The 57,671-nt window shown below is 45.7% G+C and carries 45 protein-coding genes and 1 pseudogene (2 of these 46 running past the window's edge); 33 read left to right on the top strand and 13 right to left on the bottom strand.

Annotation, left to right across the window (positions count from 1 at the left end; all coding sequences use genetic code 11):
- On the bottom strand, window positions 1-590 hold the 5' portion of the coding sequence (gene mtnN, locus Xkoz_RS04925; RefSeq protein ID WP_099141100.1) for a 5'-methylthioadenosine/S-adenosylhomocysteine nucleosidase. It extends 109 nt beyond the left edge of the window; the window shows 590 of its 699 coding nt (coding positions 1-590); its start codon is at window positions 588-590; its stop codon lies off the left edge, out of view.
- 136 nt (window positions 591-726) lie between these two features.
- On the opposite strand from mtnN, the gene dgt reads away from it, so the two are divergent.
- Complete coding sequence (dgt, locus tag Xkoz_RS04920; RefSeq protein ID WP_099141098.1) at window positions 727-2,253, top strand: dGTPase; 1,527 nt, start codon at window positions 727-729, stop codon at window positions 2,251-2,253.
- Here dgt and Xkoz_RS04915 read toward each other — a convergent pair.
- Window positions 2,243-4,585 carry an ATP-binding protein gene (locus Xkoz_RS04915; protein ID WP_099141096.1) on the bottom strand — a complete coding sequence of 781 codons (2,343 nt, stop codon included), beginning with the start codon at window positions 4,583-4,585 and terminating at the stop codon, window positions 2,243-2,245. The two genes, dgt and Xkoz_RS04915, sit on opposite strands and share 11 nt — an antisense overlap.
- Window positions 4,586-4,638: 53 nt before the next feature.
- Between Xkoz_RS04915 and rlmD the strand changes: the two genes are divergently transcribed.
- The 6 genes from rlmD to Xkoz_RS04885 all read left to right on the top strand — a co-directional run bounded on the left by rlmD (window position 4,639) and on the right by Xkoz_RS04885 (window position 14,074).
- On the top strand, window positions 4,639-5,976 hold the full coding sequence (rlmD, locus tag Xkoz_RS04910; protein ID WP_099141125.1) for a 23S rRNA (uracil(1939)-C(5))-methyltransferase RlmD: 1,338 nt from the start codon (window positions 4,639-4,641) through the stop codon (window positions 5,974-5,976).
- A gap of 9 nt (window positions 5,977-5,985) precedes the next feature.
- The gene (gene relA / locus Xkoz_RS04905) at window positions 5,986-8,223 is read left to right on the top strand and encodes a GTP diphosphokinase (RefSeq protein WP_099141094.1); all 2,238 of its coding nucleotides are present in this window, start codon (window positions 5,986-5,988) and stop codon (window positions 8,221-8,223) included.
- Window positions 8,224-8,239: 16 nt separating this feature from the next.
- Entirely contained in the window at window positions 8,240-9,031 is a 792-nt protein-coding gene (gene mazG, locus Xkoz_RS04900) for a nucleoside triphosphate pyrophosphohydrolase (RefSeq protein ID WP_099141092.1), read from the top strand.
- 253 nt (window positions 9,032-9,284) lie between these two features.
- Complete coding sequence (pyrG, locus tag Xkoz_RS04895) at window positions 9,285-10,922, top strand: glutamine hydrolyzing CTP synthase (RefSeq protein ID WP_099141090.1); 1,638 nt, start codon at window positions 9,285-9,287, stop codon at window positions 10,920-10,922.
- Between the two features lie 113 nt (window positions 10,923-11,035).
- Entirely contained in the window at window positions 11,036-12,337 is a 1,302-nt protein-coding gene (eno, locus tag Xkoz_RS04890) for a phosphopyruvate hydratase (protein ID WP_099141088.1), read from the top strand.
- 351 nt (window positions 12,338-12,688) lie between these two features.
- Window positions 12,689-14,074, top strand: coding sequence for an SLC13 family permease (locus Xkoz_RS04885; protein ID WP_099141086.1), 1,386 nt, complete (start codon window positions 12,689-12,691; stop codon window positions 14,072-14,074).
- A gap of 69 nt (window positions 14,075-14,143) precedes the next feature.
- Here Xkoz_RS04885 and Xkoz_RS04880 read toward each other — a convergent pair whose 3' ends face one another.
- Window positions 14,144-15,628: an aldehyde dehydrogenase family protein gene (locus tag Xkoz_RS04880; protein ID WP_099141084.1), complete on the bottom strand. Its 1,485-nt coding sequence runs from the start codon at window positions 15,626-15,628 to the stop codon at window positions 14,144-14,146.
- A 514-nt stretch (window positions 15,629-16,142) separates the two neighbouring features.
- On the opposite strand from Xkoz_RS04880, the gene Xkoz_RS04875 reads away from it, so the two are divergent.
- Window positions 16,143-16,490: a DUF6694 family lipoprotein gene (locus Xkoz_RS04875; RefSeq protein ID WP_099141082.1), complete on the top strand. Its 348-nt coding sequence runs from the start codon at window positions 16,143-16,145 to the stop codon at window positions 16,488-16,490.
- A gap of 9 nt (window positions 16,491-16,499) precedes the next feature.
- Here the strand turns inward: Xkoz_RS04875 and Xkoz_RS04870 are convergent, their stop codons facing one another.
- Together Xkoz_RS04870 and metK are read right to left on the bottom strand one after the other, a co-directional pair.
- On the bottom strand, window positions 16,500-17,009 hold the full coding sequence (locus Xkoz_RS04870) for a SprT family zinc-dependent metalloprotease (protein WP_099141080.1): 510 nt from the start codon (window positions 17,007-17,009) through the stop codon (window positions 16,500-16,502).
- Window positions 17,010-17,068: 59 nt separating this feature from the next.
- Window positions 17,069-18,223 carry a methionine adenosyltransferase gene (gene metK, locus Xkoz_RS04865; protein ID WP_099141078.1) on the bottom strand — a complete coding sequence of 385 codons (1,155 nt, stop codon included), beginning with the start codon at window positions 18,221-18,223 and terminating at the stop codon, window positions 17,069-17,071.
- A 691-nt stretch (window positions 18,224-18,914) separates the two neighbouring features.
- Here metK and speA point away from each other — a divergent pair.
- Together speA and speB are read left to right on the top strand one after the other, a co-directional pair.
- Complete coding sequence (gene speA / locus Xkoz_RS04860) at window positions 18,915-20,819, top strand: biosynthetic arginine decarboxylase (protein ID WP_099141076.1); 1,905 nt, start codon at window positions 18,915-18,917, stop codon at window positions 20,817-20,819.
- Between the two features lie 135 nt (window positions 20,820-20,954).
- On the top strand, window positions 20,955-21,881 hold the full coding sequence (speB, locus tag Xkoz_RS04855) for an agmatinase (RefSeq protein WP_099141074.1): 927 nt from the start codon (window positions 20,955-20,957) through the stop codon (window positions 21,879-21,881).
- A 127-nt stretch (window positions 21,882-22,008) separates the two neighbouring features.
- Here the strand turns inward: speB and Xkoz_RS22555 are convergent, their stop codons facing one another.
- The 3 genes from Xkoz_RS22555 to Xkoz_RS04840 form a co-directional block, all read right to left on the bottom strand.
- Window positions 22,009-22,482, bottom strand: a complete 474-nt coding sequence (locus Xkoz_RS22555) for a helix-turn-helix domain-containing protein (protein WP_244183392.1) — start codon at window positions 22,480-22,482, stop codon at window positions 22,009-22,011.
- Window positions 22,483-22,485: 3 nt separating this feature from the next.
- Window positions 22,486-22,857, bottom strand: coding sequence for a type II toxin-antitoxin system HigB family toxin (locus tag Xkoz_RS04845; protein WP_099141073.1), 372 nt, complete (start codon window positions 22,855-22,857; stop codon window positions 22,486-22,488).
- A gap of 81 nt (window positions 22,858-22,938) precedes the next feature.
- Entirely contained in the window at window positions 22,939-23,682 is a 744-nt protein-coding gene (locus Xkoz_RS04840) for a 4'-phosphopantetheinyl transferase family protein (protein ID WP_099141071.1), read from the bottom strand.
- 247 nt (window positions 23,683-23,929) lie between these two features.
- Here Xkoz_RS04840 and galE point away from each other — a divergent pair, with 247 nt between their 5' ends.
- The 4 genes from galE to Xkoz_RS04820 all read left to right on the top strand — a co-directional run bounded on the left by galE (window position 23,930) and on the right by Xkoz_RS04820 (window position 28,062).
- A complete protein-coding gene (gene galE / locus Xkoz_RS04835; RefSeq protein ID WP_099141069.1) occupies window positions 23,930-24,949 on the top strand; it encodes a UDP-glucose 4-epimerase GalE in 1,020 nt (339 codons plus the stop codon).
- Between the two features lie 63 nt (window positions 24,950-25,012).
- On the top strand, window positions 25,013-26,092 hold the full coding sequence (locus Xkoz_RS04830) for a UDP-glucose--hexose-1-phosphate uridylyltransferase (protein ID WP_099141067.1): 1,080 nt from the start codon (window positions 25,013-25,015) through the stop codon (window positions 26,090-26,092).
- Between the two features lie 31 nt (window positions 26,093-26,123).
- Window positions 26,124-27,278 (top strand): galactokinase, encoded by a 1,155-nt coding sequence (gene galK / locus Xkoz_RS04825; RefSeq protein ID WP_099141123.1) that lies wholly within the window; start codon window positions 26,124-26,126, stop codon window positions 27,276-27,278.
- 82 nt (window positions 27,279-27,360) lie between these two features.
- Window positions 27,361-28,062 (top strand): O-methyltransferase, encoded by a 702-nt coding sequence (locus tag Xkoz_RS04820; protein ID WP_099141066.1) that lies wholly within the window; start codon window positions 27,361-27,363, stop codon window positions 28,060-28,062.
- A gap of 201 nt (window positions 28,063-28,263) precedes the next feature.
- Here Xkoz_RS04820 and Xkoz_RS04815 read toward each other — a convergent pair whose 3' ends face one another.
- A complete protein-coding gene (locus tag Xkoz_RS04815; RefSeq protein WP_099141064.1) occupies window positions 28,264-28,731 on the bottom strand; it encodes a membrane-associated Zn-dependent protease 1 in 468 nt (155 codons plus the stop codon).
- A 217-nt stretch (window positions 28,732-28,948) separates the two neighbouring features.
- Window positions 28,949-29,809, bottom strand: coding sequence for a lipase family protein (locus tag Xkoz_RS04810; protein ID WP_099141062.1), 861 nt, complete (start codon window positions 29,807-29,809; stop codon window positions 28,949-28,951).
- 385 nt (window positions 29,810-30,194) lie between these two features.
- Between Xkoz_RS04810 and Xkoz_RS04805 the strand changes: the two genes are divergently transcribed.
- The 4 genes from Xkoz_RS04805 to Xkoz_RS04785 all read left to right on the top strand — a co-directional run bounded on the left by Xkoz_RS04805 (window position 30,195) and on the right by Xkoz_RS04785 (window position 34,236).
- Entirely contained in the window at window positions 30,195-31,565 is a 1,371-nt protein-coding gene (locus Xkoz_RS04805; RefSeq protein WP_099141060.1) for a pyridoxal-phosphate dependent enzyme, read from the top strand.
- A gap of 21 nt (window positions 31,566-31,586) precedes the next feature.
- Window positions 31,587-32,777 (top strand): trans-sulfuration enzyme family protein, encoded by a 1,191-nt coding sequence (locus Xkoz_RS04800; RefSeq protein WP_099141058.1) that lies wholly within the window; start codon window positions 31,587-31,589, stop codon window positions 32,775-32,777.
- Window positions 32,778-33,004: 227 nt separating this feature from the next.
- The gene (gene def, locus Xkoz_RS04790; RefSeq protein WP_099141054.1) at window positions 33,005-33,511 is read left to right on the top strand and encodes a peptide deformylase; all 507 of its coding nucleotides are present in this window, start codon (window positions 33,005-33,007) and stop codon (window positions 33,509-33,511) included.
- Between the two features lie 326 nt (window positions 33,512-33,837).
- A complete protein-coding gene (locus Xkoz_RS04785) occupies window positions 33,838-34,236 on the top strand; it encodes a hypothetical protein (protein ID WP_099141052.1) in 399 nt (132 codons plus the stop codon).
- 71 nt (window positions 34,237-34,307) lie between these two features.
- On the opposite strand, the gene mutH is transcribed toward Xkoz_RS04785, so the two are convergent.
- The 3 genes from mutH to leuA all read right to left on the bottom strand — a co-directional run bounded on the left by mutH (window position 34,308) and on the right by leuA (window position 38,544).
- Window positions 34,308-34,988, bottom strand: a complete 681-nt coding sequence (mutH, locus tag Xkoz_RS04780; RefSeq protein ID WP_099141050.1) for a DNA mismatch repair endonuclease MutH — start codon at window positions 34,986-34,988, stop codon at window positions 34,308-34,310.
- 815 nt (window positions 34,989-35,803) lie between these two features.
- Window positions 35,804-36,952, bottom strand: a complete 1,149-nt coding sequence (leuB, locus tag Xkoz_RS04775; protein ID WP_099141048.1) for a 3-isopropylmalate dehydrogenase — start codon at window positions 36,950-36,952, stop codon at window positions 35,804-35,806.
- A gap of 2 nt (window positions 36,953-36,954) precedes the next feature.
- On the bottom strand, window positions 36,955-38,544 hold the full coding sequence (gene leuA, locus Xkoz_RS04770) for a 2-isopropylmalate synthase (RefSeq protein WP_099141046.1): 1,590 nt from the start codon (window positions 38,542-38,544) through the stop codon (window positions 36,955-36,957).
- Window positions 38,545-39,645: 1,101 nt separating this feature from the next.
- Between leuA and leuO the strand changes: the two genes are divergently transcribed.
- From leuO to murG, 15 genes and pseudogenes are all read left to right on the top strand, one after another.
- Window positions 39,646-40,593 carry a transcriptional regulator LeuO gene (gene leuO, locus Xkoz_RS04765; protein WP_099141044.1) on the top strand — a complete coding sequence of 316 codons (948 nt, stop codon included), beginning with the start codon at window positions 39,646-39,648 and terminating at the stop codon, window positions 40,591-40,593.
- Between the two features lie 436 nt (window positions 40,594-41,029).
- The gene (locus Xkoz_RS04760; protein WP_099141042.1) at window positions 41,030-42,832 is read left to right on the top strand and encodes an AMP-dependent synthetase/ligase; all 1,803 of its coding nucleotides are present in this window, start codon (window positions 41,030-41,032) and stop codon (window positions 42,830-42,832) included.
- A 240-nt stretch (window positions 42,833-43,072) separates the two neighbouring features.
- Window positions 43,073-44,800 (top strand): acetolactate synthase 3 large subunit, encoded by a 1,728-nt coding sequence (gene ilvI / locus Xkoz_RS04755; RefSeq protein ID WP_099141040.1) that lies wholly within the window; start codon window positions 43,073-43,075, stop codon window positions 44,798-44,800.
- A 2-nt stretch (window positions 44,801-44,802) separates the two neighbouring features.
- A complete protein-coding gene (gene ilvN / locus Xkoz_RS04750) occupies window positions 44,803-45,294 on the top strand; it encodes an acetolactate synthase small subunit (protein ID WP_167386556.1) in 492 nt (163 codons plus the stop codon).
- 88 nt (window positions 45,295-45,382) lie between these two features.
- The gene (gene cra, locus Xkoz_RS04745) at window positions 45,383-46,390 is read left to right on the top strand and encodes a catabolite repressor/activator (protein WP_099141038.1); all 1,008 of its coding nucleotides are present in this window, start codon (window positions 45,383-45,385) and stop codon (window positions 46,388-46,390) included.
- 648 nt (window positions 46,391-47,038) lie between these two features.
- A complete protein-coding gene (mraZ, locus tag Xkoz_RS04740; RefSeq protein WP_099141036.1) occupies window positions 47,039-47,497 on the top strand; it encodes a division/cell wall cluster transcriptional repressor MraZ in 459 nt (152 codons plus the stop codon).
- A 2-nt stretch (window positions 47,498-47,499) separates the two neighbouring features.
- Window positions 47,500-48,444, top strand: coding sequence for a 16S rRNA (cytosine(1402)-N(4))-methyltransferase RsmH (gene rsmH, locus Xkoz_RS04735; RefSeq protein WP_099141034.1), 945 nt, complete (start codon window positions 47,500-47,502; stop codon window positions 48,442-48,444).
- Window positions 48,441-48,761 (top strand): cell division protein FtsL, encoded by a 321-nt coding sequence (gene ftsL, locus Xkoz_RS04730; protein WP_099141033.1) that lies wholly within the window; start codon window positions 48,441-48,443, stop codon window positions 48,759-48,761. The genes rsmH and ftsL overlap by 4 nt, the downstream gene beginning before the upstream one ends.
- A 27-nt stretch (window positions 48,762-48,788) precedes the next feature.
- Window positions 48,789-50,568: pseudogene (locus Xkoz_RS04725) on the top strand (peptidoglycan glycosyltransferase FtsI).
- Complete coding sequence (gene murE, locus Xkoz_RS04720) at window positions 50,555-52,042, top strand: UDP-N-acetylmuramoyl-L-alanyl-D-glutamate--2,6-diaminopimelate ligase (protein ID WP_099141030.1); 1,488 nt, start codon at window positions 50,555-50,557, stop codon at window positions 52,040-52,042. Before Xkoz_RS04725 ends, murE begins: the two are co-directional and overlap by 14 nt.
- Window positions 52,039-53,421 (top strand): UDP-N-acetylmuramoyl-tripeptide--D-alanyl-D-alanine ligase, encoded by a 1,383-nt coding sequence (gene murF / locus Xkoz_RS04715; RefSeq protein ID WP_099141028.1) that lies wholly within the window; start codon window positions 52,039-52,041, stop codon window positions 53,419-53,421. The genes murE and murF overlap by 4 nt, the downstream gene beginning before the upstream one ends.
- Window positions 53,415-54,497 (top strand): phospho-N-acetylmuramoyl-pentapeptide-transferase, encoded by a 1,083-nt coding sequence (gene mraY / locus Xkoz_RS04710; RefSeq protein ID WP_099141026.1) that lies wholly within the window; start codon window positions 53,415-53,417, stop codon window positions 54,495-54,497. The genes murF and mraY overlap by 7 nt, the downstream gene beginning before the upstream one ends.
- 2 nt (window positions 54,498-54,499) lie before the next feature.
- Window positions 54,500-55,840, top strand: a complete 1,341-nt coding sequence (gene murD / locus Xkoz_RS04705) for a UDP-N-acetylmuramoyl-L-alanine--D-glutamate ligase (protein WP_099141024.1) — start codon at window positions 54,500-54,502, stop codon at window positions 55,838-55,840.
- A complete protein-coding gene (gene ftsW / locus Xkoz_RS04700; RefSeq protein ID WP_099141022.1) occupies window positions 55,840-57,033 on the top strand; it encodes a cell division protein FtsW in 1,194 nt (397 codons plus the stop codon). Before murD ends, ftsW begins: the two co-directional genes overlap by 1 nt.
- Window positions 57,030-57,671 carry the 5' portion of an undecaprenyldiphospho-muramoylpentapeptide beta-N-acetylglucosaminyltransferase gene (gene murG, locus Xkoz_RS04695; RefSeq protein WP_099141020.1) on the top strand. It continues 444 nt past the right edge of the window, so only the first 642 of its 1,086 coding nucleotides appear in the window; it begins with the start codon at window positions 57,030-57,032; the stop codon falls past the right edge of the window. The genes ftsW and murG overlap by 4 nt, the downstream gene beginning before the upstream one ends.

Raw genomic sequence — 57,671 nt, 5'->3', positions numbered from 1 at the left:
TCAGAAATAGCCCGAACAACCACAAAAGGAATGCGATATTGATGGCAAACATGACCAATGGCCGCCGCTTCCATTTCAACCGCAGCAACGTTCGGGAAGGTGGCGCGAATGCGTGCCAGTGGCTCTGACCCATTGATAAAGGCATCACCGCTGCAAACCAGGCCGCGGACAGCGTGCAGATTAAGGGATTGGATACATTTTTCTGCCAGGGCGATCAGGGCATCGTCAGCCATAAATGCGGCCGGGCATTGTGCCATCTGACCGGGTTCATAACCAAAGGCGGTAAGATCGGCATCATGGTAACGAACCTCTTGGGAAACCACGATATCGCCCACTTTCAGTTTAGGATCAAGGCCGCCGGCTGACCCCGTATTAATCACGATATCTGGCTGGCAATGTTCAATCAATAAGGTGGTTCCAAGTGCGGCGGAGACTTTACCGATGCCGGATTTCAACAAGGCGATATCAACGCCATTCAGTTTGCCGGTATAGATTTCACATCCACCCCGTGACAATGTCTGCAAACCTTCGATCTGGTCACGCAGTAAAGTCACTTCTTGTTCCATTGCACCTATTACACCTATTTTCATTGTGTCATACTCGCTTGTTATTAATGGATTGTTGCCTATATTAACAGGCTGATTTAGTCGGCAAGTGTATCATTGAATGGTTATTTACCGCAGATCCCAGTTTTAAATAATCGTTTCATTTGGCATGGGGGGATTAATGTCTAAGATTGATTTCAAGCAGAAGTTGAATTACCAACGCAAGTTCAGTAAATCTTCCATTCATCCTGATGATGAAGAGCAAGTGAACCGCCAATTTGAAAGTGATCGTGGGCGGATCATCAATTCCGCCGCTATCCGGCGGTTGCAGCAGAAAACGCAGGTCTTTCCACTGGAACGTAATGCGGCTGTCCGCAGCCGGTTGACGCATTCGCTCGAAGTGCAGCAAACCGGACGCTATATCTCGAAAACGATTATTGCCGAGCTGGCAAAGCAAGATTTATTGAAAAAATATGGGTTGAGTGATCGCCTGGCGGCTTTTGAAAGCCTGATTGAGATGGCCTGCCTGATGCACGATATCGGCAATCCCCCATTTGGACATTTTGGTGAAGCGGCGATCCGGGATTGGTTTTTCCGCCGATTAGATCCTGATTATTCGCTGAAAACAGAAACGCGGCGGGATGACTGTCAGGTCGCGGCATTGCGTTTGACGGGAGAAGCGAAGAAAGATCTGTTCCGTCGCCAATTGCGTAAAGACTTATGCCAGTTTGAAGGTAATGCCCAGGCTATCCGTTTGGCGCATAATCTGCTGCGCTTGAACCTGACGTATGCCCAAATTGGCTGCATATTGAAATACACGTGTCCGGCCTATCGTCTGGAAGAGACGCCGGCTGAATTCAGTTATCTGATGAAGAAAATAGGCTATTACTGGTCAGAAGATAGTTTTATCTGTGAGTTGAAAAAAGAACTGCAAATGGGGGATTTCTGTCGTTTCCCGCTGACCTATATTATGGAAGCCGCCGATGATATTTCATATTGCATTGCGGATTTGGACGATGCGGTTGAAAAAGGCATTTTTAATGTCGAGCAATTGGTGGAACATCTGAAAAAAGAGTGGGAGGAAAACGGCGGGCACAAAAAAGGGGATTTGTTCGAATCGACAGTGAAACAAGCCTATCAGAAAACTGTCAATAACGAAGCCCGTCGTAATATCCACGAGCAATTTTTCATGTATTTACGGGTATTTATCACTGGGAAATTAGTGCCTCATACCGCCAAGTTGTTCATTGAACACCTGCCTGAAATCTATGCAGGCACATTTAATCATGCCCTGTTGGAAGGAAATGGAGATGAACACCGTTTATTGAAAACCTTAAAAAATGTCACCCTTAAACGGGTTTTCAATCACCCTGAAGTGGAAGAACTGGAGTTACAGGGATACCGGATTATTACCGGATTGCTGGATGTCTATAGCCCTTTACTGGCATTGCCTCGTCAGGATTTTATGGCGCTAAACCAGAATAATTTTCACAAAAAATATTTTATTGAAACGCGCCTGCTACACAAACTTTCGACCAAGCATCGTTTGGCTTATGGTGAAGCTGTCGAGGGAATTATTGCCACTGATGAGGCCGAAAAAGATGTGATCGAATTTTATTATCGGGCGCGTCTGATTCAGGACTATATCAGTGGCATGACGGATAATTACGCTTACGAAGAATATCGTAAGTTTATGGTCACAAAATGACAGGCTCGGCTGGCCTGAGCATATCGGGCGCAGCTGCCATGACGTGATTGATCTCGTCGATGAATTCCAGCAATTCTGGCTCCAGATCCGCCAGGGCAACACCTTGTTGAAGCTGTTTTTCAACCAATTCGCAAATGGCTTTCAGTTTAGGCACACCGTTGTAGCAGCAACTGCCGTGCAATTGGTGAACATCATGCTGGAAGTGTTTGCGGATTGCTTCGCCATCGGCAGTTAAAGCCTGTTTCACCCTATCTTTCATATCGGGCAATGAGGCTACCAGCATTTCCAGCATCTCCCGCGCCAGTGATTCTTTGCCGGCGGTTTGCTTTAACGCCATATTCCAATCAATGGCCTGGGGTTTTTGGGGCTGGCAATATTGGTTCAGCAATGTTTTCAGGCGGTTTTCATCCAGTGGTTTGGTAAGACAGTCGATAAAGGGGGCACTTTTTGCCGCTTGGCAGGCAAAGGCGGTAACCGCCACAATCGGTGTCTCTTTATGTTGGGATAACTGTTGGATCTGCTCAGACGTTTGAATGCCATCCAGATCAGCCATCTGGATATCCATCAAAATCAGATCCAGCGAATGTTGTTTCGCTATTTCCAGTGCCGCCAGGCCATTACTGCACAGAAAGGGGCTTTCAACTAATTCATTTAGCAATGTGCCAATCAATTTCAGGTTAGCGGGATTATCGTCCACCGCCATGACCGCCATAGGTAAACGCGCGGGTGCCGAAGATATAGGCAAGTGTTCGGGGAATGAGCCGAATGGGTATTCTTCTTTTTCCAGCCAGATATCAAAATAAAAGACCGTCCCTCTGGCGACTTCGCTGGTAAAGTCAATGTCTCCCTTCATCTCATTGACCAATCGCTTGGTGATGCTCAACCCTAGCCCGGTGCCGCCGTAGTGACGGGTAATGCTGGCATCCGCTTGATTGAAAGCCTGGAACAGAATCGGGCGGTATTCGGGCTTGATACCGATACCGGTATCGCTCACCGTAAAATCAAGTTGTACAAGGTGGTGTTGCTGCTGGCGTAATGTGATATCCAGCGTCACGCTGCCTTTATCCGTAAATTTAATGGCATTCCCCATCAGGTTAGTCAGTATTTGTTGTAGACGAATAGGGTCACCTATCATCAGATTGGGTAACCTCTCATCAATATGGTGATGCAGGGGCAGGTTTTTCGCATTGGCAGCGGGTGTTAATAGTTCAATGACTTCGTTGACGGTATCCCTCAGCAGAAAAGGCACTTGATCTAATACCAATTTATTGGACTCCAGCCGTGAGAAATCCAGAATATCATTGATGATTTTCAGTAAGTTATTGGCCGATCGGTCAATGACATACAGATACTCCATCTGTTGTGGCGTAATCGGGGTTTTTAGCATCTGGCGGGTAAAGCCAATAACGCCATTAAGTGGCGTGCGTAATTCGTGGGACATATTGGCCAGAAATTCCGTTTTGATCCTGACCGCCTCTTGAGCGCGCTTTTTGGCGATAGTCAGCTCAACATTCTGGATTTCCAACTGCTCCATCGTAATTTGCAAGTCGGAAGTGGCTTGATCGATATGAAGTTGCATCTCATCTTTGTATTTCGAGAGCGATTCTGCCACGGTATTAATACCATTTTGCAGCGCAGCCAACTCCCCAGGCATAGCGCCTGTCACGCGGCTATTCAGTTGTCCCTGACGGATGCGATCGACCGCTTTGACCATGCAATTCAGGGGTTGGGTGACTTTGCGTACCAGCACATGGGCAAACAGGGCTGTTCCGCCAAGGCACAAAATCAGCAGAATGATGGAAGTGGCAATCTCCTTGTATTGCTGGAGTTGGGCGGCACGTAAATCCAAATCAATGGCGATGTAGCCAATCGGCGGCGTATTGCTGGTGGACGTGTTCCAGGGATTAGGCGAAGAGGCTTCTGAGATAATGGGCATCTTCAGGATGATACTATTGCCGTATTCCGTTTTGGACAAGGTTATGGGCATGGCTTCGTTGGCAGTGAGCTTCAAGCGATTGACATCATACTTATCATTCGAAATATCGAATAACTTGTTATGTTTATCAAAGATCGCAATGGCCCTGACAATCTCAGAATTTCGGCGATGCAGGCTGTTTATCAATGCGTCAACTTGCTGGAAATTGTCCAGATTAATGCCCATTTCGCTGGCGATGGATAAGGGTTCGATAATGCTGATCCCACTGCGGACTATCAAACTCTTTAACTCGTAATAGCGGTATGAGATAAATGATATACTCACAAGCGTTCCGACCAGTAAAACAGGAACCAATATCAGGCTCATCATACGGGTGCGTAGGCTATATTTGGTCATAGGCGTCCATTGTGGGAAAATCAAAACTCAATTTTTCAAAGTCAGTCAGAATCATGGTGCAATTTTACTCCCCAAATCGTCGCTCCGTAAACCGAGGCATTATTTCCGTTACCGCAGATAATCTTGATGCGCAAGGGCAAGGCATTGCTCGCCATCAGGGCAAAACTATCTTTATCCCTGGATTATTGCCAGATGAACAGGCACAGATCCAACTGACTGAAGAAAAACGCCAATTTGCTAAGGCCAGGGTCGTGAAAAGGCTATCCGATAGCCCGCATCGCGTAGTACCCCGCTGCCCACACTTTAAAGCGTGCGGTGGGTGCCAGCAGCAACATGTTGCCACTGAGTTGCAGGTTAACACCAAAGCCAGTGTACTGGAGCGCCTGATCCAGCGGGAAACCGGGATTAGCGTCAGCGCACATCCCATTATTCGCAGCCCAGAATATGGTTATCGGCGCAGGGCCAGGCTCGGCCTGCAATATCATGCTAAGCAACGCTCACTGTTGATGGGATTTCGCCAGAGCCAGAGCAACGATTTGGTGAATATCAAACACTGCCCTGTTATGCGTCCTGAATTGGAGCAATTATTGCAACCGTTGTATCAATGCCTGAGTGGTTTGCATGGGGTAAAACGATTGGGGCATGTGGAGTTGGTCTTGGCCGATAGTGGCCCATTAGTCGTGTTGCGCCATCTTGATCCACTGAAGCCCGAAGATAAGGAAACACTGCGCATTTTTTCGGTGCAGTACAATGTGGCAATTTATCTGCTTGGCGATGAAAAATCCCTTGAACCCTTGATGGCAGGGAATGTAGCACCGTGGTATCAGGTGGATGGATTAAAATTGGTGTTCAGCCCACAAGATTTTATTCAGGTCAATGATGTGGTTAACCAACAAATGGTATCACAGGCATTGGCGTGGCTGGATTTGCAACCCACAGACAGAGTATTGGATCTGTTTTGTGGCATGGGAAACTTTACCCTGCCGATCGCCACTAAAGTTCAGGCAACAGTGGGTGTAGAAGGGGTTGCTGAGTTGGTGGCGAGTGGGCAATATAACGCTCAGCTCAATAAACTTAATAACGTCGATTTTTTTCATGAAAATCTGGAATCGGATATTCACCAGCAGCCTTGGGCTGCACAAGGGTTTAATAAAGTGCTGCTGGACCCCGCTCGCGCAGGTGCGGCGGGTGTTATGGCACATATTGTAAAATTGGCCCCCGAAAAAGTGGTTTACGTTTCCTGTAACCCCACAACACTCGCGCGGGACAGTAAGGTCTTGCTGGAGGCGGGTTATCATCTTGTCGGTGTGCGGATGCTGGATATGTTTCCGCATACTGGTCATCTGGAATCCATGGCCCTGTTTAGCCGTGAGCCGATAGGTATCGAGTAGGGAGAAATTATGGTTGCGGTAAGAAGTGCGCATCTTACACCGGCAGGTGAATTTGCGGTCAATAAGTGGATAGCGAGTTTAAATATAACTCACCCACAATCCAGTGAAAAATTGGCCGAAACCTGGCGATATTGTCACGAAAAAGTCCAGGGGCACCCCAATGCAGAACGGTTGCTATGGCGCGGTGTGGAGATGGTGGAGCTCCTGTCCACATTGAGCATGGATAATGACAGTATGCGTGCTGCGCTACTTTTTCCCCTCCTTAATGCCAGGCTACTCGATAGCGAAACAGTGACGGAAACCTTTGGCAAGGCCATCACGAATCTGGTGCAGGGTGTTTTGGAAATGGATGCCATTCGCCAACTGAAAGCCACCCATACCGATGCGACTTGTTCGGTACAGGTTGATAATGTTCGCCGGATGCTACTGGCGATGGTGGAAGATTTTCGTTGTGTGATTATCAAACTGGCAGAACGCATTGCTCACTTACGGGAAGTGAAAGATGCCAGTGAAGATGAACGCGTGCTGGCGGCGAAAGAGTGTTCCAATATCTATGCCCCCCTTGCCAATCGGCTGGGCATTGGACAGCTAAAATGGGAGCTGGAAGATTTTTGTTTCCGTTATCTGCATCCCGATGAATATAAGAAAATTGCCAACTTGTTGCATGAGCGCCGAATTGATCGTGAACAATATATCGAAAAATTCGTGACAACGTTGCGTAAATACATGCTAAAAGAAGGGATCAGCGCTGAAATCTATGGGCGCCCGAAACATATTTACAGCATTTGGCGCAAAATGCAGAAAAAATCCCTCTCTTTTGATGAATTATTTGATGTGCGGGCGGTGCGGATTGTGGTCGAGCGGTTGCAGGATTGCTATGCCGCGTTGGGGATAGTGCATACTCACTATCGTCATTTGCCCGATGAATTCGACGATTACGTTGCCAACCCGAAACCGAATGGCTATCAATCCATTCATACCGTTGTCCTGGGACCAAGCGGTAAAACGCTTGAGATCCAGATCCGTACCCGCCAGATGCATGATGATTCAGAACTTGGCGTCGCGGCACACTGGAAATACAAGGAAGGCGCTGCGATTGGTGGTGTTAAATCCGGCAGTTATGAAAACCGTATTGCCTGGCTGCGGAAATTGATCGCATGGCAGGAGGAGATGGCGGATAGCGGTGAAATGCTGGATGAAGTGCGCAGTCAGGTGTTTGATGATCGCGTCTATGTCTTTACGCCCAAAGGGGATGTGATTGATTTGCCCATTGGCTCTACACCGTTGGATTTTGCCTATCATATTCACAGTGATGTCGGCCATCGCTGCATTGGGGCAAAAATTGGCGGGCGCATCGTCCCCTTCAGCTACCAGCTTCAGATGGGTGATCAGATTGAAATCATTACCCAGAAACAGCCTAATCCAAGCCGTGACTGGTTAAACCCTAACCTTGGCTATGTGACGACCAGCCGTGGGCGCGCGAAAATCCACAACTGGTTCCGCAAGCAAGATCGTGACAAAAACATCATTGCGGGTCGCCAGATGCTGGACAATGAACTGGCGCATTTGGGGATCACGGTCAAGGAAGCTGAGAAGGCGTTGATTGCCCGTTATAACGTCCACACGTTAGAAGAAGTGCTGGCGGGCATTGGCGTCGGTGATATCCGAATTCACCAGTTAGTGAATTTCTTGCAAAGCAAATTCAATAAAACGACGGCAGAAGAAGAGGATCGCGAAGCGCTTCGCAATCTGGAAAACAAAACCTATACACCACGCAATATCAGCAAAGATAATGGCCGGGTTGTGGTTGAAGGAGTCGGCAACTTAATGCATCACCTCGCCCGCTGCTGTCAGCCCATTCCTGGTGATGAGATTGTGGGTTTTATTACACGTGGTCGGGGGATCTCCATTCACCGTGCTGATTGTGTTCAGTTCGAGGAACTCGAAGCCAGTTCGCCGGAGCGGATAGTCGATGCGGTGTGGGGAGAGAGCTATTCCAGTGGCTATTCACTGGTAGTACGTGTTGTTGCCAATGATCGCAGTGGATTATTGCGTGATATCACGACCATTCTCGCCAATGAGAAAGTCAATGTATTGGGTGTCAGCAGTCGCAGTGATGTTAAGCAACAGCTTGCGGCCATTGATATGAATATTGAGATTTATAATTTGCAAGTGCTTGGACGGGTATTGGCGAAGCTCAATCAGTTGTCTGATGTGATTGAAGCCAGACGCTTGCATGGTCATTAAATAAGACAGGGATACGATGAAACCGACCTCGATTGAACGATTGAAGGGGATCATGGCGCAGTTGCGCCATCCCCAGAATGGTTGCCCTTGGGACAAAGTACAAACTTCCGCGACGATTGCCCCTTATACGTTGGAAGAAACCTATGAAGTGCTTGATGCGATTGAGCGCAATGATAGCAATGCACTGAAAGAAGAATTGGGTGATCTGCTGTTTCATATCGTGTTTTATGCCCAGATGGCTCAAGAACAGCAACAGTTCGATTTTGACGCTATTTGTGAGGCGGTGTGTGACAAACTGGAGCGTCGCCACCCCCATGTCTTTAACCCACAATCAGGGATCAGCGGCGAAGAGGCGATAGGCAGTTGGGAACAGCGTAAGGGTGCAGAACGGGCGGAGAAAGACCAGCATTCGGTACTGGATGATATTCCCGCCAGTTTACCGGCCTTGATGAAGGCGTATAAAATCCAGAAACGCTGCGCTTCGGTCGGTTTTGATTGGGATACGCTTGGCCCTGTGCTGGACAAAGTCTATGAAGAAATTGATGAAGTTATGGACGAAGTGAAGCAGGTGGTGATTGATGAAGATCGACTGGAAGAAGAATTGGGGGATTTACTCTTTTCGGTGGTTAATTTGTCCCGCCATTTGGGGCATAAGCCAGAGATCGCACTACAAAAAGCCTGCCAGAAATTCGAAAACCGTTTCCGCAATGTCGAAAAACTGATCCTCGACAAAGGCTTGTCTCTGGAAGCTGCTACATTAGCTGAAATGGAAGCGATGTGGCAGCAAGTGAAAAATCAGAAGGTGTAACAATCACGAAAAAGGGTGGAAATAGCAAAAAAGGGATCGCTGGGTGGCTGAATAACTTGAGTCGGGTGAAAAAAAATCACACTAATAACTTAATGAATTTAAAAAGAAAATAGTGTGTTTTTCCCAGGGTGTGACTGATTATGTGGCACCTTACCCTGTTTAGATGGTTTGTAGCGAAATTAAGGTTAGGGTATACTGCTTTCCCGTCCTGTTATATTCATCATCCTTTTAAACCTAAACTTTCAGGTTCAGCATGAAAACTAATTATATTTTTGTGACCGGCGGGGTCGTATCCTCTCTGGGTAAAGGCATTGCCGCAGCCTCTTTGGCGGCTATACTCGAAGCCCGTGGACTCAATGTCACCATTATGAAACTGGACCCGTATATCAACGTCGATCCAGGCACAATGAGCCCAACCCAACACGGGGAAGTTTTCGTTACCGAAGATGGCGCTGAAACTGATCTCGATTTAGGTCATTATGAACGTTTCATCCGAACCAAAATGACACGCCGCAATAATTTCACAACCGGGCGTGTTTATTCTGAAGTGCTGCGCAAAGAACGCCGCGGCGATTATTTGGGTGCAACCATTCAGGTTATTCCTCACATCACCAATGAAATCAAAGACCGCATCATCCGGGGTGCCGAAGGTCATGATGTTGTGTTGGTGGAAATTGGCGGTACAGTCGGTGATATCGAATCCCTGCCATTCCTTGAAGCCATTCGTCAGATGGCGGTGGAAGTTGGCCGTGAAAACACGCTGTTCATGCACCTGACTCTGGTGCCTTATATGGCCGCAGCAGGGGAAGTGAAAACCAAGCCAACCCAGCATTCCGTAAAAGAATTACTGTCCATTGGTATCCAGCCGGACGTATTGATTTGCCGTTCAGATCGCATCATTCCTGCCAATGAGCGTGCAAAAATTGCGCTTTTCTGTAACGTGCCAGAGAAAGCGGTTATCTCTTTAAAAGATGTTGATTCCATTTATAAAATTCCAGGCCTCTTGAAATCTCAGGGCTTAGATGATTATATTTGTAAACGATTCAGCCTCGAATGCCCAGAAGCGAATCTGTCTGAATGGGAACAGGTCATTTATGAAGAAGCCAACCCATCGGGTGAAGTGACCATTGGGATGGTAGGCAAGTACGTTGAACTGCCTGATGCATATAAATCAGTGATTGAAGCACTGAAACATGGCGGGTTGAAAAATCGCCTGATGGTTAACATCAAATTGATCGATTCACAGGATGTTGAAACTCGCGGTGTTGACGTATTGAAAGGTCTGGATGCGATTCTCGTACCTGGTGGCTTTGGTGGCCGTGGTATCGAAGGCAAGATTTTGACCGCACGTTATGCCCGTGAAAATAAGATCCCATACCTGGGTATTTGTCTGGGTATGCAGGTGGCCTTGATTGAATTCGCTCGCAATGTGGCGGGTATGGCAGAGGCCAACTCCACCGAGTTCGATCCTGAATGTAAGTTGCCGGTTGTTGCGCTAATCGCCGAGTGGCGTGATGAGAACGGCAACCTGGAAGTACGTAGCGAAGAGAGCGATCTCGGCGGGACGATGCGTGTCGGTGGCCAAGTATGCCATCTGACTGAAAACAGTCTGGTACGTGAACTTTATGGCCAGAATGACATCGTTGAACGTCATCGTCACCGTTATGAAGTGAACAATTTACTGTTGAAACGTATTGAAGATGCGGGTCTGCGTGTTGCTGGCCGTTCAATCGACAACAAACTGGTGGAAATCATCGAGAACCCTGCGCATCCGTGGTTCGTGGCGTGTCAGTTCCACCCGGAATTCACTTCAACGCCTCGCGATGGTCATCCGTTATTTGCTGGCTTTGTTGAAGCCGCAGGCAAATATCAGAAAGGCCAGTTGAAATAAGATATGGGGCAATGGATTGATGTTAAGCACATTATTTCTAAGAGGATTTTTAAGATAATGGCTTTTAATTTCAATCCGTTGCCCGGAATTTAACTTGTACTGAGGAAAACCTAATGTCCAAAATCGTTAAAGTACTTGGCCGTGAAATCATCGACTCCCGTGGTAACCCAACTGTAGAAGCAGAAGTACACTTGGAAGGGGGCTTTGTCGGTCTGGCTGCGGCGCCATCAGGTGCATCAACGGGTTCTCGCGAAGCGCTGGAACTGCGTGATGGCGACAAGTCTCGCTTTATGGGTAAAGGTGTATTGAAAGCAGTCTCTGCGGTCAGTGGCCCGATTGCACAGGCTTTGGTTGGCCAGGATGCGAAAGACCAGGCTAACATCGACAAGATTATGATCGAGCTGGATGGTACTGAAAACAAATCTAACTTCGGTGCTAACGCGATTCTGGCTGTTTCTCTCGCGAACGCCAAAGCCGCGGCCGCAGCAAAAGGTATGCCTCTGTATGAGCACATCGCTGAGTTGAACGGTACGCCAGGTAAGTTCTCTATGCCCCTGCCAATGATGAACATCATCAATGGTGGTGAACACGCAGACAACAACGTCGATATCCAAGAGTTCATGATCCAGCCGATTGGTGCAAGTTCACTAAAAGAAGCGGTGCGCATGGGTTCCGAAGTCTTCCACAATCTGGCAAAAGTGCTGAAATCCAAAGGGATGAACACGGCGGTAGGTGATGAAGGTGGTTATGCGCCAAACCTGGAATCCAACGCAGCCGCATTGGCAGCAATCAAAGAAGCGGTTGAAAAAGCGGGTTACGTTCTGGGTAAAGACATCACGCTGGCGATGGACTGTGCAGCTTCCGAATTCTATAACGAAGAAACTGGCAATTATGAACTGAAAGGCGAAGGCAAGACTTTCACCTCTCAGGAATTCACCCACTACTTGGAAGAGTTGACCAAACAGTACCCAATCGTTTCCATCGAAGATGGCCTGAACGAATCTGATTGGGACGGTTTTGCTTACCAGACTAAAGTGCTGGGTGACAAAATCCAGTTGGTGGGTGACGATCTGTTCGTCACTAACACCAAGATCCTGAAAGAAGGTATCGAAAAAGGTATCGCAAACTCCATCCTGATCAAGTTCAACCAGATCGGTTCATTGACTGAAACGCTGGCGGCAATCAAGATGGCAAAAGATGCCGGTTACACCGCGGTGATCTCTCACCGTTCTGGTGAAACTGAAGATGCCACTATTGCTGATTTGGCTGTGGGTACTGCTGCGGGTCAAATCAAAACGGGTTCTATGAGCCGTTCCGACCGTGTTGCTAAATATAACCAGCTAATCCGTATTGAAGAAGCGTTGGGTAATCGCGCTCCTTTCAACGGCCTGAAAGAAGTGAAAGGCCAGGCATAATTGCCGGTTTTTCTCCTAAAAAGTAAACATTTCTTATGTTTTGGCGAAAGGGAGTCTTCTCTTTCGCCTTTTCAGTGAAAGAAAATGTTATTTTCTATGGCGGTTATTCATCCTGTTGAAGGATGAAAATGTGATATGACAACCGAAATTTAGTTTGTTTTTTAAACAATCATTCAGTAATTAAACAAATCCCGCGTAACAGATCTCAAAATTATACAACTCGTATTTTATTCCTTGCTGATACTCCTTATTATTTCACATGTAATGTAATTCTTTAACATTTGTGGCAATGATTCATCAATTATTCTTTTTACATTACAGTATTGTGTTTCATTGTTTTATGGAGTCTTCATGGACGCTTCTGAATCTTTAACCCCAGCGATTGGGCCTACACTCTCAAATAAAAGAGGCCTAATTATTCTCGCGCTGGATATTATCTTATTGGTGGCATTGCTTAAGTTTTTGCCTTATGGGGAAAAAGCAAATGCAGGTTTGGCGTTAATGGCGTTTGTGGGTGTTTTGTGGTTAACGGAAGCCATTCACGTTACCATCACCGCCCTGTGTATTCCGATTCTGGCAGTCGGAATGGGATTGATGAATACCGGTGATGCGCTGAAATCTTTTGCAAATCCGATAATCTTTTTGTTCTTCGGTGGCTTTGCACTGGCAACCGCGCTACATATCCAAGGCTTGGACAGATTGATAGCTAACCGTTTATTGATGATTGCTCGTGGGCGTTTATCCGTGGCGGTATTGCTAATATTTGGCATTACCGCCGTGCTTTCTATGTGGATCAGCAATACGGCAACGGCTGCCATGATGCTACCCCTGATCCTCGGTATTCTGGCTAACCTGGATGTCCGTACTGAACGTAATACCTTTGTATTTGTGCTGCTGGGGGTTGCCTATAGCGCCAGTATCGGTGGGCTGGGGACGTTAGTTGGCAGTCCACCCAATGCCATCGCTGCCGCACAATTGGGTATGGATTTCTTTACATGGATGAAATACGGCGTCCCCATGGTCATTATTCTTATGCCTGTCATGGTTGGGGTGATGTACCTGATGTTGCGCCCGAATCTGGATCATCAATTTGATCTGGAATTGGAGCGGCTAGAATGGAATGGGAAACGTGTTGTTACCATGGGGATTTTCCTGCTAACCGTGGTGTGCTGGATTTTCAGTTCCGTGATTAGTGATGCACTGGGTGGTGTCAAAGATCTGGACACGATTATTGCGGTGAGCGCAGCCATCCTGATTGGTATCACCGGTGTATCAACATGGTCACAGATCCAAAATAACACGGAATGGGGCGTATTGATGCTCTTCGGGGGTGGCTTGACATTGAGTGCCGTCCTGAAAAGCTCTGGTGCCAGTGAGGTTATGGCGAATGGTATGGCCACAACATTCGGCACAAGCCCTTGGTTTGTGATCATCATTGCGATTGCAACGTTTATTATCTTCCTGACAGAATTCACCAGTAACACGGCGAGCGCAGCACTACTTGTGCCTATTTTTGCCACGGTTGCAGAAGCGCTGGGAATGCCGGTGATTGTGTTGACCATGATAATTGGTATTGGCGCATCCTGTGCATTTATGTTGCCGGTAGCAACACCACCTAACGCGATTGTTTATGGTACTGGCTACATCAAGCAAACCGAAATGGTCAGGGTAGGTATCGTGCTGAACCTGGTATGTATTGTCATTATTTCAGCAATTGCCTGGCTTTTCTGGCTGTAACTTATTCTGGTTTATCAACGAGTCAATCAAGCATGATCAAAATCGCCACCCTTGCAGGTGGCGATGACTTTAATCTTCTTTAGTGCTGATATAGATATTTTTCACTTCTGAGTAAGCATCCAGCATCATCTTGTGGGTTTCACGTCCAAGTCCTGACTTCTTATAGCCACCGAAAGGCGCATGGGCGGGTAATTCGTGATAGGTATTGATCCACATACGGCCGGTTTTTATCGCCTTGGCGATGTGCAGCGCACGGTTAATATCCTGCGTCCATACGGCGCCTGCCAGCCCATATTCGGAATCATTGGCCATTTCGATGACCTCCTCTTCGTTACTAAATGGAATGACACATAATACAGGCCCGAAAATTTCCTCCTGGGCAACCCGCATTTTATTGGTGACCCCCGTCAGGATCGTCGGCTGGATAAAGAAGCCATCATCATAGCCCGCCCCTGTTAGGCGTTTTCCGCCTGTCAGAATGGTGGCACCTTCCTGTTTTGCAAGGTCGATATAACCTAAAATGGTCTTCATCTGTTCTTCGCTGACTTGGCTACCCATTTCTGTTTCTGCCAGCATGGGGTCACCCACTTTGATGGATTCAAACACGGTTTTCAGTGAGTCGAGAAACTCAGCGTAAATATCTTTATGCAGGAACAGGCGCGCACCCGATTCACAGGCTTGTCCTTGATTCAACAAAATTGCATTGGCGGCATGTTTGACGGCCTTTTTCATATTGGCATCGGGGAAGACGATGTTGGCTGATTTGCCTCCCAATTCCAGGGTTGCTGGGATGAGTCTTTTCGCTGCCGCTTTCGCTACGTTATAGCCGACTTCTGTTGAACCGGTAAAGGCTACCTTGTCAATGCCGTCATGATCGAGGATCGCTTGGCCGACAACTGAACCACGCCCTGTAACAATATTGACAACGCCCGCGGGCAGAACTTGATTCATGACACGCCCCAATTCAAGCAAAGTTATTGGGGTCAGGCTTGCTGGGTTGATAACAATAGTGTTACCGGCAGCAAGGGCAGGAGCGAGTTTCCAGGCAGCCATCAATAGCGGGAAGTTCCAGGGAATAATCTGCCCGACAACGCCAATTGGCTCCCTGATCACTAAGCTCAGCGTATCACTATCGATAACATCAGCAGAATCGGAATGAGAACGGATGACACCGGCAAAATAACGGAAATGATCAACAGAGAAAGGAACATCGAAATGACGACATAAGGCTTGGGTCTTGCCACCATCTAATGTTTCAAGGACGATGAAACGCTCAGCTTCTGCTTCCAGCAAATCGGCGATTTTCAGTAAGAGAGATTGCCTTTCAGCCGCAGATGTTTTGCTCCATGCTGGCAGGGCTTTTTGGGCAGCGTTGACAGCAAGTTTAACGTCTTCGGCATTGCCTGCCGCATATTCTGTCAGCAGTTCACCTGTTGCCGGGTTATAACTTTGCAGGGTATTTTTTGAAACACTATCAACCCACTTACCATTAATCAGCATCTTATAGGATTTACAAGGTAACAGTTCTTTTGCAATATCATTTAGCTTTTTCATTATATTCTCCGGGTACTTTGGTTTTGGGTATGTTAGGACATATACTCCTAAGTTATGATCAGACTAAGTCTTAATTTTTATCAAAATTGAATTGAAATATAAAAGATCTATATCATTAAATATAAACCTTAATAGTTAAATGAACGATATAGAAAAAGGTTTGCTGCCCAGGGATTATTTCATAATGGGATATCTGTTCTGAAAGCAATAACGTTATGTTATGTTTCTTGTTTTTTCGAGTGATATTTTTCTGTATTTTTTATGATGCTATTTGGATGGTTTAATTGAAATGGCTTAACCCTATATAATGGTCTTATGTTATTAATTTACCAGTAAGGTTTATTGTAATTTGGATTTTATATACCAATCCAACTTCAAGTTACAGCTTGAAAACCATGTGAGTGTTAATATTTCCCCGCGCAGTGGGAAGATATTAGACGCATTTTGAAAGGCGACGGGTATATATGTTTTCATTCTGCTATTATTACCCTAGCGGTAATGGATGGGGTTGATCATGAAAAAATTGTTAACAATTTGTTTGCTGGGATTTGCATTGGTTGGATGCGATAATCAACTCAAAATTGATGGGATAAATGAAATTGCTGTAAAAACATCCATTGAAAAAATTAGGGACACTTTGCCAGAAGAGAAAAAATTACAATTTGATGACGCATTGAATGTTGTCATGATCAATAGTATCAACTTTGATGATCTGTTTAAGAATAACAAGAATGGAAATATCAAACATACCGATATACAAAAGTTGGAACAGAAATTTTTTCAATCCCTCAATGGGAAAACAGCCGATCAGGTTATTGAAGAAGCAGAGAAAATAAAAGCAGCCAGCATGCACAAAAAATGAAAATATGTCTCATTTAGTTCGCCCTGACAGAGTTAGTTTTTCACCACATTGGCGGCAAACATAGCAATTTTTCCCTCTGAGAACTTTATTGTGTTGCCTTATTGTCAGCTCATGTTGCTGACAACCACAATAATAAATAAATATTTTACTGCGTACAGAGTTCACAGAAAACTGGTGTGTTCGGTTGGCAGGGACTTCAAATATCATTTCCATGATAAAGCGCCACTCTTTTCCGTGTGGAGCAACTTTCCCAAATTGATGATAAGCCAGCAGATGTGCCAGTTCATGTGGGATAACTTGATCAATGAATGCCTGTTGATTTTCGATTAATAAAACAGGGTTCAGGCGAATTTCCCAATCTTGTAGTCGGGCGCTACCCGCAATGGTTCCCCGCTGCTGATAGGTTATATGAGGTTCAGGGAACCTTTGCTGTAGAAAATTACTCGCCTGAGTTAATCTCCGCTGCATGGTGTGCATAACAGCTTGTTGCAGCGGGAGAGGGACGCTAACGAATTTCATTACGGTTGTTTAGTCATAAAAAACCCGCAATATTTGCGGGCTTCTGGATTAGTAACGAATCATTTCAAGCCAGCCGCTGCGCGCAGAACTTCCGCTTTATCTGTCGCTTCCCACGGGAATTGTTCACGACCAAAATGGCCATAGGCCGCGGTATCGCGATAAATGGGGTGTAACAGATTCAGCATCTTAATCAGGCCGTAAGGGCGCAGATCAAAGAATTCACGCACTAATTGAATCAATGTGGAAGTTGGCACTTTCTCTGTACCAAATGTTTCCACCATGATTGATGTTGGCTCTGCAACACCAATAGCGTAAGAAACCTGAATTTCACAACGATCAGCCAGACCTGCCGCCACGATGTTTTTGGCAACGTAACGCGCAGCATAGGCTGCCGAGCGGTCAACTTTAGAGGGATCTTTACCCGAAAATGCGCCACCACCGTGACGGGCCATGCCACCATAGGTATCAACAATGATCTTACGACCCGTCAGTCCACAATCACCCATTGGACCACCGATCACAAAACGTCCTGTTGGGTTGATGAAATATTTGGTCATCGGAGTCAGCCATTCGCCAGGCAATACCGGTTTGATGATCTCTTCCATCACGGCTTCATGCAGTGTTTTTTGTTCGATGTCTTCGGCGTGCTGGGTTGAAAGGACAATGGCATCAATACCAACGATTTTACCGTTCTCATACTGGAAGGTCACCTGGCTTTTTGCATCAGGGCGCAACCAGGGCAGGGTGCCGTTTTTACGCACTTCAGCCTGACGCTCAACTAAACGGTGCGCATAAGTGATTGGTGCTGGCATGAGAACGTTAGTTTCGTTGGTTGCATAACCAAACATCAAACCCTGATCGCCTGCGCCCTGCTCCAGCGGATCAGTACGGTCAACCCCCTGGTTAATATCAGGGGATTGTTTACCAATTGCACTGATAACTGCGCATGAATTAGCATCAAACCCCATATCTGAACTGGTATAACCGATTTCGCGTACGGTACGGCGGGTAATTTCTTCAATATCAACCCACGCGCTGGTAGTGATTTCGCCACCAACCATGACCATGCCTGTTTTAACGTAAGTTTCGCAGGCCACGCGAGCTTTAGGATCTTGTTCTAAAATTGCATCAAGGACGGCATCGGAGATCTGATCGGCAATTTTGTCTGGATGTCCTTCTGAAACAGATTCAGAAGTGAAAAGATGTGTAGTCATTATATTTTGTTACCTTAAATATAATCTTAGATGAAGGGTGGATGTTTTACCGTCTAGACGGCTATTTTAAGTGACTCTGACTAAGGTTACCAGTTTTTTTGGTTTTTATGGTGTAACATTTTAGTTTCCCTACCTAAAAAGTATGACAATTGTTCAACTTCATTTAGATAAATTTCGTTAAATTTCGTTTTGCAATTTTGCCGGATTACAGGTATAAACTGCGCGCGTAACATCAGTCATTTTTTGCACTTGAGGTTACAGGCGTTTGCAGGAGATGAGTGCGTGTCCTGCTTCTCAATTGAGAAACGGCTTGCGGTAGTAAGCCATGTGGAGGTGAATGGGGTTATGAACCATTATCTGCTGATTGTTAACGGCCAACAGCCACATTATGCCATTGATGTATCCACATCTTGCTCCTTTCTTTTAAATATGCAGTCATTTCGATGTTACTCGCAGCGTAGTTACTCGCAGTATGGTTATTTGCAGTATATAAGCAGCAGATAATATTGAGTTGGCGTCATCATATAGTCACAGTAAATATATTGTTTAGTACTCTCTAAACGTTCCTATAATCTGAGAGCATGCTGTTCCCTGACATTTTTTAATGCGCAAGATACGCACGATAAAATAGTGTCTTGGGTTATTGACCTTACAGGTGAAGGCGAACCTCGACTCCATGAAGGAGACTGCCATGAATGATAATATCGCTTGCAAAATGCGACAGACCTATAACATCGCATACTGGGGCGGCAGCTATTACTATGTCAATGATCTGGGTAATGTCAGTGTTTGTCCAAACCCTGATTTACCGATAGCTCAAATTGAACTTGCCGCGCTGGTGAAGAAAGTTCAGGAAGAAAAAGAGCAATTGCGTTTGCCGGCATTGTTTTGTTTTCCCCAGATCTTGCAACACCGCTTGCGTTCGATTAATGCAGCGTTTAAACGCGCACGTGAATCCTACGGATATAAAGGGGATTATTTCCTTGTTTATCCGATTAAGGTCAACCAGCATCGCCGTGTCATTGAGACGTTGGCAAACGCGGATGAACCTATTGGATTGGAGGCAGGCTCCAAAGCAGAATTAATGGCAGTATTGGCTCATGCAGGCATGACAGGTACTGTGATTGTTTGTAATGGTTATAAGGATCGTGAATACATTCGTCTGGCACTGATCGGTGAAAAGCTGGGACACAAGGTGTATCTGGTTATTGAGAAGTTGTCCGAAATTGAGATGGTACTAGAAGAAGCCAAGCGCCTTAATGTTATTCCACGTTTAGGGGTTCGGGCGCGTTTGGCGTCTCAAGGTTCGGGTAAATGGCAGGCCAGTGGCGGGGAAAAATCCAAGTTTGGTTTAGCCGCCGCGCAGGTATTGCAATTGGTTGAAAAACTGCGTTCAGCAGGGCGGTTGGATAGCTTGCAGTTGCTGCATTTTCATTTGGGCTCCCAATTATCAAATATCCGTGATGTGGCAACCGGGGTGCGTGAATCTGCCCGCTTTTATGTCGAGCTGTCCAAACTGGGTGTCAATATCCAGTGCTTTGATGTTGGAGGTGGTTTAGGCGTCGATTATGAAGGCACTCGTTCCCAGTCAGAATGCTCGGTTAACTATGGTTTGAATGAATACGCGAATAACGTTATTTGGGGTATTGGTGATGCGTGTGAAGAGCATGGCTTGCCCCATCCGACGGTGATTACGGAGTCGGGTCGTGCATTGACAGCCCATCATACGGTTTTGATCTCCAATGTGATTGGGCTAGAACATAATGAATTCACTGAAACAACGCCACCCGCAGAAGAGGCGACTCGCCCTCTGACCAGTTTGTGGGATACATGGCAGGAAATGCAATCTGACGGTAACCGCCGTTCCCTGCGTGAATGGTTGCATGACAGCCAATTTGATCTGCATGAGGTTCATACCCAGTACGCGCATGGTATGTTGGCACTGTCAGAACGGGCATGGGCGGAAGAACTGTATTTAAATATCTGTCGCCATATTCAGCAAAATCTTGACCCAAGCAACCGTGCCCACCGTCCGATCATTGATGAATTACAGGAACGCATGGCGGATAAATTCTATGTGAATTTCTCGTTGTTCCAGTCGATGCCAGATGCATGGGGGATTGATCAACTTTTCCCTGTCTTGCCAATTGAAGGCCTGGATAAGCCACTGGATCGCCGGGTCGTTTTATTGGATATCACCTGTGATTCTGACGGTACGATTGATCACTATGTTGATGGTGATGGGGTGGCAACAACGATGCCAATGCCTGCTTATGATCCAGAAAATCCGCCGTTGATTGGTTTCTTTATGGTTGGGGCCTATCAGGAAATTCTGGGTAACATGCATAACTTGTTTGGTGATACGGCGGCTATTGATGTTTATGTTTCAGAAGATGGCACAGTGACTTATCAGCAGAGCGAGGAAGGGGATTCTGTCGCCAATATGCTTCAATATGTCAAGCTGGACCCGCAGGTACTATTGACCCGCTTCTGTGATCAGGTGAAATCGACGGATCTGGATGAAAATTTGCAGGAACAATTCCTGCAAGAGTTTGAAAGTGGCCTGTATGGTTACACCTATCTGGAAGATGATTAATCTTGATTAGCCATTGTTTGGAAGATTAATTTTTTAGTGTAAATAAGACTCCATGTTACTCGTTACTGCCAATTATTGAATATTGTGATATTGGATATGAGTAATCAGCCGGCATGGGATTTTTGAGGATATAGCATGAGTATTAGCTCCTTAGGGAACCAGATTGATCATTCTTTGGTTTCAAATGCCTTCGGTTTCCTGCGTTTTCCGTTGAACTTTCAACCCTATTCCAGCGATGCGGAATGGGTGATTACCGGCGTTCCTTTTGATATGGCAACATCGGGGCGTGCGGGCAGTCGCCACGGGCCTGCCGCTATTCGTCAGGTATCAACGAACCTGGCGTGGGAAAGCTGTCGTTGGCCGTGGAACTTTAGCTTACGCAAGCGCCTGAATGTGGTGGATTGCGGGGATCTGGTGTTTAGCTTTGGTGATGCTCAGGATATGAGTGATAAGTTGCAGGCACATGCCGAAAAGGTGCTGGCATCGGGTAAGCGCATGCTGTCATTTGGCGGTGATCACTTTGTGACGTTGCCATTGCTGCGCGCCCACGCGAAACACTTTGGCAAAATGGCACTGATCCATTTTGATGCCCATACAGACACTTATCCCAATGGCAGTCAATTTGATCATGGGACGATGTTTTACCATGCACCGAATGAAGGGCTGATAGATCCTCATCATTCAGTGCAAATTGGTATCCGCACCGAGCACGATAGTGATAATGGTTTTACCGTACTGGATGCGGGTCAGGTTAACGATCGGGGTGTTGATGATCTTGTTGAGCAGATTAAAACCGTGGTGGGTGACTTGCCGATTTATCTGACATTCGATATTGATTGCCTCGATCCGGCATTTGCACCCGGGACGGGAACGCCGGTCATTGGTGGATTGACGTCAGATCGCGCATTGAAAATAGTGCGTGGTTTGCAGCCGCTAAATATTGTCGGAATGGATGTGGTGGAAGTGGCTCCGGCTTATGACCAATCCGAAATTACAGCATTAGCGGCAGCAACGATTGGGCTGGAGTTGCTCTATTTACAGGCCTCGAAGAAAGATCTTTAATGCATTAATCTTGTCAATTGTCGTCTTAAAGGCTCACCTAAAGGTGGGTCTTTATCCTTTAAGTGAGTTTGCATGTGTCCACGCTGACCCCCTCGTTTCATTTACGAGGGGGTCAGCGTAATGTTGATCAGTCTGAACCCATAAAGGTTTCAACAGGAACGTTGAAAAATTTGGCAAAGCCTTTTACTTGTCCAATGTTCATCGAACGTTTTCCATGCAGTATCTCTGATATCACACTTTGAGTTGCAATATCACGTAGATCAATCTGCCTAACGCCTCGTTCTTTCATAAAGTAACTCAACGCTTCACGTGGCGTCACATTAGGCATTTGGCGATTTTTTGCTTCATATTCATAGACACGATCGGTGATAAGATCAGCGAACTTTGCTGCAGCATGTTCGGTATCTTCAGCATATGAATATAACTCATCAATCAGCGCCATTCGGGCAGTGAGATCGTTATCATTTTCTATAGGTTCAATACACGCTGAGAACAACAGTGCCAGAGGGCTAAGTTGCTCAGAGATTGACTGCATCATTTGGGGTAAAATTTCGATGAGTCCATCAATCCCTTCATAAGTAACGAGTGATGTTTTTCTCATGCTTCACCTTTTTGATCGCTTTGATTTAGTCTGCTTACGCCACCAACTATCATATTCAGTATGGGTATAAACATTTTTAATGTAAAAAGTGCCTGATTTGGGATTAAGCCATGTGATAATGCGGCATTTATTTCTATGTATATCAAATATATAAATATCTAAAGGCCCTTTTTTGCTTCCTGTCTCTAATAATTCGTGGGGTACACGATCAACATTCCATGTCGATGTTTTAAGCCATAACTCACGGATTTGGGCATAAGATTCAAATCGTAAAGATGCTTTATCAAAAACATCCAACCAGAGTTTTAGCCCAATTTTCCATTGGGCATGTTTTTGCATCGCTTCAGTGATGGCTTTTGCCGTGATAACACGCATATCACTCCCTTATAATATCGCAATTAGCGATATTTGCAATGTTTGAAAAAATTTAGGGTTCTTTTTTTCAAACAGAGCATATCACTGCACAATATACGTCAACACTTGCTGCTGTGGCATTAAGGCAAAATTTCCGTGAAATTGCGAACCCGCTCGAAACTCATCCGATAAGGTTTGCAGTAGTTTTATGCTTATGGCGTAATCTTTACAGTTAATTGACGTAATCTCAGCCGCATGGAAATCAAAGAAGCATTTTACATGGGGATAAAGCGCCTTAAACAGGCTCTCCTTGATGGAGAACATCAGCGTGAACGCCTGTCCAAAAGGTAATGGGCACTCGGTCAATAACTTCGCTTCATTACCATTGATGATACTGGATGAAACGCTTTCGATAGTATCTGGTTTAATCTCCTGTTCGATATCTACGCCGATCATTCGGTAGTGATTGCAAGAAGCCGCAAAGGCAATGGCGCAGTGGGTTGAATGGGAAATTGAACCACAAATATTATCAGGCCAGATTGGAGCACGATCTTGGGCATTGGTTACCTGAAAGTCAGGGTAACCCAACGGGTTTAAAACTTGTTGAGTGCAGTAACGGGCAGCCAGATATTCCGCACGTCGTTTATTAACGGCACTTTGTAAGCGAGGTGGGTAGCTAATGCCACATTCGTCAAAGAGTGCATCCCGATAGCAAGATTGATCAAAATATGTTTTTATGACCTGAAGGTAGGGATGTCCGGGCAGGACACCGACCTGTATGTTGGTAAAAAAAGGGTCATTGATGGCAGGGGTGAGGACAGGAGTAAACGTTATTTTTTTTAGCATGATTTTTTATTTTCGTCTGTGATTATTATATACCAGTCGCCTTTCAAGATGCGTCTTATATCTCCCGCGCCGCGGGGAGATATAAATACTCTCATTGGCTTGTAAGCGGCAACGTGAAGTTGGATTGGTATATAGCGAATCAATTAAAAATGATTATGGTCTGATTTTGCCAGATTTAATTTTAGTTCACTAACGTAATGACTCTTTTTATACTCCTCGTTGTTACCATTTTTAAAAAGAGGTTAATGTGGAAATATTAGTGACAGGCGGAATGGGATATATCGGTAGCCATACTTGCGTTCAAATGATTGAAGCCGGAATGACACCGATCATCATCGATAACCTGTGCAATGCCAATCGTGAAGTTCTGGCTCGCATTGAGGCTTTGACTGGCGTGCAGCCACTGTTTTATGAAGGGGATATTCGTGATGAATCATTCCTTGATGTTATTTTCTCCCGTCACCAAATCCAGTCAGTGATTCATTTTGCAGGCTTGAAAGCGGTTGGTGAGTCTGTCGCAAAACCTGTTGAATATTATGACAATAATGTCAACGGAACGTTGGTGTTGGTGCGTAGTATGCGTAAAGCGGGTGTCAAAAGCATCATCTTTAGTTCGTCCGCGACGGTCTATGGCGATCCGGATGTCGTGCCTATTACTGAGCAATCTGCGGTCGGTAATACGACTAACCCTTATGGCACCAGTAAATATATGGTCGAACGCTGCCTGTCTGATCTCCATCATGCAGAAAATGATTGGTCTGTGGTGGTGTTACGCTACTTCAATCCCGTTGGCGCTCACCCTTCGGGCACGATGGGGGAAGATCCACAGGGAATTCCCAATAATTTGATGCCTTATATTGCCCAGGTTGCCGTCGGTCGTCGGGAAAAACTGTCGGTGTATGGGGATGATTATCCAACGTCTGACGGTACTGGCGTTCGCGATTATATCCATGTTATGGATTTGGCAAACGGGCATATTGCTGCACTGAATGCCGTTGGTAAGAAAGCGGGACTGCATATCTATAACTTAGGGACTGGAAAAGGCACCAGCGTATTGGAAATGGTGAAGGCTTTCGGTGATGCCTGTGGTCAGCCTGTTCCTTATGAAATTTGCCCTCGTCGTCCAGGCGATATTGCAGAATGTTGGTCAAGCCCGGAGAAAGCCGAGCGAGAATTGGGCTGGAAGGCAAGCCGTACTATCGTGGAAATGGCTACAGATGCCTGGCGCTGGCAGTCGCAAAACCCTAATGGCTATCAAGCGAAGTAAGAAGTATTAAAAGAATTTTGGCTTTCTGCTAAGTTTGTGTGGTGAAAGCAAGGGGAACCCAATATGTCAAAGATGCGATTCAATCCCGTTGGTTGTCCACATCGGCGCTATAATCCTTTAACGGGTAAATGGATTATTGTTTCACCACATCGAGCGAAGCGACCGTGGAGTGGTCGCGATGAAAAACCACTCCACGTGGCGTTGCCAAGTCACGATGCGCACTGTTTTTTATGCCCAAACAATACTCGCGCTTCGGGTCATATCAATCCAGATTATCAGGGTGTTTATATCTTCCAGAATGATTATTCTGCCTTGCCACCGGAACGTTTCGATATTGCGCCTACCGATGACCCGCTATTTCACATTGAACCAGTGAGTGGTGTTTGTCGGGTCATCTGTTTTTCTCCTGATCACAGCAAGACGTTGCCGGAACTGTCATTGGGACAAATCCGCCATGTTATTGATGCCTGGAATGCGCAGATTGAAGAGTTGAGCCAGCGTTATATTTGGGTTCAGGTGTTTGAGAATAAGGGCGAAATGATGGGATGCTCCCAGCCCCATCCTCATGGACAAATTTGGGCGAGTGATTTTTTGCCTGATGAGCTGGTACGCAAAGATGAATTGCTGTGGCAGTACTATTGTCAGCAAGGCGCTAACTTATTGATAGATTACATTGAGGCCGAGCGCGCAGACGGTGCGCGTACTGTGGTGGAAACCCAATATTGGTTGGCGGTTGTACCTTATTGGGCGACATGGCCATTTGAAACCATGCTGTTGCCGAAAAATCCTATCCGCCGAATGAATGAACTGACGGAAGCACAATGTGATGACTTGGCGCTAGCGATTAAAAAATTGACCAGTCGCTATGACAATCTGTTTCAATGCGCTTTTCCCTATTCCATGGGCTGGCATTTTGCCCCTTTCTTCCAGCATCAATGTGACACCAATCTTAAACGACCAGAACACGATATCGATCATTGGCAATTACATGCGCTGTTTTATCCGCCATTATTGTGTTCATCCAGCATCCGTAAGTTTATGGTGGGTTACGAGATGCTGGCGGAAGCTCAACGTGATTTAACGCCAGAGCAGGCGGCCCAGCAGTTACGGGATGTCAGCGATATTCATTTTAAAATACGCTGATTTTGCTAAAAACGTTTCTGGGGAAAAAGAGATGAAAACTTTAATCCAAAACGTCACTGAATCTTTTAATGCTTACTTTCATTATTCCCCGACGCATTTTTTTCAGGCGCCTGGGCGGGTGAATCTTATTGGTGAGCATACGGATTATAACGGTGGTTTTGTCCTGCCTTGTGCCATTAATTTCCAGACAGTGGTGGCCGCCGCCAAACGTGAGGACATGTGTGTCAGGGTGATAGCGGTTGATTACCATAATCAAGATGATGAATTTGATCTCTGCCGGCCAATTCTCTTCCAACAAGAAAAAATGTGGGCGAATTACATCCGTGGTGTGATGAACTCTATGGTGGAGAGTGGTTATGTTTTTGGTGGTTTAGATCTCGCGATGAGTGGCAATATTCCACAAGGTGTGGGTTTGAGTTCATCGGCTTCGTTGGAAGTTGTCCTTGGGCAGACCATTAAATCGCTTTATCAACTCAATATTAGCCCCACAATGATTGCATTGAATGGACAGCAGGCAGAAAACCAATTTGTCGGTTGCAATTCCGGCATCATGGATCAGTTAATTTCTGCCTGCGGGACAGAAAACCACGCTTTGCTGATTGATTGCTCCACGTTGGCAACGCAACCTGTACGTATGCCTGATAAGGTGGTTGTGATGATCATCAATTCCAATAAACCGCGTGGCTTGCTGGATAGCGAATACAATCTGCGCAGGCAGCAATGTGAGGAGGCTGCGCGTTTGTTGGGAGTGAAAGTATTGCGTGATATCACCCTGGAAGATTTTAACGCTAAACAAGCGTTGCTCGATACATTGCTCGCTAAGCGGGCTCGTCATGTGATTAGTGAAAATGGTCGGACTAAATTGGCGGCGGCGGCTTTGAGGGCTGGCGATTTATTTCGTCTTGGCCAGCTTATGGCTGAATCTCATCTTTCCATGCGTGACGATTTTGAAGTTACGGTTCGTGAAATCGATGTGCTGGTGGCGATTGTCAAAGATGTGATTGGCGATCGCGGAGGCGTTCGTATGACGGGGGGCGGTTTTGGTGGTTGTGTGGTGGCATTGGTTCCCCCTGATTTGGTAAACCGTGTGAAAACGGCGGTTGAACAACAATATGAGACTAAGACCGGCCTGAAAGCGGATATCTATCTTTGTCAGGCCACAAAAGGCGCCAGCCAACTGGAATAAGCAAAAGTGAGGTATCGAAAGCATTTTTTCTACAGGGTAAGTTCATTCACTATTTAACCTTAATGATGAGAGGAGTGTGAGCATGAGTTCCAATTCGCAGCAAGCCACTTTACAACAGCAGTGGACAGAGGTTGACGGCTATCTTAAGCAGGCACTGTTACCGAAATCCCCGCATCTCGAACAAACCCTTGAACACATGAGCGCTCAAGGGTTGCCTGCGATTAATGTTTCTGCGCTGCAAGGGCAGTTTTTGATGATGATGGTACAAATTAGTGGCGCAAAACGTATTCTTGAAATTGGCACATTGGGTGGATATAGCGCCCAATACATGGCAAAAGGATTGCCTGATGATGGGATATTGTTCACATTGGAAAAAGATCCCCATGCAGCCAAAGTGGCTCAGCATAATATCGAAAGGGCACAACTTACCCACAAAATTAAGATTATCGTGGGAGAGGCTAATGAAACTTTGCAGACGTTAAGCGCTGAAGCTCCCTTTGATTTGTTTTTTATTGATGCTGATAAGCAAAATAGCCCATTGTATCTGGATTGGGCTGTCAAGTTGGGGCGTGTGGGAAGCATTATCATCATGGACAATATGATCCGCGAAGGGGAAATTGTCCATGAGCAGCGGAGTGAATCTGTTGAAGGTGTGCGTCAGGCACTGGATAAAATGTCCAACTACCCAGAACTGACTGTCACGGCGTTGCAGACTGTCGGGGAAAAAGGTTGGGATGGATTTGCACTGTTACGGATAAATACGGATAAAAAGATGACGCAATAACTTTATGTTAAGAAATAAGTGGTTATAGCTATAGAAAGGATGGTTTATTTTTTGATAAACCATCCTATACCAATCCAACTTCAAGTTGCCGCTTGCAAACCAATGTGAGTGTTGGTCTCTCCCCGCGCAGCGGGGAGAGACCAGATGCATCTTGAGAGGCGACGGGTATATAACCAATGTGATTAAATACGGCTGCCAATATTACGGCTTTTGGATTGCAGGATGATCAACAGGAGACGATTTTCGGGCTGCCTGACAGGCTTTGCGTTCACGGGGTTCGCGTTCATGAATAATCTTGGCTGTCTCATCTATGGCGGGAAGTGGAAAGCCCATATCGTCATAGGCACCAAAACCCATTAAACGATAACTGCTTAGCGGGGCGTTTATTGGAACACGAAATTCTCTTTTTTCCCCTGGCGCCAATGGCTCAAACCCATGTACCGTGAGTGCACCGGGTTCACATTTAGCATTAAGGGGTAAAACAGCCAGATAGCCTCCCGCCACAGGTTGGTCGCCTTTATTTTGCAGTGTGCCGCCGACAAAGAATTTACCGTTGGCTCCTAGCCCCATATGGAATAACAGATGGGCTTCCCCTTTTGCCCATAATGCAGATGTGAACAGGCCATTCACCATAAATATTGCACTGTATAGGTAACCACGCCATTTCATCTTTATGCCCCTATTTACTGGTTATCATTTCCTAACTTTAAATAGGTATTGCCGTGGTTGGGAGGGAAAATCAAGTTATTTTACTTCACTTCGGCAATGGTTATACGCATTAAACTTCAAGTTGCAATTTACAACACGATATGAAACCTGATTTCTCCCCGCGAAGTGGGGAGAAATCACACGCATCTTGAAGTTAGATTGGTATATAGGCAAATGATTATAAATTGATGCAAGAATCAATATCACCGTATTTTGTGACTCTTTTGAACACATCCAGATCCAATCTGGCAATATAATCGATTAAATAGTGTCCGCACAGTGGACCATCTGAAATATCCAGATTGGTTTGAGGGTGAAACTCGTTGATATAGTCCAATGAAGAATATCCCAAAATTTTAGGCGGTAGATGAGGGATGACATCATCAATGTAGTTGAACACCGCAAAACGGTTAAAATGTTGGGTAACGTGTTTGGAAAATTCACGGTTCCCCGGTCTTGGACAGGCAAGTAAACAGGCTGAGTGATTGGGGACGATAGGGCCAATTTCATACATGAGATAGGACGCAATGGCTGCCCCAAGGCTGTGACCAACTATCGTCAATTGCCCCCTGATCCCTATAAGTTGAGCAATCGCTTCGGCTAATTTGAGCTGGCTGTAATCATGGAGAAATTCTGGCTCAAGGGCAACCAGCTTCATGGAATCATAGACACTAAAAAAACCTTGGCTGACAGCTAACTTGGGAAAACGAAGCCACGGTGATGTGAAACTGATCCATCCATCGTGGATATCTTCTAACAAGATTGAGGGATCGGTTCCACGTATGGCAACAATATATTCCTCTGGAGAATGATTATTTGCAGCCACATAGCCATAACAGACATGGTTGGGTAATTCGCTTTTTCGTGGCGTTACGGAGAAAGACAAGTCATCGGCTGAGAGATACGCGATAACTTTCCATCCATCCTCTTCAATTCGCGGATCGGCAGGGGGCGTGGGATTATTGTAGTATTGTTGATTCATTTTCGCTGCATATAGCACGAATGCCGCAAAATTGGCGGCCTCTTTATATGTATACATAACTGACTCTTTTATTATTTCTTTGTTCTTGGGGAGACGAATTATTGAGATGCTTATTTTATGTCATTTAAGTGTACATTGTTTTACCGGAGTTGCTGGGTTAAGAGAAAATATACAGGTTGATTGATATTCTGTTTAGATTGCAATGAAATCATAATGGTAATGGGCTTATTTCCATGATTTCCTATTATTAGGATTTATTTATTATTAAATGATAGAAAATAATAGCTTGGCGCTATGTTTTAATTTATCAATATCGCATTAGTTAATTCCCTTTTGTTATATGTAGTTTGCATTTATTCTTTCAAATTGATTGCCATGCGGCGTTATTCTTCCTCAATCTAAAAGTTTTTTTACACATTTTACCGATTACCAAGAGGCAAATATGGCAGCACCACGTTCGGTTCTTGAACTTATAGGGAATACGCCGCTACTGGAACTGACCCATCTGGAGACAGGCCCCTGTCAGCTATTTATTAAGTTAGAGAATCAAAATCCGGGGGGATCGATTAAAGATCGTGTTGCACTTTCAATGATTGAGCAGGCGGAAAAACAAGGGTTATTGCAGCCTGGCGGCACTATCATTGAAGCCACGGCAGGGAATACGGGGATAGGCCTGGCACTGGTTGCCGCTATGAAGGGTTATAAACTGATTTTAGTCGTACCGGATAAGATGAGCAGGGAGAAAATTTATCATCTGCGGGCATTGGGAACCGATGTTCGCCTGACACGCTCTGATGTCGGAAAAGGGCATCCAGAATATTATCAGGATTATGCGTTGCGCCTGTCGAAGGAAATCAGCGGAGCTTATTATATTGATCAATTCAATAACCCGGCGAACTCAGCCGCCCATCTGGAGACGACAGGCCCAGAGATTTGGCAGCAGATGGAGCAAAATGTCGATGCTGTGGTCGTTGGTGTCGGTTCTGGCGGGACCTTGGGGGGCTTGAGCCAGTATTTTCAGCAAGTTTCCCCTCATACGGAATTTGTCCTCGCTGATCCCAAAGGTTCTATTCTTGCCGATTATGTTGAGCATGGCCACTATGATGAAGCGGGCAGTTGGTTTGTGGAAGGCATTGGCGAAGATTTTGTCCCGCCTCTTGGCGATTTTTCCCAGGTTCACCATGCTTATCGCATTACTGATGCAGAAGCATTCACCTGTGCCCGCGATTTACTGCTGACAGAAGGGATCTTGGCTGGCTCTTCGACAGGAACATTGCTGGCGGCAGCGCTACGTTATTGCCGTGCACAGACAACACCGAAACGTGTGGTGACATTAGCGTGTGACAGCGGCAACAAATACCTGTCGAAGATGTTTAACGATTACTGGCTATTGGAACAAGGGCTGCGCTCACAACCCCAAGAAAATAATTTGAGCGATTATATTACCTACCGTTATCGGGAGGGGGCGACGGTTTTTGTTTCTCCCCAAGATACCTTGCAGATTGCCCATAGCCGCATGCGTTTGTATGACATTTCACAGTTGCCTGTGATCGATAACGATCACGTCGTCGGCATCATTGATGAATGGGATCTCATGCACACGATTCAGGCCGATTCACGTCATTTCTCGCTGCCTGTTACTGAAGCAATGACCAGCCAGGTTTATACACTGCATAAAAAAGCATCATTGGCGCAGTTAATGGCGACTTTTGATGCTGGTCACGTGGCGCTGATTGTTGATGATGACAACCGCTTCCTTGGCCTTGTGACTCGTACCGATGTTTTGAACGCATGGCGTCAACAACTCAATTGATCTCTTTCAGGAATAAGTTAAATGACTAAATTTAATAGGATTAAATTTGATACACAAAGCGTTCATGCAGGCTATGTGCCTGATCACACTGGCGCAGTGATGCCCGCAATCTATGCCACCTCGACTTATGCCCAGCCTGCCCCTGGTCAGCATACTGGATATGAATATTCCCGCAGTGGCAACCCGACACGGGATGCCCTGGAGTGTGCGATTGCCGAATTGGAAAATGGCTCGCGTGGTTATGCGTTTGGCTCAGGCCTGGCTGCCAGTTCGACTATTTTGGAACTGCTTGATAAGGACAGCCATATCATCGCAGTCGATGATCTTTATGGGGGGACTTACCGATTACTGGAAAAAGTGCGCCGCCGGACGGCTGGCCTGCGAGTCACCTATGTTGAGGCAGGGGATACGGCGGCATTGGAAGCGGCAATTCAGTCTGATACTAAAATGGTTTGGGTGGAAACGCCCACTAATCCCCTCCTGAAATTGGCTGACTTAACCGCAATTGCACAGGTTTCCAAGCGGCACAATATTATCAGTGTGGCAGATAACACGTTTGCTTCCCCTTATATTCACCGTCCGCTTGATTTGGGTTTTGATATTGTTGTGCACTCTGCAACTAAGTACCTGAATGGTCATTCTGATGTTGTCGCGGGTCTTGCGGTGGTGGGAAATAACGCAGAGTTGGCGGAGCAAATGGGCTTCTTGCAAAATTCCATTGGCGGCATTCTGGATCCGTTCAGCAGTTTCCTTGTCCTGCGTGGTATTCGGACGTTGGCACTGCGTATGGAGCGCCATATTAACAGTGCAGAGAAGATTGCCCATTGGCTTGAGCAGCAGCCACAAGTTGAGAAAGTGTATTATCCTGGCCTTGCCTCTCATCCTCAACATGAATTGGCAAAACGTCAGATGCGAGGTTTTGGTGGCATGATCTCCATCGTACTGAAAGGAGATGATGATTATACGCGTCGGGTTATTAAAGGGCTGAAACTGTTTACATTGGCGGAAAGTTTAGGGGGAGTGGAGAGTTTGATTGGCCAGCCATTTACCATGACCCATGCTTCCATTCCGCTGGAACGGCGTCTGGCCGCGGGGATTACCCCACAACTGCTTCGGATTTCTGTCGGCATTGAACATGCCGATGATCTGATAGCCGATTTGTCTCAGGCACTTGAAAATGCGGGTTTGTCACAAGAAAGCGAATTTAATTAAAAAATTAAGGTAACCCAAAAACAATGCCAGGCGATATTTTTCGGTTGGCATTTTTAACGTTATTTTTGGGGCTAAAAGGGTATATACCAGTCGCCTTTCAAGATGCGTCTTATATCTCCCCGCGCAGCGGGGAGATATAAGCACTTCCATTGGTTTGCAAACTGCAATTTGAAGTTGGATTGGTATATAGTTAAAAGTGGCGAAAATAACAACAAAGGACATTCGTTATGGCAATCCTGAATATCCTGACAATTCCAGATGAAAGATTGAGACAAAAATGTGTTGATGTCACGGATTTTGATAAAGTTCAAACGCTAATTGATGACATGCTGGAGACAATGTACAACACTGATAATGGCATTGGCCTGGCGGCGCCACAGGTTGGCCGGAAAGAAGCGGTTTTGGTCATTGATCTTACGCCAAATCGCGATCAACCCATGGTTTTGGTTAACCCAAAGATCGTTGAAAAAGAGCGTCGTGTCGTGAATCAGGAAGGCTGCTTGTCAATACCTGGGTATTACGCCGATGTTGAACGGTTTGAAAGCGTGAAGGTAGACGCATTTGATCGGTTTGGCAAACCGGTGACGATAGAAAGTGAAGATTTTCTATCAATTGTGATGCAGCATGAAATTGACCATTTACATGGCATTGTTTTTATCGATTATCTGTCCCCATTAAAAAGAAAAATGGCACTGAAAAAAGTAAAAAATAACTTAAGAAATAAGAGAAGTTAATTACTGCGGGGGAATAAAAATAGTGTAAATTATTTCTCAATATATTCTGTGATATTGTAATTTTATATCTTGCTATGATTTTATTTATTAATGCTAAGTACGCATAAAAAACCTTAAGATTATGCATGCCTTATGCGATAGTGGTTTCTTATTTAAGAAATATACGCATTAAACTTCAAGTTGCAATTTACAACACTATATGAAACCTGATTTCTCCCCGCGAAGCGGGGAGAAATCACACGCATCTTGAAGTTAGATTGGTATATAAGTGGATTTGAAAGGCAAAGGGCATATCTGATGATAATGATATAAGCAGAGGCGTTATTATGATGGAAAGAAGTGATATTGCATATTATCAACAACCTCATTTTTCCATTGATCTGAACCTGATAGATACCACGGATGCCAGGGTGGGGACATACTGGATAATATTGGATGCGGCGGGAATGAGGGATGCAAAAATGTCGGCAGTGAAAGTGGGTAGTAAAAGAGCATATGTTAATATTCCCTTTACGGTCAGTAGCAACAAGCTCACTTGTGCCATTTATATCAGAAACAAGATCAATAGCAGTTATCCTCTGACTGGTACTCTCTATCTTGACTATGATCCGTTATCCCATTTTGTTGATATTTCTACAGTGAAAATATCCCCTGAATCTCAATTAGGCCTGGATATTGATAGGGTAGGCAATACTAAATTTGACTTTAAACTGAAAGAGAAATAACGGTTCTGGTGCAGAACCGTTGTCTGATAACGTTCAGGATAGACTTAATGGTATTTTAAATTTCTGCCGTGCTACAAGAGGAAATGACGGGCCAATAATGGCGCTGTAAAGTTTTTTTTCAAATAAAAACCTCTGGGCAACGTCATAATTGGCTGGCCGTATTCGCCTATCGCTTCTGTCAATGCCCGGCTATTGGCGGCCTTGGGGCGCAATTGCAGCACTTCACCATGACGGGCAGTAATGCTTTCGACTTTTCCTAATACAATAAGATCCATAAGTTCTTCCCAGTCGCGTCGCAGTAACTCTTCTTCAATCGCATTCGGACTCCAAAGCAATGGGGAACCTACGCGGCGTGCGGACAGCGGGATACTTCTTTCCCCCTCAACGGGTATCCACAAAACGCGGGATAATTTGCGCCTGACATGACAGTTTTCCCAGGTAATGCCACTGTTACCGGTTAAAGGGGCAACGCAGACAAAGGTGGTTTCTAATGGGTAACCTTGGCTATCCACAGGGATAGTTTTCAACTCAATACCGATATGCTCGAAATCCTGTTCAGGTTTACTGCCCGCACTTGCACCTAAATAATATTCAAGCAACATACCGACCCAACCTTTATCACGCTTTAAATTGGGGGGAATGGGGAGTCTGGCTAATGCAGCGAGTTCACCCATAGATAAACCTGCCAGAGCATGGGCGCGATTGAACAGTTGTTGTTCGTTTTCAGGTGGTGCCGGAGATGTAAAATACATGTTATAGAGTATATTTTTTATTGGTTAAAAAATGTTCATGTGAGTTATGGAAAATTATTATTAATTTATCATTAGTAGGATTATTTTGATAATAGCATGATATACAAGATTTTTTCATTGGTGTTTTCTGCATTAAAAATAGACTTATTATGATTGTTCACCGATTCCCCGCGATAATAAACAGGATCTTACACCATGTTATCCACAGATTTATGGGATAAGTGATAAAAAATGCGAGCACTGGTTTGATTTACAGCGCTAATGAGTGATGTTTTCGACAAAAATAGACGATTTTTGTTTAACTAAAAGGCATATCCTGTGGATAAAATCATCATTGGTTAATCTTTGCTCATCACGAGAGAAGGCGAAAAATTTTAGGCGTAATATGCCTTGTTAAAAAGGGGATAAAACGTAATAACATAATGAAAAATAATGATTATTTGTTTGCGCTTATCGCGAGTGTAAAAATAGGTAATAAAAGTATACCCGTTTTACCCCGCTCTTTTTCACATACATATCCACAGAAAAAGTGAATAAAATGGTCCCGGTCAGGCAATAAATGTTTATAACTTTAGCTTTTCCTGTGAATTATCATTCTGGAGGCGTAAGCCACGCAGATTTAAAATCAAACCCGCCAAAGGGGTTTATTTTTATCCCTTCTTTATTGATTCCTTGTATTAATCAGGTAATAAGCAGGGGTTAAAGTTGTTCAGGAGAGATAACCACGCTTAACTGATTCCCGATTTTTTTGAGTAAGGGTATTTTTTACCAGCCAGTAAGTTATCTTACTGGCCTTTTTCAATGGGTTGCCTTGGCTATTTTCCCGCATCTTCCTCGGTGATATAGCGTGCAATGATATCACCCATTTCATCGGTGCTGATTGCCTGACCATTACCCGCAAGATCGGCGGTACGGTAACCCTGTTCCAAAGCAAGGTTGATAGCCCGTTCAATGGCATTTGCAGCCTCAAGATGTCCAAGGCTATAACGCATCAACAGGGCTGTCGATAATATTTGGGCAATTGGATTGGCGATATTTTTGCCTGCAATGTCCGGGGCAGAACCCCCGGCAGGCTCATATAAGCCAAAACCTTTCTCATTCAGGCTGGCAGAAGGCAACATTCCCATTGAACCCGTGATCATGGCGCATTCATCGGATAAAATATCGCCAAAGATATTGGAGCATAATAGAACATCAAATTGAGCGGGATTTTTGATCAGTTGCATGGTGGCGTTATCGATATACATGTGTTCGATTTCAACGTCAGGATAATCTTCGGCGATTTTGCCAACGACTTCACGCCATAACACCGAGCTTTGTAAAACATTTGCCTTATCAATCGAAGTGACTTTATGACGACGCTTGCGCGCAGATTCAAAGGCAATGCGTGCGATCCGTTCTATCTCGAAACGATGATAAATTTCAGTATCGAAAGCACGTTCATATTTTCCTTCACCATCACGCCCTTTGGGTTGTCCAAAATAAATTCCGCCCGTTAATTCACGGACACATAAAATATCAAAGCCTTTGGCCGCGATATCATGGCGAAGGGGACAGAAAGATTCTAAGCCTGCATATAAACGCGCTGGGCGTAAATTACTGAACAATTTGAAATATTTTCGCAGTGGCAATAATGCCCCGCGTTCAGGTTGTTCGGCGGGAGGCAGATGGGTCCATTTCGGGCCACCTACGGAGCCAAATAGGATCGCGTCAGCCTTTTCGCAGCCGGTAATCGTTTCTTGAGGCAAGGGAGCGCCATGACGATCAATGGCGATCCCCCCTACATCATATTCGCTGGTTGTGATGCGGATATTAAAACGATGACGGATGGCATCTAACACTTTGTAGGCTTGTTTCATCACTTCGGGGCCAATGCCATCCCCAGGCAAAATAGCAATGTGGCAGTGATAACTTTCTTGCTTGCTTGGTGTTGCTTCATTTGAAATAGATTGGCTAGGAGACATGATTATGCAGTTTCCTTTTTGTTGTTCCGGTTATCGTTTCGAGTACTATCTTGGGAAATACGCTGTTTTTCTTTTTCGACTTGCTCTGCCTGCCAGATATTATTCAGGGCGTGGATCATTGCCTTGGCAGAGGATTCAATGATGTCAGTTTCCAAACCCAATCCATGAAAACGGCGGCCAAAACATTCCACGATAATATCAACCTGACCAAGAGCATTTTTACCATGCCCCTTACCGGATAATTGATAGGAAATTAATTCCAGTGGATAACCGGTAATACGGTTGATGGCCTGATAGACGGCATCAACCGTACCATTCCCTGTCGAGGCTTCAGATTTAAGTTCATCGCCGCAGGCCAGGCGAACGGTTGCAGTTGGTACAATATTGGAGCCGGACTGGATACTGAAATAGTCCAGGCGGAAGTGTTCATGTTCCTGCTGTTGTTGGTTGATGAACACCAAGGCTTCCAAATCGTAATCAAACACCTGGCCTTTTTTGTCTGCCAATTTCAAAAATGCTTGGTACAGGACATCCAGATCGTAGTCACCCTCTTGATAGCCCATTTCTGTCATGCGATGTTTCACTGCGGCGCGTCCAGAACGCGAAGTCAGGTTCAACTGGGTATCTTTCAAGCCGATGGAGGCGGGTGTCATAATCTCGTAAGTTTCACGATGTTTCAGGATACCGTCCTGATGAATGCCCGATGAGTGAGAAAATGCATTGCTGCCAACAATGGCCTTGTGGGCGGGGATTGGTGTACTGCTGATTTGGCTCACTAACTGGCTGGTTCGATAAATTTCTTGATGGTTGATATTGGTATGCACCCCCAACATTTGTTGGCGTGTTTTGATCGTCATGATCACTTCTTCCAGTGAGCAGTTACCTGCACGCTCTCCCAATCCATTGATCGTCCCTTCTATTTGACGGGCACCTTCCTGAATTGCCGTAATGGAGTTCGCTACGGACATACCTAAATCGTCGTGACAGTGGACTGAAATAATCGCTTTATCAATATTGGGTACGCGATTAAATAGTGTGCGTATAATGCCGCCAAATTGGTAAGGGGTTGTATAACCCACGGTATCTGGAATGTTGACCGTGGTTGCACCCGCTTTGATGGCTTGCTCGACAATTTTGCACAAATTATCGATATCTGTGCGACCGGCATCTTCGCAGGAAAACTCGATATCATCGGTGTAATTACGTGCCCGTTTGATGGAACGAACCGCCATTTCCACAACATCATCGAAGGTTCTTTTTAATTTATGCTCGACGTGTAAGTTTGAAGTCGCCAGTACCATATGCAAACGAAAGGCTTCAGCGACTTTCAGGGCTTCAGCGGCAACATCGATATCTTTATCAACACAGCGGGATAAGGCACAGATACGGCTATTTTTGATTTCACGGGCGATGGTTTGAACGGATTCAAAATCGCCCGGAGAAGAAACTGGAAAACCGGCTTCAATAACATCAACCCCCAGCCTTTCCAGTGCAAAAGCGATTTGCAGTTTCTCTTTTACACTCAGGCTGGCTTGTAATGCTTGTTCTCCATCACGTAATGTAGTATCAAAAATAATAACTTGCTGGCTCATGTTGTTGCTCCTGTTAAATAGGCTAACTATATGATTTAGTTAGATAACTATGATTTATTTTTGAGCGCCGAGCAGGTAAAAAAAACCCGCGCTCGGCGCGGGTTTTCTGTTTCTGGTGAAGGTTAACTTATCCTTATTTTCCACCCACCAGCATACCGCGCGCATTAAAGGCGATGAGTAGTAGGTTTAGTAGAAGAACGAGGTGAATCATGTGAGCTAACCTTTAGGAATTTGTTAACTGAATTTTAATTGTCAATGCATTTATAGATACTTTATCTAAAAAATAATGTCAAGCAATACCAATACGAATTCAGAGTAAATCACGCCAATTCCTGGCTATTTATTGAACCCTCATTGAGGTTGGTGACTATTTTTTACATTTTTAGCGATGTTTTTATCTATTTTTCATGGCTATATATAGAGTAAAATCCGGCTCTGATGGATGATAAATGTGATTCTGTTATTTTATACAGTGAATTATATTTCTAATGAACAAGGATAGACAGATGTTAACCACAATGTGCTAGATTCAGAAAGCATAACCAGATTGAATATTAATCAATTGTATTTAGAGATATTGGAAGAACTGGCTTATTTTTAATACTCCAGATCATTTTTTGATAGAGAATATTAATAGAGTTATGATAGTTAGTTGGAATACAGTCATTTTATTATGGGTTGTTTCTACTCTTCATTTTGTCATTATTGGCTAAGCGTTTTTGATGTAAGTCGTTAGTGTAAGTTGAGTTATTGCTATTCATATATAACGCATTAATATTCATGCCAATAAAAATATTACGGTTACGTAGATAAAAATGCATTGGTTATGCATATTAATTTTTTGTACAAGAATGAATCCCAATTTATTTTTAATAAATTAGGGTAATTGATCTTATTAATGGGTAAAGCTGTTTGCGATATTGAAATGTTGCATTTATACCAATCTAACTTCAAGATGCGTGTGATTTCTCCCCGCTTCGCGGGGAGAAATCAGGTTTCATATCGTGTTGTAAATTGCAACTTGAAGTTTAATGCGTATAGAGGTAATCAATATTCCATTATTTAATGAGGTTATTGCTATAAATTTAGTGGAGTGAAATAATGACAGAACACAACTCAATAATCACAGAAAAAAAAGAATCATGCGATATTCAATTGCGTGGCGTCGATCTTAATTTGCTGACGGTTTTTGACGCTGTAATGCAAATGCAGAATATTACGCGTGCAGCACAGGCATTGGGAATGTCACAACCGGCTGTCAGCAATGCAGTAGCACGTTTGAAAACGATGTTCGGTGACGAATTATTTGTGCGTTATGGCCGAGGTATTCAGCCAACCGCGAGAGCAAAGCAGCTTTTCGGACCGCTCAGACAGGCACTGCAAATTGTCCATAATGAATTGCCCGGAATCGGGTTTGAACCCAGCAATAGTACCAGGGTATTTAATCTCTCTATTTGTAGTCCTCTTGATATTCGTTTAGCGGCTAAAATTGTTGAGCAGGTAAAAACACATGCTTCGAATATCGAAGTTGCCATTAAAACACAAATTAATGATGATATTGAAAAAAAATTAAAATATCGTGAAATAGAGTTTGTTATCAGTTATAACCCATTAGAATGCTCCGAATTTCATAATTATCCTCTTTTTAATGATGAATTGGTTCTGGCAGTTTCTAAACATCATCCGAGAATTAATCAACAAATTACTCAGCAACAATTGCAGGAAGAAAGACATGCTATTGTTGCCTTGGATAATGTCGATTCATTTAGTAAGCCTTACTATGAAGGCAATGAGTTATTGCGTTCTGTTTCTTATCAGGGAACGGATTTAAATAGTGTGCTTAATATTGTCGCCCAGACTTATTTAGTGGCTATAGTGCCAAAATGGATGGTTGAACACTATTCCGAACAGTTAAATATCTGTTCAGTATCGCTGCCAAATGGTCGGGTTTTTTGTCCTTGTTATTTAATATGGCATGGATCAACAGAGCGGGATAAAGGCCATCAGTGGATGAAATCACTGTTAAGCCATCTTGGTGAACAAGAATAGGTCACGTTGAAGCAAACCCTATGAAAATAAGAGTCTATCCCTGTGTAGCATATAGGATAGTTGCATACCGGGGTAGCGCTCTTGGTGCGTTTTTTCAGTAAAACAGATAAGGCTGTTGCTGTACATGATGATCATACAAACCGCTTCTTGCTGGAGAATGTAACGATTTTTGTTACATAAATTTTTTTCATTAATATTCCCCTGCTGTATTCTTGGCTTATTTATCCGTATAACGATATTTATCTCTGTTTCTCAATACTTATTCGATAAATCCTGCAAATATTTCCCCATTCTGAGGGAGAAGATACCAAAAATAGGCTTCCCCCTTTTACCAGGAATGGGTAGACTGCGAGGAAATAGCTCACATCTGTAAGCTGAAAAGTAGGTAATAGACTTACTAAAGACGCTGAATGAAATACTTATACAGGAATATATCGTGACAACAGATTCTCTGCACGCCTATCATTTGGTTACCCGATTGCAACAACAATGTAATGAATATCCGCAAAAAATTGCATTTCGGCAATGGTCGCCATCAGAACAACGGGAAATGAATTGGCGGCAGGTTGAATGCACAACGAAATCCGTGGCAAAAGCATTACTGTCATTGGGCGTTGACGTGCAGGAGAAAGTTGGCATTTTTGCACATAATTGTATGGCTTGGTCATTGGTTGATCTGGCGATCCTCCAGCTTCGGGCGGTGACAGTGCCGCTGTATGCAACCAATACTTGTGATCAGGCGGCATTTATTCTCAATGATGCAGGGGTGCAGGTGTTATTTGTTGGCGGGCAGGAGCAATATGATATTGCCATCGCGTTGATTGCGTTATGCCCCAAACTTACCCATCTTATTGTTATAGATGAATCTGTGGACTTAAAAGGATGCCCGCAAGCGTTATATTTATCCGCTTTCATTAACAATGACCATTCACAATATCAGGCAGAACTTGATAGCCGTATTGCTGAGCAGAATTTGAATGACCTCTTCACGTTAATCTATACCTCCGGTACAACGGGAGAGCCGAAGGGGGTGATGTTGGATTATCGGAATATCGCTTCCCAGCTTTATCTGCATGATCAGAGATTAACATTGACCCACCAGGATGTATCGCTCTGTTTTCTGCCGCTATCCCATATCTTTGAGCGGGCGTGGAGTTATTATGTCATGCATACGGGTGCCCTGAACGTCTATTTAACGGATACCCATCTTGTGCGTGCAGCGATGTCGGATGTGCGTCCGACGGTGATGTGTTCTGTTCCCCGTTTTTATGAAAAGGTGCATAGTGCGATCCTGGAAAAAGTTTCCCATGCCCCTTTTTGGCGTAGGATGATTTTTAATTGGGCACTAAAGCGGGGGGAAGAGCGTTGGATGCGCCAGCAGAAGGACAAAAAAGGTTGTCCGTTCACGCGCTGTCGTTATCGATTGGCTGACAAATTAGTGTTGAGCAAGCTCCGTGCGCTTTTGGGAGGACGGGTGCGTTTCTTGCCCGTAGCAGGGGCACGCCTTGACGATGCTATTACCCGTTTTTTTCTGTCCATCGGTTTGAATATCAAATATGGATACGGCATGACAGAAACGTGTGCCACGGTGTCTTGCTGGGAAGAAAAAGATTATCTGCTTGGCTCCATTGGTACGCCATTACCCGATATTGATGTTCGTATTAGCGCGGAAGGGGAGATCCAGGTACGCGGTTCTATTGTAATGAAAGGTTACTTCAACCGCCCAGAGGAAACGGTTCACGCTTTTACGGAAGATGGTTGGTTGCGAACCGGTGATGCCGGAGGGCTGGACGATAACGGTAATTTGTTTATTACTGAGCGCCTGAAAGATTTAATGAAAACGTCAACAGGCAAATATATTGCGCCACAAATGATTGAAGGGATGCTGGGGCAGGATCGTTTTATTGAACAGATTGCCGTCATTGCCGATGCCCGCCAGTTCGTTTCTGCATTGATTGTTCCCAGCTATGAAGTGTTGGAAGAGTACGCGAAATCCATCAATCTCCACTACCGTGATCGGCTTGAACTACTGCATAGTCATCAGGTTATAGAACTATTTGAACAGCGCTTAAAGGAAATGCAGAAAAGCATTGTTAAATTCCATCAGGTCAAACGATTTATTCTTTTGCCGGAAGCCTTTTCGATGGAAAAAGGCGAATTAACCCCGACATTGAAATTACGCCGCAAGGTTATTTCCCAACATTATCAGCGCGAAATTGAATCCATGTATCAGGATTGAAAATCGGCAAATGTTCGGATCTTCATCAACAAATGTTTTCAATATGTAAATTGATGTTTGCTAACACTGGTATCTAACGTTATGTTAGTTAACGTAGCATTATCGAAATAACGTTAAACAAACGTCATTCACACTATAAAACTCTATATAAATAAAAAATGGAATAAATAAGGTAACCTTTCCCGTTACCTTATGACATTCCGATGATTAACTTGCAAACAGAGCCTGGAGGCAAACTCGATGGAGATGTTGTCAGGAGCCGAAATGGTTGTTAGATCGCTAATCGATCAGGGTGTTGAACATGTGTTTGGTTACCCAGGCGGGGCGGTACTGGATATCTACGATGCCCTACATACGATAGGAAGAATCGAACATATCTTGGTACGCCATGAACAGGGTGCGGTTCATATGGCGGACGGATATGCACGTTGTACAGGAAAAGTCGGGGTGGTTTTGGTCACATCCGGGCCAGGAGCAACGAATGCGGTTACCGGGATCGCAACGGCATACATGGATTCAATTCCTCTGGTTGTGTTATCTGGTCAGGTTGCCAGTTCCCTGATAGGCAACGATGCTTTTCAAGAGTGCGATATGGTGGGAATCTCCCGCCCCATCGTCAAGCATAGTTTTTTGGTAAAAAGAGCAGAAGATATTCCAAGTACAATTAAGAAAGCTTTTTATCTGGCGGCAAGTGGGCGGCCAGGACCCGTTGTTATCGATTTTCCCAAAGATATCGTCAATCCTGCCTTAAAATTCCCGTATGCGTATCCTGAAAAAGTGAATTTGCGTTCCTATAACCCTACCGTTCAGGGGCACAAAGGACAAATTAAGCGCGCATTGAAGACCCTGATGGCGGCGAAAAAACCCGTGATTTATGTCGGGGGCGGTGTCATCACTTCAGCATGTACCACTGAATTGCTGAAATTGGCTGAACATTTTCACACCCCGGTCGTGAGTTCATTGATGGGATTGGGGGCATTTCCTGCCACTCACCAGCAAAGCCTGGGAATGCTGGGGATGCATGGGACTTTTGAAGCGAACAAAGCGATGCACAACGCCGATGTGATTTTTGCAGTGGGGGTGCGCTTTGATGATCGAACAACCAATAACCTGAAAAAATATTGTCCAGAAGCGACCGTATTACATATTGATATCGATCCAACGTCGATTTCAAAAACCGTCACGGCGGATATCCCTATTGTTGGCGATGCCAAACAGGTTCTTGGCCAGATGCTGGAATTATTGGATTCTATAGACGATGCCCAAGATCCTGATGCCCTGAAAGATTGGTGGCTTTCCATTGAACAGTGGCGCAGCCGCAAGTGTCTTGATTACGATCGTACTACCGTGAAGATCAAACCACAGGCCGTTATTGAAACCCTTTATCATCTCACCAAGGGAGAAGCCTATATTGCGTCAGATGTTGGTCAACATCAAATGTTTGCCGCTTTGCATTATCCCTTTGATAAACCGCGACATTGGATCAATTCCGGTGGCCTGGGAACGATGGGATTTGGTTTGCCTGCCGCACTTGGCGTGAAGCTGGCAAAACCTGAGGCCACGGTAGTCTGTGTGACCGGGGATGGCAGCATCCAGATGAATATTCAGGAATTGTCCACGGCCTTGCAATATGGTTTGCCGGTTCTGGTGTTGAATCTGAACAACCGTTTTCTGGGCATGGTGAAACAATGGCAGGATATGATATACGCGGGTCGTCATTCTCAATCTTATATGGAATCCTTGCCTGATTTCGTCAAGTTGGCGGAATCTTATGGGCATGTAGGCATCTCCATCCAAACTTACGATGAATTAGAGACGAAATTGACCCATGCACTGCATGAAGTCACTGAAAACCAACGTCTGGTTTTCGTGGATGTTACCGTTGATGAAACAGAACATGTTTATCCAATGCAGATCCGCGGTGGGGCAATGGATGAAATGTGGTTAAGCAAAACAGAGAGGACCTGATCATGCGCCGGATTTTGTCGATATTACTTGAAAACGAATCGGGGGCATTATCCCGTGTGGTGGGTCTGTTTTCCCAGCGGGGTTATAACATCGAAAGTTTGACCGTTGCGCCGACTGACGATCCCACATTGTCACGCATGACCATCCAGACCAAAGGGGATGCCAAGGTACTGGAGCAAATTGAAAAACAATTGCATAAATTAGTGGATGTGTTGCGGGTCAGCGAATTAACCGCGGGGCCTCATGTTGAGCGTGAAATCATGCTGGTTAAATTACAAGCCAGTGGATATGGACGGGAAGAGATTAAGCGCAGCACCGATATTTTTCGCGGGCAGATCGTCGATGTGACTTCAACCCTCTATACTGTTCAATTAGTGGGAACGAGCGAAAAGCTGGATGCGTTTCTTGATTCGGTCAGAGACGTCGCGGAACTTGTTGAAGTCGCGCGTTCGGGCATCGTTGGTGTCTCTCGCGGGGATAAAATTATGCGATGAAAAATCGCAATCTGCGGGTTAAAATACAGATATTCATTCAGCCCTACTGTAAAGTAGGGCTTTTTCATCATCTTACTGAGGGGTTAATGTGAAACTGGATGAGATCGCCCGCTTAGCAGGTGTTTCACGTACTACGGCCAGTTATGTCATCAATGGTAAAGCCAAACAGTATCGGGTCAGTGATAAAACAGTAGAAAAAGTGATGGCAGTGGTCAGGGAACATAATTACCATCCTAATGCTGTTGCTGCTGGTCTTCGAGCGGGGCGAACCCGTTCCATTGGGTTAGTGATACCCGACTTAGAAAATACCAGCTACACACGGATTGCCAATTATCTGGAGCGTCAGGCACGGCAGCGTGGTTATCAGCTATTGATCGCCTGTTCTGAAGATCAGCCTGATAATGAAATGCGTTGTGTTGAACACCTCTTGCAACGTCAGGTTGATGCTATCATTGTTTCCACTGCCTTGCCGCCGGAACATCCTTTCTACCAGCGTTGGGCAAATCGTGCATTACCCATTATCGCACTTGACCGTGCGCTGGATAGTGAACACTTTGTCAGTGTGGTTGGGGATGATCTTGAAGATGCGAAGATGTTGGCACAGGAGTTACGTCAATTTCCGGCTGAATCTGTCCTTTATTTGGGGGCACTGCCTGAATTATCGGTCAGTTTCTTGCGTGAGCAGGGTTTTCGCGAAGCGTGGGAGCATGATCCACGGGCTGTTAACTATGTTTATGCGAATAGCTATGAGCGCGAAGCTGCGGCGGAAATATTTGCGTCATGGTTGGAAACAAACCCCGTTCCTCAGGCCTTATATACCACTTCATTTGCGTTACTCCAGGGCATTATGGATACGCTGCTCAAGCGCAATGGTCATTTACCAAGTCAATTAGTCATTGCGACATTTGGCGATCATGAGTTGCTTGATTTCCTTGAATGTCCGGTATTGTCTGTGGCGCAGCGCCATCGTGATGTCGCTGAATGTGCCCTGGCACTGGTATTAGCCAGTCTGGATGAAAAACAACGTCCAACCCCTGGGATCACCCGAATGCGTCGTCATCTATGCCGTCGTGGCAAGTTGAGTCGAAAAGCCTAATTGAGCACCCTCATTAAAAATGAGGGTGCAGTTGGCCTGCTGAAAATCATCGAAATCCACTTGCTGGGGTCATTTTGGGATTATTCTGACTAAAATTCTGCTAAACAACCTTTTATGACCATTAAAATTGATAAGGTGTTATTTAAATTCACAAGATGAATAATTTCTCAATAATATCCCATTGTTTACATATGTTATTTATTCTTTGGAAATCATTCTCTTACTTGATTGATATATAACCATTTTATATTTTTGGATAAATAGAATATTTCTATATGTTATTATTTTTCATACTATTATAACTTAAATATATTGTTATTATTGATAAGTTTTAAGTGGTTAAAAGTTAACCATCAATGAGAGATGAGTGACATAAATTAATTTAAGTGGTAATTAGTTGCACTAAATTTCATCCCACATCAGGCTCTCTACAGATTTATTAATTTATTCAAAATTATCATAGTGTTATCTATTATTAATATAGCCAAAATTGAAAAATCCTGCTTTTTCTCTTCCCAATCTTTCTGTAAAACTAGCTAAAGCGCCCCGGCTCTGGCTTGACAAGGTTTTCATACCATCCGTAAACTCTTAATTGTGGTGATTTGTGGGATAATGTGGCGATTTTGTCCATCAAGGGGTAACCTGAGTATGTTTCGTGGAGCAACGCTGGTTAATCTCGATAGCAAAGGGCGACTCACTGTACCCGCCCGATATAGAGAAATGCTGAATGAGGAATCAACAGGTCAAATGATTTGTACCATTGATCTCCATCAGCCGTGCTTGTTGCTTTATACATTACCCGAATGGGAAATCATCGAAAAAAAATTATCTCGCTTATCCAGCATGAATCCAGCCGAACGTCGCGTTCAACGTTTGTTATTGGGACACGCCAGTGAATGCCAAATGGACAGCGCAGGACGTCTTTTATTAGCCAGTACGCTGCGCCAACACGCAGGGCTAACAAAAGAAGTCATGCTGGTTGGGCAATTTAATAAATTTGAAGTGTGGGATGAGCAAGTTTGGTATCAACAGATACAGAACGATATTGCGACTGAGCAATCCACACAAGAACCTCTATCAGCAAGGCTACAGGATTTATCACTATAAATATGGCAAATAGTCATTTTGAGCATACCAGTGTACTACTGGATGAAGCTGTCAATGGATTGAATATCCAACAAGATGGAATTTATATCGATGGAACATTTGGGCGAGGGGGACATTCTCGCCTGATTTTGTCGAAATTGGGACCCAATGGACGGTTAATCGCGATCGATCGTGATCCGCAAGCCATTGAAGCGTCCAAGGCGATGACTGACGAACGTTTTTCTATTATTCATGGGCCATTTTCCGAATTGGCAACTTATATAGAAGACGCGGGTCTGGTTGGCGAAATTGATGGCGTATTGCTGGATTTAGGGGTTTCCTCCCCACAGTTGGATGATCCTGAACGTGGTTTTTCATTTATGCGTGATGGGCCACTGGATATGCGTATGGACCCCACTCGTGGCTACTCTGCCGCAGAGTGGTTGATGAAGGCTGAAGCAGATGATATCGCCTGGGTGTTGAAAACATTTGGCGAAGAACGTTTTGCTAAGCGCATCGCAAGAGCCATTGTGGCACGCAATCAGGAACAGCCGATTACGCGAACCAGAGAGCTGGCTGAGTTAATTGCTCAAGCAAGCCCGGTTAAGGAAAAACACAAGCATCCGGCAACACGCAGCTTTCAGGCTATCAGGATTTACATTAACAGTGAACTGGAAGAGATCGAACGTGCATTAGAGGGTGCATTGCACGTTCTGGCACCACAAGGGCGATTATCTGTTATCAGTTTCCACTCGTTGGAAGATCGCATAGTGAAACGCTTTATCCGACAACACAGTCAGGGGCCACAGGTTCCAGTCGGTTTGCCTCTCACGGAAGCGCAGTTAAAAACGCTGGGAGGACGAAGTCTGAAATCCATTGGCAAAATGAAACCCTCAGAGGGTGAAGTTGCCACAAATCCAAGAGCGCGAAGCTCGGTTTTGCGGTTTGCTGAAAAGGCGGTCGAATAATGGCGAGTGAACGTCATGGGTTAGTCGGGGTGATTGGCAAGGATTTAATTCGCAACGCCAAACTCCCACTGATTTTACTGGTGGCCGTTGTCGTTTCCGCCATCAGTGTTGTGACGGTCACACACCAAACCCGCTTATTGACTGCGGAAAAAGAGCGTCAAGTTATCCAGCTTGATGCTCAGGATATTGAGTGGCGTAACCTGCTCCTTGAAGAAAATGCACTGGGTGATCACAGTCGGGTTGAACGGATTGCGACTGAAAAATTGCAAATGCAACACGTTGATCCAAGTAAAGAGAATATTGTGATAACTCAATGAATCCAGTTGACAACCAAAAGGTAGGCGATGAAAGCTGCACGCTCTTTAAAGTTGAAAAAGCAAGAAGATAAAGCAAGTTTTGTAAGCTGGCGTTTTGCCTTGCTATGCGGAGGCATTGGGTTTGCTTTAATCGGGCTTTTGATTCGTGTTGCCTATTTGCAGATCATCAATCCTGATCGTTTGGTAAAAGAAGGCGATTCGCGCTCCTTACGTATCCAATCTATCCCGACAGCCCGTGGCATGATTAATGATCGTAATGGGCGTCCATTGGCCGTCAGTGTTCCTGTTGATGCAGTCTGGGCCGATCCTAAGGAAGTGTTTGAAAAAGGCGGCATCACAAATGACTCCCGTTGGCAGGCGTTGGCCGATGCACTTTCCATCCCCCTTGAACAATTGACCAGCAAAATTAGTGAATATCCCAACGGGCGTTTTGTTTACCTTGCCCGTCAAGTGAATACCTCCATTGGCGATTATGCCGAAAAATTGAAACTACCCGGAATCTATTTGCGCCAGGAATCCCGCCGTTATTATCCGGCAGGGCAGGTAACCGCACATATTATTGGGGTCACTAACATTGATGGCAAAGGTATTGAAGGGGTTGAGAAGAGTTTTGATAACTGGCTGACGGGGATGCCAGGAAGCCGGACTGTTCGTAAAGATCGAACAGGGCGAGTCATTGAGGATATTTCATCGACAGATAGCAGGGCTGCCCATGATTTGACTCTCAGCATCGATGAGCGCCTCCAGACTTTAGTGTATCGCGAATTGGCGAAAGCGGTTGCGCTGAATAAGGCCGAATCGGGTACAGCCGTACTGATTGATGTCAATACCGGTGAAGTGTTGGCGATGGCAAACAGCCCATCTTATAACCCGAATAATTTGGCCGGGACACCGAAAGATGCAATGCGTAACCGTGCTATCACCGATATCTTTGAACCTGGCTCCACAGTGAAACCACTCGTGGTAATGAGTGCGCTCAATAGTGGCATTGTCAAAGAAAATACGGTGCTGGATACCAGACCATACCGATTGACGTATGGTTCACGGGGGCATGAGATCAAAGACGTTGCCCCCCGCGCTGAGTTAACTATCACCGGAATTTTACAGAAGTCGAGTAACGTTGGTGTTTCTAAACTGGCGTTAGCGATGCCTGCCTCAGAGATTGTTGATGTTTATTCACGCTTTGGGATGGGAAGGCCAACCAATTTGGGGCTGGTCGGAGAAAGTAGTGGCTTATATCCAACAAATAAACAACGGTGGTCAGATCTTGATAGGGCCACCTTTTCTTTCGGCTACGGGCTAATGGTAACGCCGTTACAATTAGCGCGGGTCTATGCAACGATAGGCAGCCTGGGCGTTTATCGCCCACTGTCAATTACTAAAGTCGATCCTCCTGTACCGGGCACCAGAGTATTCCCAGAATCTATTATGCGGACAGTGGTGCACATGATGGAGAGTGTGGCATTACCGGGAGGAGGTGGTGTACGGGCTGCGATAAAAGGTTATCGCATTGCCATTAAAACGGGGACGGCTAAAAAAGTCGGGCCAGATGGCAAGTACGTCAACAAGTATATTTCTTATACCGCAGGGGTTGCACCTGCGAGTAATCCACGGTTTTCACTGGTTGTGATCATTAATGATCCACAGGCAGGCAAATATTATGGCGGTGCCGTTTCAGCACCTATCTTTGGCACAATCATGAGTGGTGTTTTGCGTACCATGAATGTTGAACCTGATGCACTGCCTGTAGGCGATAAAAACGAATTTGTGATTAATCAATAAAGAGGATAAAAGTGGCAGATCGTAATTTGCGCGATTTATTGGCTCCTTGGGGTGTTGATACACCGGAGCTTCCGCTGCGTGAAATGACATTGGACAGCCGTAAGGCGGCTGCCGGAGATCTGTTTGTTGCGGTTCAAGGGCACCAGACAGACGGTCGACAATATATTCCTCAAGCCATCGCTCAAGGTGTCGCTGCGGTGATTGCAGAAGCGAAGGGAAAAGCGGATAACGGCACGATGCAGAAAATGCATGGGGTGCCGGTTATCTATTTGGACGATTTAAATAATCAATTATCCAAGCTGGCTGGCGAGTTTTACCGGCATCCCGGCAATAAATTGAAGTTGGTTGGGGTGACTGGCACCAACGGAAAAACAACAACAACCCAATTGTTGGCGCAATGGAGTCAGGGGCTTGGTGAAACCAGTGCCGTGATGGGAACGGTGGGCAATGGTTTGCTGGGTATGATAATACCGAGCGAAAACACCACTGGCTCTGCGGTTGATATTCAGCTTAATTTACAACAGCTTGCTGATAAAGGTGCCACTTTTGCCGCGATGGAAGTCTCTTCACATGGTTTGGTTCAGGGCAGAGTGGCGGCATTGCCATTTCAGGCGGCTATTTTTACTAATTTAAGCCGTGATCACCTTGATTATCATGGGGATATGGAAAATTATGAAGAGGCTAAATGGCGACTGTTCAGCCGCCATGATGTGAAGCAGAAAATCATCAATGCCGATGATGTTGTCGGGCAGAAGTGGTTATCCCGCTTGCCGGACGCCGTTGCTGTCTCAATGGAAAACAACTTGCCTGCAAATTGGCCAGGGCGTTGGTTATCGGCCAGTGAAGTGCATTATCACGATAAAGGGGCTTCCATCACATTGACGTCCAGTTGGGGGAATGGAACGCTCAATAGCCCTCTGATGGGCGCGTTCAATGTCAGCAACTTACTACTGGCACTGGCCACGTTATTGTCGCTGGAATATCCGCTGGAGAAACTGCTGGCGATGGCCTCTTGCCTGAAACCGGTTTGTGGACGCATGGAAGTCTTTTCTGCGGCGACCCGTCCGACGGTTGTCGTTGATTACGCCCACACACCGGATGCCTTGGAAAAAGCCTTGTCTGCGGCTCGCCTGCACTGTAAAGGGCAACTTTGGTGTGTATTTGGTTGTGGTGGTGATCGCGATAAAGGCAAACGTCCATTAATGGGCGGTGTGGCAGAGCAGGGCGCTGATCGTGTGGTTGTCACTGATGATAACCCTCGTAGTGAAGAGCCTCAGGCCATTGTGGCTGATATCCTGCAAGGGTTCATCGATCCAGGGCGAGTGATGGCGATCCATGGGCGTGTTGAGGCGGTTACCAGCGCCATTATGCAGGCCGGCGAGGAAGATGTTGTTCTTATCGCGGGTAAAGGCCATGAAGATTACCAGTTAGTTGGCAATTGTCGCCTGGATTACTCAGACCGTCTCACCGTTGCGCGTTTACTGGGGGTAATGGCATGATCCCTCTGACACTACAGCAATTGGCACAGTTAACGAAGGGGTCGTTATATCGCGTGACTGAGCAGCAAGCGGCAACTATGCACATTGATGCTGTGGAAACCGATAGTCGCCGGATCGTGCGTGGCGGTTTGTTCATTGCCTTACAAGGGAAGAAATTTGACGCCCATGATTTCGCGGCTGATGTCGTACAGCAGGGCGCTGGCGCCTTATTGGTCAGCCGTCGTCTGGATGTGGATTGCCCCCAGGTTGTGGTTGAAGACACCCGTCTGGCGATGGGAAAACTGGCCGGCTGGGTTCGCCAGCAAAGTAAAGCACGCATTGTGGCGTTAACCGGTTCGTCTGGCAAAACGTCCGTAAAAGAGATGACCGCGGCGATCCTGCGTCAGTGTGGCAATACCCTTTATACTGCGGGCAACTTCAACAATGATATTGGGGTGCCATTGACCCTGTTCAGGCTTACCGATGAGCACCAGTTTGCCGTTATTGAACTGGGTGCCAACCATATCGGTGAAATTGCTTACACGACGGCAATGACGCGTCCTGAAAGTGCATTGGTCAATAACCTCTTTTCTGCCCATTTGGAAGGATTTGGTTCTTTAACTGGGGTGGCAAAGGCCAAAGGTGAGATCTTTGAAGGGCTTGCGCCAACCGGAACGGCCATTATTAATCTGGATAGCCATGATTGGGATAACTGGCAGCACAGCATTCGTGATCAACAAACCGTATGGCGCTTTTCCGCGTCATCAGCGCTAGGGGCAGATTTTTACGCAACAGACATTTTAGAACAACCGTTGGCAACGCATTTTTGTCTTCATAGCCCAATAGGGCGTGTTGAACTGACACTGCCACTGCCGGGAAAACACAATATTGCCAATGCGTTAGCTGCCAGTGCACTGGCCATTTCTGTGGGGGCGTCGCTGGATGATATTCGTACCGGATTATCGGCATTGAAAGCGGTGGCAGGACGTTTATTCCCTATCCTTCTGACTAAAGGAAAAATGATATTGGACGACACCTATAACGCGAATCCAGGCTCCATGATTGCGGCGGCGAATGTGTTATCGCAGATGTCCGGTTATCGAGTCATGGTTGTTGGTGATATGGGCGAGTTGGGAGAACAGACGATTGAGTGCCATCGTGAGGTGGGCGAAGCCGTGGCATCCACAAATATAGATAAAGTGCTCAGTGTCGGGGCCTTCAGTGCCCATATTAGTGACGTGAGTCGTCGGGGGCAGCATTTCGCAAACAAGGCTGAATTAGTTGCAGCGCTGCTTCCTTTATTGGAACAACACGAAATGATTTCCATATTAATTAAAGGTTCACGTAGTGCCGCAATGGAAGAGGTCGTGAACGTATTGAAGGAGAACTTCCAATGTTAGTTTGGCTGGCCGAATATCTGGTTAAGTATCACACAGGTTTTAACGTCTTCTCTTATCTGACGTTCAGAGCCATCGTCGGCTTGCTTACTGCATTATCCATCGCGCTATGGATGGGGCCAACGTTGATCGCTTATCTACAAAAATTGCAGATAGGCCAGGTTGTCCGTGATAACGGCCCGGAGTCCCATTTTAGCAAACGTGGAACACCCACCATGGGGGGATTGTTGATTTTGTTCTCCATCACGATCTCTGTGTTGCTGTGGGCCCGTTTGGATAATCCGTATGTCTGGTGTGTCCTGATTGTTTTAATGGGTTATGGCATTGTGGGGTTTGTGGATGATTACCGCAAAGTGGTTCGTAAAGATACCAAGGGGCTAATTGCTCGCTGGAAATATTTCTGGCAGTCCGTTATTGCCCTGGGCGTGGCGTTTGCGATGTACAGTATCGGTAAAGATACGCCAGCAACACAATTGGTCGTGCCGTTCTTCAAAGAGGTTATGCCACAACTGGGCTTGCTTTACATTCTGCTGACTTATTTTGTCATCGTAGGAACCAGTAACGCAGTTAACCTGACGGATGGATTGGATGGTCTTGCTATCATGCCAACCGTGTTTGTTGCCGCCGGTTTTGCCCTGGTCGCATGGGCTACAGGTAACGTGAATTTTGCTAACTATCTGCATATCCCTTATTTGAGCCACGCGGGTGAACTGGTGATTGTCTGTACGGCGATTGTCGGCGCAGGGCTGGGTTTCTTGTGGTTTAACACTTATCCGGCGCAAGTGTTTATGGGCGATGTGGGTTCATTAGCGCTGGGTGGCGCATTGGGAACCATCGCAGTATTGCTGCGCCAGGAGTTCCTGCTGATCATCATGGGGGGTGTTTTCGTGGTGGAAACACTGTCTGTCATCTTGCAGGTTGGCTCATTTAAATTACGTGGACAGCGCATCTTCCGTATGGCACCGATTCACCATCACTATGAATTGAAAGGATGGCCGGAACCCCGTGTGATCGTGCGCTTTTGGATTATTTCCTTGATGCTGGTGTTGATTGGACTGGCAACACTTAAGGTACGTTAATCATGGCTGAGCGACTCATGACTGAGTACAAGGATAAAGAGTACAAGGGTAAAAAAATTGTCATTGTCGGGTTAGGGCTGACAGGCTTGTCCTGCGTTGACTTTTTTGTGACACGCGGCGTGATCCCGCGTGTGATGGATACCCGTATCGTACCACCAGGCAGCGATAAGCTGCCTGATCGCGTCGAATGTCACACAGGCAGCTTAAACAAACAGTGGTTGATGGATGCCGATTTAATCGTTGCCAGCCCAGGTATCGCGCTGGCAACGCCTGAATTGCAGGCGGCGGCGGATGCGGGGGTTGAAATTGTCGGCGATATTGAGCTGTTTTGCCGTGAAGCGACAGCGCCAATTGTTGCCATTACAGGCTCAAATGGCAAAAGCACCGTCACCACTTTGGTTGGCGAAATGGCGAAAGCAGCGGGATGGCAGGTTGGTGTGGGAGGCAACATTGGTGTCCCTGCGCTGGCATTGCTGAAACAACCTTGCCAGCTTTATGTGCTGGAATTGTCCAGTTTCCAGCTCGAAACAACATATAGCTTGAAAGCAGCAGCAGCGACAGTACTGAATGTGACCGAAGACCACATGGTTCGCTACCCCCAAGGGGTGTCGCAGTATCAAGCAGCGAAGTTGCGCATTTATCATCAGGCAAAAGTTTGCGTGATAAATGAACAGGATACGCTGACATTACCCGCAACAGGCAAAGATAGCCGTTGTATCAGCTTTGGTGTGGATTGTGGTGATTACCGATTTGATAGTGAACACCAACAACTGTGGATCAATCAACATCCTGTATTAGCAACACATGAAATGCAGTTGGCGGGGCAACATAACTATACCAATGGATTGGCCGCATTAGCACTGGCCGATGCTGTCGGTATCCCTCGCGCAGCCAGCCTTCAGGCCTTACGCACTTGCGCCGGACTCGCGCACCGTTTTCAGACGATCCACATGAGAAAGGGGATTCGCTGGGTGAATGATTCTAAGGCGACGAATGTGGGCAGTACTCAGGCGGCACTGAGTGGATTAAAGCTGACAGGGAGACTCTATCTTTTATTGGGGGGAGATGGAAAAGCGGCGGATTTTACCCCACTGAAACCCTATATATCGGGGGATCATATTCGTCTTTACTGTTTTGGTCGTGATGGCAGGCAGTTAGCGCAATTGCGCCCTGACATTACGACACTGACAGAAACAATGGAGCAGTCGATGAGAGAAATTGCCCCCAAGCTGGTTTCTGGCGACATGGTATTACTGTCGCCGGCTTGTGCGAGCTTCGATCAGTTCAACAGCTTTGAACATCGTGGTCATGAATTTGCGCGTTTGGCAGAGGAGTTAGGCTGATGACCATTCCAGGCCTTGGTAAATTTAAAACGTGGTTGACGGGAAATGTGGAGGCAGATACCACCAATGCCGTTATGTATGATCGTACCCTGGTCTGGATGATATTGGGGTTGGCTGCCATTGGCTTTGTGATGGTGACGTCGGCGTCAATGCCCGTTGGCCAGCGTCTTACCCAAAATCCGTTTATCTTTGCACAGCGTGATGCGATTTACTTGTCACTGAGCTTCTTCTTATCCCTGATTACGCTACGTATTCCGATGAGCTTCTGGTTGCGTTATAGCAACGTCATGTTATTGGCAACCATCATCATGCTGGTTGTGGTGCTGTTTGTGGGGAGTTCAGTCAACGGGGCATCACGCTGGGTAGCAATTGGCCCATTGCGTATTCAACCCGCAGAATTGTCGAAACTCTCACTCTTTTGTTATCTCGCTAGCTATTTGGTTCGAAAAGTTGAGGAAGTGAGAGATAACTTCTGGGGATTTTGTAAACCGATGGGCGTCATGATTGCCCTGGCGATTTTGTTATTGGCACAGCCCGACTTAGGCACAGTGATTGTATTATTTGTGACAACACTGGCTCTGCTCTTTCTGGCAGGGGCGAAATTATGGCAGTTCCTTGCCATCATTGGCTGCGGAATATTTGCCGTGTGCGTGCTGATTGTTGCTGAACCTTATCGTATACGCAGGGTGACCTCCTTCCTGAATCCGTGGGAAGATCCTTTTGGCAGCGGTTACCAGTTAACCCAATCGCTAATGGCATTTGGCCGGGGAAGTTTCTTTGGTCAAGGGCTGGGAAATTCAGTCCAGAAACTCGAATACCTGCCGGAAGCTCACACTGACTTTATTTTCTCCATCTTGGCTGAAGAGTTGGGTTATTTCGGTGTGGTTTTAGTGTTGTCAATGGTATTCTTCGTCGCTTTCCGCGCAATGGTGATCGGGCGTCAGGCGTTGCAGCTTAATCAACGGTTTTCTGGCTTTTTGGCTTGTGCAATCGGTATATGGTTCAGCTTCCAGGCATTCATCAACGTTGGCGCAGCGGCAGGTATGCTTCCAACGAAGGGATTAACATTACCTTTAATCAGCTACGGTGGTTCGAGTTTGATCGTGATGTCAACAGCCATCGTCTTGTTGTTACGAATTGATTATGAAGTCCGTCTGGCAAAAGCACAGGCGTTTGTAAGGAGCCCTAAATGAGTGGCAAAAACCGGCGCTTAATGGTGATGGCAGGTGGTACGGGAGGGCATGTGTTCCCCGGACTGGCGGTTGCTCACTATTTAAAAGAGCAGGGGTGGGATATTCGCTGGTTGGGAACCGCGGATCGCATGGAGGCTGATTTAGTGCCGAAACATGGCATTGATATCGAGTTTATTCAAATTTCAGGCTTGCGGGGCAAGGGCATCAAAGCGTTGCTGGCTGCGCCGATTAGAATTTTTAAAGCCATTCGACAGGCAAAAGCCATTATGCGTGGCTATCGGCCAGATGTGGTACTGGGCATGGGAGGATATGTTTCCGGGCCTGGTGGCGTCGCGGCATGGTTGTGTGGCATTCCGGTTGTACTGCATGAGCAGAATGGCATTGCAGGGCTAACGAATCGTTGGTTAGCCAAGATTGCCAAAACCGTTTTACAGGCATTTCCGGGCGCATTCCCTACTGCACCGGTTGTCGGTAATCCCGTCAGGGAAGACGTACTGGCATTACCAGAACCCAGGCAACGTTTAACTGGGCGTGAAGGGCCTGTTCGGGTATTGGTCGTTGGCGGCAGTCAGGGGGCAAGGATCTTGAACCAAACGATGCCAGAGGTGGCAGCCCGTCTGGGCGATAAAATCACTTTG

Source organism: Xenorhabdus kozodoii, assembly GCF_002632875.1.
GTDB classification, from domain to species: Bacteria; Pseudomonadota; Gammaproteobacteria; order Enterobacterales; family Enterobacteriaceae; genus Xenorhabdus; species Xenorhabdus kozodoii.
The sequence above is the reverse complement of the archived record's forward strand: the minus strand, read 5'-3'. Positions and strand labels throughout refer to the sequence as shown.

What these genes read in the sequence shown, in the direction of transcription:
- Xkoz_RS04845 (WP_099141073.1), bottom strand. Translation starts at nt 22,857, where the DNA reads ATGCGTGTTATCACGGCAAAAGCCATCACTGAAGCGATGCAAAAACAT.
- leuO (WP_099141044.1), top strand. Translation starts at nt 39,646, where the DNA reads ATGACAGAACACAACTCAATAATCACAGAAAAAAAAGAATCATGCGAT.
- Xkoz_RS04875 (WP_099141082.1), top strand. Translation starts at nt 16,143, where the DNA reads ATGAAAAAATTGTTAACAATTTGTTTGCTGGGATTTGCATTGGTTGGA.
- eno (WP_099141088.1), top strand. Translation starts at nt 11,036, where the DNA reads ATGTCCAAAATCGTTAAAGTACTTGGCCGTGAAATCATCGACTCCCGT.
- ftsW (WP_099141022.1), top strand. Translation starts at nt 55,840, where the DNA reads ATGACCATTCCAGGCCTTGGTAAATTTAAAACGTGGTTGACGGGAAAT.
- pyrG (WP_099141090.1), top strand. Translation starts at nt 9,285, where the DNA reads ATGAAAACTAATTATATTTTTGTGACCGGCGGGGTCGTATCCTCTCTG.
- leuB (WP_099141048.1), bottom strand. Translation starts at nt 36,952, where the DNA reads ATGTCTCCTAGCCAATCTATTTCAAATGAAGCAACACCAAGCAAGCAA.
- Xkoz_RS04915 (WP_099141096.1), bottom strand. Translation starts at nt 4,585, where the DNA reads ATGACCAAATATAGCCTACGCACCCGTATGATGAGCCTGATATTGGTT.
- Xkoz_RS22555 (WP_244183392.1), bottom strand. Translation starts at nt 22,482, where the DNA reads ATGAGAAAAACATCACTCGTTACTTATGAAGGGATTGATGGACTCATC.
- Xkoz_RS04800 (WP_099141058.1), top strand. Translation starts at nt 31,587, where the DNA reads ATGACTAAATTTAATAGGATTAAATTTGATACACAAAGCGTTCATGCA.
- Xkoz_RS04805 (WP_099141060.1), top strand. Translation starts at nt 30,195, where the DNA reads ATGGCAGCACCACGTTCGGTTCTTGAACTTATAGGGAATACGCCGCTA.
- murF (WP_099141028.1), top strand. Translation starts at nt 52,039, where the DNA reads ATGATCCCTCTGACACTACAGCAATTGGCACAGTTAACGAAGGGGTCG.
- metK (WP_099141078.1), bottom strand. Translation starts at nt 18,223, where the DNA reads ATGACTACACATCTTTTCACTTCTGAATCTGTTTCAGAAGGACATCCA.
- rlmD (WP_099141125.1), top strand. Translation starts at nt 4,639, where the DNA reads ATGGTGCAATTTTACTCCCCAAATCGTCGCTCCGTAAACCGAGGCATT.
- relA (WP_099141094.1), top strand. Translation starts at nt 5,986, where the DNA reads ATGGTTGCGGTAAGAAGTGCGCATCTTACACCGGCAGGTGAATTTGCG.
- rsmH (WP_099141034.1), top strand. Translation starts at nt 47,500, where the DNA reads ATGGCAAATAGTCATTTTGAGCATACCAGTGTACTACTGGATGAAGCT.
- mraY (WP_099141026.1), top strand. Translation starts at nt 53,415, where the DNA reads ATGTTAGTTTGGCTGGCCGAATATCTGGTTAAGTATCACACAGGTTTT.
- Xkoz_RS04870 (WP_099141080.1), bottom strand. Translation starts at nt 17,009, where the DNA reads ATGAAATTCGTTAGCGTCCCTCTCCCGCTGCAACAAGCTGTTATGCAC.
- Xkoz_RS04840 (WP_099141071.1), bottom strand. Translation starts at nt 23,682, where the DNA reads ATGCTAAAAAAAATAACGTTTACTCCTGTCCTCACCCCTGCCATCAAT.
- mazG (WP_099141092.1), top strand. Translation starts at nt 8,240, where the DNA reads ATGAAACCGACCTCGATTGAACGATTGAAGGGGATCATGGCGCAGTTG.
- Xkoz_RS04785 (WP_099141052.1), top strand. Translation starts at nt 33,838, where the DNA reads ATGATGGAAAGAAGTGATATTGCATATTATCAACAACCTCATTTTTCC.
- leuA (WP_099141046.1), bottom strand. Translation starts at nt 38,544, where the DNA reads ATGAGCCAGCAAGTTATTATTTTTGATACTACATTACGTGATGGAGAA.
- galK (WP_099141123.1), top strand. Translation starts at nt 26,124, where the DNA reads ATGAAAACTTTAATCCAAAACGTCACTGAATCTTTTAATGCTTACTTT.
- speB (WP_099141074.1), top strand. Translation starts at nt 20,955, where the DNA reads ATGAGTATTAGCTCCTTAGGGAACCAGATTGATCATTCTTTGGTTTCA.
- mutH (WP_099141050.1), bottom strand. Translation starts at nt 34,988, where the DNA reads ATGTATTTTACATCTCCGGCACCACCTGAAAACGAACAACAACTGTTC.
- murD (WP_099141024.1), top strand. Translation starts at nt 54,500, where the DNA reads ATGGCTGAGCGACTCATGACTGAGTACAAGGATAAAGAGTACAAGGGT.
- Xkoz_RS04880 (WP_099141084.1), bottom strand. Translation starts at nt 15,628, where the DNA reads ATGAAAAAGCTAAATGATATTGCAAAAGAACTGTTACCTTGTAAATCC.
- Xkoz_RS04815 (WP_099141064.1), bottom strand. Translation starts at nt 28,731, where the DNA reads ATGAAATGGCGTGGTTACCTATACAGTGCAATATTTATGGTGAATGGC.
- Xkoz_RS04810 (WP_099141062.1), bottom strand. Translation starts at nt 29,809, where the DNA reads ATGTATACATATAAAGAGGCCGCCAATTTTGCGGCATTCGTGCTATAT.
- Xkoz_RS04830 (WP_099141067.1), top strand. Translation starts at nt 25,013, where the DNA reads ATGTCAAAGATGCGATTCAATCCCGTTGGTTGTCCACATCGGCGCTAT.
- def (WP_099141054.1), top strand. Translation starts at nt 33,005, where the DNA reads ATGGCAATCCTGAATATCCTGACAATTCCAGATGAAAGATTGAGACAA.
- ilvI (WP_099141040.1), top strand. Translation starts at nt 43,073, where the DNA reads ATGGAGATGTTGTCAGGAGCCGAAATGGTTGTTAGATCGCTAATCGAT.
- ilvN (WP_167386556.1), top strand. Translation starts at nt 44,803, where the DNA reads ATGCGCCGGATTTTGTCGATATTACTTGAAAACGAATCGGGGGCATTA.
- Xkoz_RS04820 (WP_099141066.1), top strand. Translation starts at nt 27,361, where the DNA reads ATGAGTTCCAATTCGCAGCAAGCCACTTTACAACAGCAGTGGACAGAG.
- Xkoz_RS04885 (WP_099141086.1), top strand. Translation starts at nt 12,689, where the DNA reads ATGGACGCTTCTGAATCTTTAACCCCAGCGATTGGGCCTACACTCTCA.
- mraZ (WP_099141036.1), top strand. Translation starts at nt 47,039, where the DNA reads ATGTTTCGTGGAGCAACGCTGGTTAATCTCGATAGCAAAGGGCGACTC.
- dgt (WP_099141098.1), top strand. Translation starts at nt 727, where the DNA reads ATGTCTAAGATTGATTTCAAGCAGAAGTTGAATTACCAACGCAAGTTC.
- speA (WP_099141076.1), top strand. Translation starts at nt 18,915, where the DNA reads ATGAATGATAATATCGCTTGCAAAATGCGACAGACCTATAACATCGCA.